This is a genomic window from Flagellimonas flava (genome assembly GCF_050617915.1).
In the GTDB taxonomy this organism is placed as follows: Bacteria; Bacteroidota; Bacteroidia; order Flavobacteriales; family Flavobacteriaceae; genus Flagellimonas; species Flagellimonas flava_A.
Genome location: NZ_JBODQE010000006.1, coordinates 229,383 through 286,747, shown reverse-complemented (window position 1 = coordinate 286,747; position 57,365 = coordinate 229,383). Strand labels below are relative to the sequence as shown.

Here is a 57,365-nt window from a genome sequence, read left to right as displayed (position 1 = left end):
GTGACGGTGACCCTTGACGCGGGCACGGGCTATACTGTCGGGACCCCCAGCAGTGCCGACGTTACGATAGAGAGCGATGACACAGCTACGGTAACCATCGCCAATGCGTCTGGAAATGAGGATGATGGAGCTATTCAGCTTTCTGCCACTTTGGATTTGCAAGTAACAGGTGGTTTTTCCGTTCAGGTTTTTTCCGATGATGGGACTGCTACTACAGCAGACAATGATTATAACGGCCTTCTCCAAACCTTGGATTTTGATGGAACAGCAGGGGAACAGGAATTTTTTAGCTTAAGCCCAATTGCTGATGTTATCATCGAGCCAAATGAAACCGTTACAATTTCCATGCAAAACTTGACAAGTACCACCTTACCAGTGGATATAACGGATACTGGTGTTGTCACGATAAACAACGATGATAGCTGTGCAGCAGGAACAACGGCTCCTGTACTTGACCCTTCCGTAATTACTACCTTTTGTGACGCTTTTGTGCAGGATTTGGATGACTACGTCATCAGCATTCCACCGGCTGGATCGGATCTTAGATGGAGTACCAATTCGGATACATCAGTAACTGCTGACTATCTTCCTACTAGTACAGTTAGTACGGCGGACACTTACTTTGGATTTTTCTATGATGCCCTTAACGATTGTGCCAGCCCTACCTTAACGGTTACCCTGGTTTCAAACAGTACCCCATCAGCGGGCACAACAACCAACATTTCAGCCTGTAGCAATTCTGCAGACGGCAATAGTATTGTGGATTTGGACGATCAATTAACTGGAGCGGATGCAGGAACGTGGTCATTGTCCAGTGCTCCAGGAGGTGCTTCAATAACCATCAACGCAAGTAACATAGTAAACTTTAATGGTCAGCCTGAAGGAGATTACGAGTTTAGTTATACAACAACAGGTGCGGTTGCACCATGTGTCAACCAAGTTTCAACCTTGACAGTTACCGTTATTGATTGCTCCACTCCTTGTGATGCCGGAGATACTGCGCCCGTATTGGATACATCGCAACCCACCGATTTCTGCGATGTGGTTTCTGCGGATTTAAATGATTACGTAACTGACACAGCTCCTGCTGGAAGCGTGCTCACTTGGAGTACCAATCCTGATCCTTTGGAAACCATCGCACACAGAAGTAGCATTGTTATTGCTCCTGGATCCTATTTTGGTTTCTTTTACGATGAAGTAAATGGATGTGCCAGTCCAACCTTAACGGTGACCTTGGTATTGAACAACACCCCTGTTGTTTTAAGTTCATCGGGAGCTTCAAGATGCGGGGAGGGTACTTTGACCCTTACAGCTTCAACTACAGATGATGCTCTGTTAAATTGGTATGATAGCGCAACAGGAGGAACTTTCCTAGGTAATGGTGACACTTTTGAAACTCCTACCATTACGGAAACCACTTCCTTTTTTGTGGAAGCTTCAGCCAACGGTTGTAATTCCGTGAGAACGGAGGTAGTGGCCACAATCAACCCGAACCCTGCCACCGGGACTCCTACCAATACCATTGCTTGTAATACTGCTGGAAATGGAGGACCTACAATTATCGACTTGGATGATACCTTGACGGGCGAAGGAGAGGGAACATGGTCTATTGTTACCGATCCCTCTGGAGGGACACTTGTTATTGATTCCGAAAACAATGTGGACTTTGAAGGCCTAGCTGCAGGGGATTACGTATTTGAGTTTACTACAACAGGTGCTGTTGCCCCTTGTGTAAATACTTCTGTGCAGGTAACCATCGCGGTAAGTGACTGTATTATTGATTCGGATGGTGACGGACTAACAGATGGGGAGGAAGCCAGTTTGGGTACGGACCCCAACAACGCAGATACCGATGGGGATGGATTAACGGATGGGGAAGAAGTTTTGGTGGTGGATGACCCCAATACAACGGCAATTCCAGAAAACGCATCGGATCCATTGGATAGCTGTGATCCATTCCTTACTCCTGATTGTAATCCAGCAGATATTGATTTGGCGATAAGCAAAGAGGCAGACAATGCTACACCACTGTTGCAAACGAACATAACATTTACACTTACCTTGGAGAATACAACCATGGATAGGGTTTTGGATATTGTGGTCAATGATTTGATTTCTACCGACGCTGGCTTTCAGTATGTTTCCCATTCAGCCTCCAGTGGAGCGTATGATCAAATCACAGGAGTATGGTCCATTGATGAAATGGGTCCAGAGGAAGTCATCACCCTGGAAATCACGGTAACGGTTTTGGTTGCAGGAACCCTTCAAAATACAGCAACTATAACAAGTTCCTTTCCAACGGATGGGGTGGCATCCAACAACACAGCATCCGTTTCGGTTCAGGTTAACCGAAGCCCATGTGAAACCCCGGGAACCTTGTGCAACATATTTTCACCCAATGGTGATGGAATAAATAATACTTTGGTCCTAGTCAACCATCAGGATTTTCCTCAAAACAATCTCCAAATTTTTGATCGCTATGGCAATAGTGTTTTTGAAATGACCGGATACGATAGTTCATGGGATGGTACGAGAGGTAGTGGGGATGTTCCCGATGGCACCTATTTTTATGTCCTGGACCTTCAGGGAGATGGCACAGAAATTGTTAAAGGTTGGATTCAAATAATAAGATAAGCTGAATATGCCCAAAACATTTGGTTCAAAGACATATAGGTTTTTCGCGCTAACATTCATGGTTGTAGTGGGCATGGGTTACGCACAAAAGGAGCCGCAATACACCCAGTACATGTATAATATTGGAAGTTTCAACCCTGGATACGTAGGTTCCGTTGAGACTCCTGAGATTTCTGGCCTATACCGTGCCCAATGGGTAGATATTCCAGGGGCACCAACCACCATGAGGTTTGGGGCCAATGTTCCATTGGCCAATGAACGCTCTGGATTGGGGCTTAATGTGGTACTTGATGAGTTGGGACCGTCCAAACAGACCTATGCCAATGTTTCGTATAGTTATGAGATTAGCCTTTCGGATATCACCAAACTATCATTTGGAATGGTTGCTGGGGGGTCATTTTTGAGCTTGGATTATTCCGAGGGAAGTTTTGTTGATCCTTCCGATCCCACCATTCTTGGGGAGAATTACAGCAATTTTTATCCAACCGTGGGAGCTGGATTGTTTATGTATGAAGAAGACTGGTATCTGGGGCTTTCGGTGCCCAATTTCTTAACAGAAGGGCTTTATAATGAGGAGGTTGCCACTGTGGTAGAGGGTAGTTGGCAGTACCATTTTATTGGAGGGTATGTATTTCAGATTGCCGATAGAACCAAGTTTAAACCGGCATTTTTATTAAATTACCTTCAAGGAGCACCCGTTACGGTTAATTTATCCGCTAACTTTCAGTTCATCGATGCACTGACCGTTGGCGCATCGTATAGATTTGATAATGCAATAAGTGGTTTGGCCGGGTTTCAGGTTTCCAATTCGCTTTTTATTGGGTACTCCTATGATTACAATACCAATGGTCTTGGAGATTTTACAGGAGGGTCGCATGAAGCTATTTTGAAGTTTTATATTGGTCGTGAAGGAAACAATAGAGGCCCACGAACAAAGAACAAGGACAGAAAATTAAAAGGTAAACCTAAACAAATAGATTCTCCCAGATTTTTCTAGCTATGTCTAAAATCAAAAAAATATTCCCCGTTTTATTTACCTTTTTGTTGGGTATGGTTGTAGGTAGCGGCCAGTCCAAAAAGTCCAAGGGCGATGATTACTTTTTTCAATACGAATACCAAAAAGCGGTGACCGCCTACGAAGCGGATTTGGCTGAGGGAGCCTTATCCCTGGAACAATATCTCAACCTGGCGGATTCCTACTATAAAACCAACAATTTTGAAAAGGCTTCCGAAGCCTATATGAAGTTATACAAGCAAGATACGTTGTTGGGCAACCATCACTTTAATAAGATGTTGCAAAGTTTTGCCAGAACTTCCAACAAAGAACGCACCGAAGCTTTTTTGGCTACAAAATCAACAAATTTTGAAAAAGAGTTTTTACAAAACTTGGAATTCAATTCTCAGCTGTTGGGCGGCTCCGACCTCTCGGAAACTATGGATTTCCGAATATTTAATTTGGAAGGGAACAGTCCGCAATCTGATTTTTCGCCTACATTTTATGGTGATAAATTGCTTTTCTCAAGTGCAAGGTCCCAAGACAAAAAGCGGAGATATGTTCCCACCGGGGAAGGGTATTTGAATATTTATGAGGGAACATTGCAACCGAACGGACAGTTTTCCACAGCCACTGCATTTACAGGAATACCCACTTCAAAATATCACAAGGCCACGCCCTTCTATACAGAAAAATTGGAAAGTGTGTTTTACGTCCTCTCCAACACCCAAAATGGCGAATTAAGTTTTGATGAGAACGGGAAAAATGCATTGGCGATTGGTATGCAGTCCAAGGAAGGACCTTTTTACCTCTTATTAAAAGATTTAAGCACCTCTTTTTATTACCCCTTCTATGATGATAAAGATGACAAACTTTATTTTTCGGCAAACTTTGAGGACGGTTATGGCGGTACGGACATCTATTATGTGCATACCAATAGGGGGCAAATCATGTCGGCTCCAATAAATCTTGGTCCAAGAATAAATTCCCCAGGGAATGAAATAGCCCCTTTTATTTTTGAAAACAGTTTCTATTTTTCTTCTGATGTTTTTTATGGTTTAGGGGGAATGGACATCTATAAATCCAATATGGAGGGCAGCGGTTTTAGCATCCCCATCAATTTGGGTAAGGGAATCAATTCTTCCAAAGACGATTTTGGATTCATCATGCGTAACGATGGCGATGGCCTTTTGGGATATTTCTCTTCCAACAGACCTGGCGGTAAAGGAAATGATGACCTTTATGGGTTTAAGGTAGATGAAAAACCAGGACTTAGAACCTTGATTGTAAAGGGGAAGGTTGTAAAATCGAACGAGCCAACAGAAGTGGTGGGCAAGGCGGCGGTTCAATTGGTGGATACGGTTGGAAATCTCTTAGCAGAGACCTATTCGGATGAGGATGGAAGCTATCGATTAGAAATTCCTTGGACAAAGGAGCTGGTTTTGAAAGCGGTAAAGGATCGTTTTTCTGAGACTACGCAACAGTTTAATGAGGAAGAATTGGAGGCTATAGAAGGCAATAGCCATGATGTTCACTTGGCAGCATATGATGATCTTGTGGAGGAAAGGGAAGGGCAGACTGTTGTAAAACTGAAGGATTTCTACTTTGGGCGGGGAAGAACCCAACTTACGCCAGAAATCAAAACCGAATTGGACAAGGTGGTAGCCTTTGTAAAGGATTTTCCGTTTGTCCAACTAAGAATTGAAACCTATACGGATAGTAGAGGGGGAAGCAGTACCAATTTTAGATTGACGCAAGGGAGGTCTGATGCCATTAAAAGCTATCTTATTCAAAATGGAGTACCGGAAACCAACGTTTTATACTCCATTGGACATGGGGAAAATAATATTCTGAATAACTGTACCAACGGGGTATACTGTTTGGAAGTCCTGCACAAACGAAACCAGCGGTCGCTCATTGTGGTGTTGAATGATAATTTGTTGTTCAATTGATCAGCGGATCAGCATCCAACAATAGTACAGGGCAAATACCAATAGAAAAATCATTCCCAGATACGTAAGGAACCGTAGCCCCCTTTTTGGTCTTTGCGCAACTGGAACATCTTTTCCCATTACCGTTTTAAGGTTCATCCAGCCAATTAATGGAGCCATTACAAAGGAAACGAAAGTGGCCAAAGCTACCAAGTCGCCCATATTGGCTCCAAAACCGGCAATAACGATCCAATTGATTACCGCCATAAGGATTACGGTGATGGCAAAGGAGTTTTTGTGGCGAAATACCGGCCTTTTAGGAAATAGCTTTTGTAAAACGTCCAAACTGACACGTGAAACGGCATCGTGGGCCGTCATGCAGGTACTAAACATAGTAGCGAAAGCGGCAACAGCGATGAGAAAGTAGGCCCAATTTCCAATATGGGTGGTAAACAAGTTAACAACTTGATCGGCGAATACCGCAGCTTTTCCACTCAGTTCGGTTCCAGTTCCATATAAGGTCATCCAACCGATGATCAAGAAGAAAACTGCTAGGATTGCTGTCATTATATAACCCACATTAAACTCTTGTAGTGCCTCTTTTAAGGTGGGCTTTTCCTTCATGCCCTTTTGGTTCTCCATACTCCACAAGCTCACCCATCCCGATGCCTCCACTGCAGTTGGCATCCAACCCACAAGACTTATCAGGAACAAGACTCCAACCTCATTGAATATTTCAGGTCTTTGGTAGGTTTCCGAACCTGGAACAGTGCCTTTATGGATAACCATCACTGTGGTGATTAAAAGGGCTACAAATAAAATGGAAATCACTGCTTTGAGGGAGTTTTCAAGAAACCGATACTTTCCTATAATCAATAACGAACCAATAAAAATGAAGAGACAGAGTGCCACAAAGCCCTCTCCAACTTCAGTAATGCCAAACAAATTCATTAACAGGCCTGCCGTAACCACATAGAGTGCAGCTAGAATGGTAAATGTGGAGACTACGGTCACCAAGGCGTAAATCCACAGGTACTTTCGGCCCATGTTTAAATAGCCCTGGATAAGACTTTGATCGGTTACGGAAGTATACCGAATGCCAAATTCAAAAAAGGGGTACTTAAGCACATTGGCCAATACAATGGGTATGATCATGATCCAACCATACTGCGCACCGGCCTTTGTGGACAACACCAAATGGGAGGTACCAATAGCCATACTGGCAAAAAGCAATCCAGGCCCCAGATTTTTGAGAAGCACCCTAATTTTTGACATGAATATCAATACGTGTTGGCAACGAAAATAGCTTTTTTGTTGAGACAAGGAAAATAGCTGCCTTAATTAACCTGTGGAAATTGAAAATGATTTAAGGAATCTGAGATAAATTAATAGGTTTTAGGAAGCTTAAAGTGCTTTGTAGGACGATATCAATATTTAGGAAACCTTTTAATATTTCTTTTTTTGTTAGAAAACACCCCTGGCTTAAGGATGGATAAATCCTTAAAAGGCTTAATTGGTTCAGTTTGAGTAAACTGCTGGAAAATGTGTCTTTTAGGTCTGTTCTAAGTGTTTTGATTAAAAAATTCTTGAGGAGTATGGAATTCCTAAAGAGATAGGGCTTTGGTTTTTTTTGTGAGAAAATATCTCGCCAATTTTTATATATTTATCAATAATTAACTCAAAACAATGTATTTATTGTGGTATTAAACCTTTAAATACAGGGACTCAATGAATCTATCTAACTCAAACTAACTCAAACTATGACTGGAAACTTCTATTGACTTCTTTTCCCTTAATCAAGGTCTGCTTGGAAGAATGTAATTTCTTCCATTAACCAAATAACAGGATTAGAGGTGTTTACCGAGCCTATCCTTACCGATGTTTGGTGAAATTTGGGGAGCTGTTCTTTTATGGCTCCGTACTAAGAATAGTATCAATTTAATACAGTATTGGTTGTGTCCCATTTAGAGGGGTGCAATTCAAGTAGGTTGATCGGATTATGTTGGAAAACCAAAATAATAACGAAATAGCTTTATGGAATGAGATAAGGAAAGGAAATGTCCTGGCCCTGGGCGAAGTATACGACATTTACATTGACGATCTATTTTCATATGGCATTCAGTTTTCGGAGGATAGAAACCACGTGATGGATTGTATCCACGACCTCTTTTTGGATTTATACAAGTATCAATCCCGATTGGCGGTAACAACCAATGTTAAGTATTACCTACTGACGTCCCTCAAAAGAAAAATAATCCGTGGGCACAAAAGCAAGCTTACGTATTATACCAACGAAACTCCACTTCCAAATAATCAACGAAACCATATACCATCTCCAGAAGAGGAATTAATAGAGATGGAAAATGAATGGTTGAGAAGTCACAGCTTGCTGAAAGCAACAGAATTCCTTACCAAAAGGCAGCAAAAAGGATTATCCTTGCGGTTTTATGAGAAAAGATCCTATGAGGAAATCGCGGAAATAATGAATACTTCTGTGGAAACTTCCAGAACCATCATTTATAGGGCAATTAAATCACTAAGAAAAAACATTGTTCTTCCCATAGTGATTTTGGTGAGTTACTTTTTATAAAGTCTTGATAGTTAGTAGGGTAACTAGAATTTGACAACCCTATTTTATTCAAAATCTCAATTTTGAAGCACTGGAATTAAAGATTTCTTAAAAAAAATCTAAAAAAATTGTCTATAAAGTAAGTATTGAATGCTTTTATTAATAAGGACAGCCTTTGGAATTTGGCTTGGATGTAGATTTCAAAGGTGTCAGAGAACAAAATGAGAAAAGAAGAAACTACAGAAAATCATTCTGCTCAAATTAATCAAGAGGAGAAGGACCACCTAAAGAAAAGAATCACCCATTCCATTTTTAGGTACCAGCGTTTTAAGAGACGGGTTAGGTATGGATTTGGAACTGCGGCTTCAGTCCTTTTGATTGCATCCGCCGGTTTTTATTTGTACAATTCCGTATATAATCCCACTTCCATTGAGTCCTACGTAAAGACCACCAGTTCCAAAGTGGATGCAGGAAGCTCAACGGAGGTTACGTTGATCTTGGATAACGAGACAAACATCAATGTAGATCAGGACAACACCAACATCAAATATTCCAATACTGGGAGCAAGGTGCAGATAGGCTCCTTAAAAGAGGTTGACCAGGTTACGGAGAAAAATAATGAAATTGTTTACAACACCCTTCTGGTTCCTTACGGTAGACGCTCTCAAATAGAGTTGTCCGATGGGAGCAAGGTTTGGTTGAATTCAGGCTCTAAACTGGTATACCCGGTTATTTTCAAAGGCAAGAATAGAGAGGTTTACCTTGAAGGAGAAGGTATTTTTGAGGTGGCCCATAATGAAAAACAACCTTTTATTGTAAAGGCGGAGAACCATGAAATAGAAGTATTGGGGACCATCTTTAATGTGAGTAACTACCTGGACGATGGTAACATTAGCACAACCCTAAAAAGTGGAAGTGTTGAGATCCATTATGGAGAGGATTCCTTCTTTGGACAAAAACAAGCCTTGAAAATTGCACCTGGCACCCAGGCGGTGTATACCAAAAATGCCAAAAGGATTTCAGCCAGAAAGGTGGATGTGGAAAATTACTTTTCATGGCGTAGGGGTGTATTTATCTTCAAGAGCGATGACCTAAAACATATCATGAAAAGACTTTCCAGATACTACAATGTGGATATTGTGATAAACAATGTGGAGCTGGAAAACCAAACATTCTCCGGTTATTTGGATTTAAAGGAAGATGTGGAGAATGTGGTGAAAATAATAAAAGAAACAACCGATTTTGAATATACCACTCAAAATGAAAATCAAATAATAATCAACTAAAGTGCACTATATGACGTAAAAAAGACCACAAAAAAACCAGAAGATGCGCCAACATCCTCTGGCTTAAAGCAAACATTGCTGAAAACTTAAGTTCAGCAACATCAACTAACAAAAAAAACTAAATTATGAATAAAATTGTTAACCTCAGTCCTTTAGGTGCAATAATACCTTTGAGGTCTTATTTCTGGACTATTATGAGAGTTCTTCTTTTATTAATTGGAATTGGCCTCAGTACTGCATATGCCAATTCTTCCTATGCACAGACCAAATTAGACATTGATGTAAACGATGTTGTGCTTGAAGATTTATTCAAAGAAATTCAAGCTAAGACAGAGTATGTATTCTTTTACAAAGATGATGTCTTGGACAAGAACAAAAAGGTGTCCCTAAACTTAAAGAATGCAAAGCTTGGTGATATCCTTAGAAAGGCTTTTAGAAACACCGATTTAAGTTATAAAATTGACGATCGTCAAGTGGTTATCATCAAAAAATTGCCAGAACCCGAAAAAATATTGAATGATGATTCCAAGTTCGTACAATCGGACATCAGTGGTACAGTGACCGACGCGGATGGACAACCTCTGCCGGGAGCGAATATCGTGGTTAAGGGAACTACCAACGGTACCCAAACCGATTTTGATGGGAACTATACCATTTCTGCCGCGCCAGATGCCACTTTGGTATTTAGCTACATCGGATTTGCTACACGGGAAGTTCCAGTGAACGGTCAAACCACCGTCAATGTAAGTATGGAAGAGGATTCCAGCAAATTATCGGAAGTGGTTGTTTTGGGATATGCTTCCCAAACCCGAGGTGATGTTACCGGTTCGGTTGCTTCTGTTGATATTGACGAGGCAGTGAAAACTCCAGTGGTAAATGCCGCGGAAGTACTTCAAGGACGAGTAACTGGGGTTCAGGTAATCACTAGTGGTGATCCAGGAACTGCTCCAAAAATCAATGTACGTGGTTTTGGTACAACCAACAATACAAATCCACTTTACATTATTGATGGTGTACAAACAGATGATCCAAACGTGTTGAACAATATCAACCCAACAGATATTGAGCAGATGAACGTCTTAAAGGATGGTGCAGCATCTATTTATGGAGCAAGAGCCTCCAATGGTGTTGTTATCATTACTACCAAAGGTGGTGGTTACAATATGGAAAAGGCCGAGGTTTCCGTTGATCTTTATACGGGCTTTTCCAAGGTTAGCAACCCTATTGACTTATTAAATGTGCAGCAGCATGCTGATATGATCTGGCAGAGTAGAATCAACGACGGTATCGCTCCTAGCCATCCGCAGTATGGTGATGGTGCTACTCCTGTTATTCCTTCTTCCATAGTGGGATATACTAGAGTACAGTCTTATGACCCCATTGTTTTCTTCCCTGCTGGGCAAGTGAATGCAACTGTACAACCAGGAGGTACCGACTGGGTGGATGAAATTACCCAAACAGCTCCTATTTCAAATGCTTCCATTTCTATTGCAAATGGTAATGAGCATGGTAAATACTTTATGTCGGCTTCTTATCTGAGCAGAGAAGGTGTTGTAAACCATACAGGATTTAAGCGTGGAGGAACAAAGCTAAACTCTGAATTCAAGATAGGTGAAAAATTACGTATTGGGGAGCATGTGAACTTTTCCTTCTCCAACAATTCACCTGGTAATTCGGAGGCCATAGAAATGGCTTATCGTATTTCTCCATTGGTACCTGTACGAGATGATGATGGTTTCTTTGCAGGATCAGCTCCTCCAGGAATTGGAAATCCAAGAAATCCAGTTGCTCAATTGTACAGAACAAGAAATGATTATGATAAGCGCTACACCGGTATTGGTGACATTTATCTAGATTATCAGATTATCGATGGTCTTTCCTTTAAGTCTACACTAGCTGGTGGTTTCGAAATTTTCGATTCAAGACGATTTACGTCCTTGGATCCTGAAAATGGTGAGCCGATATCCACCAATACTTTGACGGAAAGAGATCAAACCCGTTATAACTGGAGTTGGACAAACATCCTGAATTTCAACAAAACATTCGGTGATCACACCATCAATGCCATTGCTGGTATCGAAGCCTTGGAAGAGGGGCAAAAAAGTAAGGAAGTATCACGTACTGGATTCCTATTTGAGGATCCCAATTTTTATTTGTTAAGCAATGGATCGGGTGCGCCCAATGTTCCAACTACCGTGGATAACGTAGATGTTACTTTTGATCGGCAAAATACGCTTTACTCCATATTTGGCTCCGTAAATTATTCCTATCTAAGTCGTTACTTCCTGACAGGTACTATACGTAGGGATCAATCATCCAGATTTTTGGGAGATAACCAAACTGGGGTATTCCCCGCAGTAAGTGCTGGATGGCTTATCAGTGATGAGGACTTTTTTCCTACGGATGGTATTGTAAATCGCTTAAAACTGAAAGCTTCTTGGGGAGAATTGGGTAATCAAACTTTACCTGCCAACAACCCAACCATTAATATTTCCAGTTTGAGTGAGCAATTTGCCAACTATTCCTTTGACGGATCAAGCATAACCACAGGAGCCTTATTGACCCAAGTGGGTAATGCCGATTTGAAGTGGGAAACTTCGCAGACCACAAACTTTGGGGTTGAGCTATCATTGTTTGACAGCAGATTGAATATTTCTGCCGAATATTTTAACATCAAAACCGAAAACTTAATCACTAGGGACTTTAGTTTGATCAGCTCAACAGCGATTGATGCAGAAGCACCTTTGGTAAACTTGGGAGATGTTGAAAACAAAGGTTTCGACCTTTCTATTGGTTATGGGAATACAACAGCTGGTGGCTTCTCCTATGATATTGCGTTGAACTTGTCGCATTACAAGAACGAGGTGACAAGGTTGATCAATGACGCACCAGTACCTGGAAGGGGTGATTTGAGAAATGGATCGGTTACCCGTACTGAGGTAGGAGATGAGCTTTCTTTCTTCTATGGAAGAAGAATCACTGGTCTGGATAGTAACGGTAGATTCATGTATGAAGATATCGATGGGGATGGAGAGTCCCTTGTGGATGGTGATGACAGAACTAAGATAGGTTCTCCGCATCCAGATTTCACCTATGGTATCAATGCTAATCTTTCCTACAAAGGATTCGATATGCAGTTGTTCTTCACAGGTTCTCAGGGTAACGATGTCTACAACTATAGCAAGGTATTTACAGACTTTGGACTATTCTTTAATAGTAACAGAAGTACAAGGGTACTCAATGCTTGGACGCCGTCCAATACCAATACCAGTGTTCCGGCCTTGACCGCTTCCTATCCTTTGGAAGAAGCCTCCGCCAACACATACTTTGTTGAGGATGGATCCTACTTAAGGTTAAAGAACATGCAAATTGGCTATACCCTACCAAGTGATATTACCAACAAGATTGGTTTGAGCTCTTTACGACTTTACCTTCAAGGAACCAATATCTTCACGATAACTGACTATGAAGGATTTGACCCAGAAGTGATTCCAATTGATGCTGATGGAGTCGGTCAAAATTTAAATTTAGGTATAGATAGAAGGGTTTACCCTCAACCTAAGATCTACACCTTAGGGATTAACTTAAAACTCTAAAAAAATGAAAAAGAAAAATTTTATCAATTTATTTCTGGTTTTACTAGTCCTGGTAATTGGATGTAGCGATGATTTTACAGAGACTCCAGCGGTTGGAGCATTATCTGACGAAGCTTTGGCCAATGAAGATGGACTTGCATTATTGTTAACAGGAGCTTATTCCTCACTGAATGCTGTAAGCTCAACCAGCTATGGAAATGGCTGGGGTAGAGCTGCGGACAATTGGTGGATGGATGTATTGTCTGATGACGCACATAAAGGGAGTACCAATGATGACCAGGCAGATTTGAAAGAAATCGAAATTATGAACTGGTCATCAGCCAATGGGTATTTTTACGCACGTTGGGGCGAACTGTTTACTTTGGTAAATCGATCTAATGCCGTGATGGCGCTATCAAGTTCCTTGGAAAATCCTGGGGATTTTATAGACCAAGTCGCGCAAGCCAGGTTCTTAAGAGGATTGGCATATTTTCAACTTCAAGTAATGTATGGAAATGTACCCTTCATTTCAGAAGAGAATTATGCTGCATCTGAATTCAATCAACCCAATCCGGGCCCAGTATGGGACCAAATTGAAGCTGATTTTCAATTTGCTATAGACAATCTACCTGACACTCGCGATAGCGGGAATGTTGGTAGACCCACTTCCTGGACGGCTAAGGCATTTTTGGGAAAAACGCATTTGCATCAATCTGATTGGGCTGCTGCCTTAACGTTGCTAAATGATGTAATCAATAATGGCCCATATGCCCTTCTGGCAGATTTTGTGGAAAACTTTAGACTGGCTGGAGAGAATGGTTCCGAGTCTATATTTCAAATTCAGTTTACCACGGATAGCGGTCAGTCATACAATGGTAATGTAGTTGGTGCACTTAATTTCCCCAATCCAGGTCCTTTTGGGTCTTGTTGCGGATTTTATCAACCAACACAGGATTTATTGAATGCATTTCAAACAGATGCCAGCGGTCTTCCGTTGCTTGACACGTATAACCAGACCGATGTAACAAGCGATTGGGACATTCTTTCTTTCGTTCCAGATACAGACCCTCCACAACCGACTGATTTTACTCCATTTGCGGGTAATCTGGACCCAAGAGCCGATTATACGGTAGGAAGAAGAGGAATTGATTATAACGGTTATGGTGAGCATATAGGCGAGGCCTGGATTAGGGCCAAATTTGCCAATGGCGATATTTCAGGCCCATATTTGCCCAAAAAGAACGTTTACTGGGCAGATGATGCTGGAACACAGCAGGCAACAGGTGCTTGGGGACAACAACTTTCAGGGGTTAACTATAATGTGATGCGTTATGCTGACGTGCTGTTGATGGCTGCGGAAGCTGCAGTAGAAACAGGCGACTTGCCCACTGCTCTCAACTATGTGAATCTAGTTAGGAACAGGGCAAAAAATTCCAATTATATGCAAGCAACAGATGGTTCAGGCGATGCTGCCAATTATGTGGTTGAGCCATATGCATCTTTTGCTGATGCCAATTTTGCAAGAGACGCAGTTCGTTTTGAGCGTCGTTTGGAATTGGGCATGGAAGGTCACCGTTTGTTTGACCTTAGAAGATGGGGTGCTTCCCAGTCTATCCTAACGGAATATTATACCAATGAGGCACGTACTATTCCTGGATTTGGGGCTTTGATCAACCCTTATGACAGTAAGCATGATCTATTCCCAATTCCAATTGGGGCAATAGACCTCAGTGGTGGAAGTTTAACACAAAACCCTGGATATTAAGAATTAGTAGTTTGGTTAGTTTACATGGTTAATTAAATTAAGTTTAAGTTGACTAAGAAAACAGGGTGTAAAAGCCCTGTTTTCGAATTTATTATATATCTCCAATGAAGTATAAAGGCAAGGTAGTTTTCATTGTAGGCGTGACAATTTTATTGTTTTTGTCATGCAATAGACAAAACAAGGATCAAAAGCCTCGATTATTTTCAAAAATTGGTTCCCAAGAATCAGGGATTGATTTTGCCAATAATTTAATTGAAAATGATTCCCTCAATTACTTTACCTACGCCTATATCTACATGGGAGGAGGAATTTCCGCAGGAGACATCAACAATGATGGCCTAGTGGATCTATATTTCACCGGGAATATGGTTCCCAATAAATTATACCTGAACAAAGGGAATCTGAAATTTGAAGATATTTCGGAATCGGCTGGAGTTTCAGGTGATGATAGATGGTATACCGGTACCACCATGTCCGATGTGAACAACGATGGTTTTCTGGATATTTACTGCTCGGTCGGTGGAAAATTTGGACCCAAGGAAAATCAATTGTTTATTAACAATGGTGATAACACATTTACAGAAAAGGCCAAAGAATTTGGGATAGATGATCCCAGCAATAGTGTTCAAAGCACTTTTTTTGATTATGATTTAGACGGGGATTTGGACTTGTATGTCGCCAATTACCCCCCCACACGATTTAATGCCCCTAATTTTTACTATGCATTCAAACAAAAGTTTCCAAAACCTTTGGAAACCGATAGATTATTCAAAAATGAGGATGGAATATTCATTGATGTAACTGAGGAAGCCGGTTTAAAGACCTTTGGTCTTTCCTTAAGTGCAACCGTAGGAGACCTCAATCAAGATGGGTGGCCAGACCTTTATGTGTCCAACGATTTTAGCAGTCCGGATTACCTTTTCATCAATAATAAAAATGGAACCTTTTCGGAGCAGGTAAGAGCGGTGACCAAGAACACCTCATTTTATGGAATGGGAGTGGATATTGCCGATTTCAACAACGATTTACTGTTAGACGTACTGCAGGTGGACATGACGGCCAATATAAACCGCAGGGCGAAGGCCAACATGGCCAGCATGAATCCAGATTTGTTTTGGAGCACTGTAAATGCCGGTTTTCACTATCAGTACATGCAGAATAGCCTTCAAATGAACAATGGAAATCTTCTGGATTCCTTACCTGATTTTAGCAATGTGTCCCGCTTGGCAGGGATTTCCTCAACCGACTGGAGTTGGGGGCCACTATTTGCTGATTTAGACAATGACGGATGGAAGGACATCTTCATTTCCAACGGAACTAGACGGGAAATAAACAACAGGGATTTTTTCAAAAAGATAGAGCAAACAGGGGTAAGCGAAGACAGTACACTGATCAAGAGTCTTGCAATTCCATCTGAGAAAATAGACAACTTCGTCTTTAAAAATAAAGGGGATTTGACCTTTGAACGGAAAAACAAGGAATGGGGCATTGAACATTTAGGTTTTGCCAATGGCTCGGTTTATGTGGATTTGGACAATGATGGAGATCTTGAAATTGTCACCAACAACATTGATGATGTGGCCACGGTCTTTGAAAACAAAAGTTCAGAAAACAGCAACCATCTGACCCTAAAATTTAAGGGCACGGACAAAAATCCCTTTGGGATAGGAACAAAGGCTACCTTATATGCCAATGGTAGCCATCAATACCAGGAAATGACACTGACCAGGGGATTTCAATCCTCAGTGGCCCCACAGCTGCACTTTGGTCTTGGAAATACACAAAAAATAGATTCCATTAAGATTGTTTGGCCAGATAATAAGGTGCAGCTGGTGAGGGGACCCGAAGTCAATTCTTCGTTAATTATGGATTACGGTATGGCGGTTGCCATGGGGGAAGGCCAAAAGCCGTCCAATTCCGCTCAGCTGTTTCAGCAGGTGGATCCATCGATGGCCGTAGATCACCGTCATCTGGAAAATCCCTACAATGATTTTGACAAGGAAATTTTATTGCCCCACCAAATGTCCATGTTGGGTCCCAATGTAGCTGTGGGCGACCTTAATGGTGATCAGTTGGACGACTTTGTTGTTGGAGGTGCGGCACAAAGCCCAGCGGCCGTTTTTTACCAAAATTCAGAAGGATTCCAGAAAAAGGAGATGGATATTTTGAATGAGGATAGCGCTCATGAGGATATGGGGATTCACATCTTTGATGCGGACAGTGATGGCGATAATGACATTTATATGGTAAGCGGAGGCAATGAATTTTCATCGGATTCCCATTTACTTCAAGATAGGCTGTATGTAAACGATGGTAATGGAAACTTTGAAAAATCAGTTTCAGCATTACCTCAAATGAGCAGTAGCGGATCGCGGGTGCATAGTCTTGATTATGATAAGGATGGGGATTTGGATTTATTTGTCGGTGGCCGATTAGTGCCAGCAAGCTACCCTTTACCGGCCAACAGCTATATTCTGGAAAATGTAAGCGAAAAAGGAACACCCAAATTTGTGGATGTGACCCCAAAAGTAGCTCCCATGTTGGAAAAATTGGGAATGGTTACCGATGCAGTCTGGTCCGATTTTGATGGCGATGGGTGGACAGATTTGATTGTTGTGGGCGAGTGGATGCCCATTACCCTGCTTAAAAACGATCAAGGCTATTTTTCAGACGTTTCCCAAGCATATGGACTAGAGGATTCACGAAGCTGGTGGTTCAGTATAGAGGAAGGGGATTTTGACCAGGATGGAGACAAGGACTACATCGTAGGGAATTTGGGATTGAATTATAAGTACAAAGCGAGCAAGGACGAGACCTTTGATATTTACCTCAATGATTTTGACAACAACAATACCAATGATATTGTGCTGAGTTATTTCAATGAGGGTGAAAAATTTCCTTTAAGAGGTCGGGAATGTTCCTCCCAGCAAATGCCAGGGATTAAGGATAAGTTCAAGGATTATGAGTCCTTTTCACAAGCTACCCTTACGGATGTGTATACGGAAAGAAGCCTGGAAGAATCCTTGCACTATCAGGTAAAATCCTTTGCAAGTATCTACTTGGAAAATAAGGACGGTAAATTTATAAGGCATGAGCTGCCCAAACTGGCGCAGTTGTCCTCCATCAACCAAATTCTGGTAAAAGATTATACCCATGACGGTCATTTGGATGTGCTTATTGCCGGAAATCTGCACAGCTCAGAGGTAGAGACCCCAAGAAATGACGCTGGAAACGGGCTCCTCTTAAAAGGCGATGGTGCCGGTGGATTCATTCCGATAGAAGGCCATACCAGCGGTTTTTATGTGCCCGGGGATGTTAAGGACATGCAATCCCTCCAAATGGATGAAAAAGAATATATTGTAGTGGTAAAAAATTCCGATTATATTCAATTGCTGCAGTCCATACCCTAGATGAACATTTTCCGAGGGTTGATTGTGGGACTAATCCGAAATCATTTCAATAGCTGAATGAAACAATTTTTTAGAATCCTCAAAGGCCTGCTCGTAGTATTGGCTGTGCTGCTTGTGACTTTCTTTCTGGGGCCAAAAGTGGAAAAGCCGGATTTGGACACTACATTGCCCGAAGTAAATGCCAATTTATTGGCATTGGATCGGGAAATCAAACAAGCAGAAAAAGCAATTCCCAATATAAAACCGGATAACGATGCCCGTATCGTGTGGATTGATAGCATACCCAGCAAAACACCGTATAGCATTGTGTATCTTCATGGATGGTCCGCGAGTAGGGAAGAGGGGAATCCCATCCACATAAACACAGCCAAGGCCTATGGCTGCAATTTGTACCTGCCCAGATTGGCAGGACACGGATTGCAAGAAGAAGAGGCCATGCTGGATCTTACAGCCAATCAAGTATTGGAGTCGGCAAAAAAGGCCATTGCCGTGGCAAAACAGTTGGGAGACAAGGTGATCATTATGGCTACTTCTACTGGGGGAACGCTCGCATTACATTTGGCGGGTGGAGATCCAGATGTAGCAGCAATGCTCTTATATTCCCCTAATGTTGAGATTTATGACCCCAATGCCAAACTACTTTCCGGGCCTTGGGGATTACAGTTGGCCAAGGCGGTCAAAAAGAGCGATTATCATGAATTTGAGGCCAAAGAGGACAAGATGAAATATTGGACCACCAAATACAGATTGGAAGCGCTGACCCATCTGCAATCCTTAGTAGACCATACCATGATTCCTGAAACTTTCGCCAAGGTTGGCCAGCCTGTATTTTTGGGTTATTTCTATAAAAACGATTCCATCCAGGACAACGTGGTTTCTGTCCCTGCGATGCAAAGCATGTTTGACCAACTGGGAACGGCCGCAGAGCAAAAACGAAAAGTTGCTTTTGACAAGGTGGGTGATCATGTAATGACCAGTCACATTACTTCCAAGGATTTGGAATCGGTGCAACAAGAAACCGAAAATTTCTTAGAGGAGGTGTTGGGGCTTGAAAAGGTCAAGGTTTTGGACACAATTACTGAAATATTCTCAGAGGAAGTGGCACCATAGAATTGTTAAAATTTTTAAAGATCTTTTGGTTACTAGACGACTGGTCATATATTTGTGCTCGCAATGGAGACAAAAACACTTAAGGGCGAATTAAAATGCAATGAGTTTTTGGAAAAAGGGATGGAGGTCCTTTGGTCCAAAGGCTACAATGCCACAAGTGTTAACGATATAGTACAGGCAGCAGGAGTACCAAAAGGTTCCTTTTACTTTTATTTTGATAGCAAGGAGGACTTTGCGGTTAAAGCTATTACCACCTATTTCAATTTGAATTATACACCAGCCAAGGAGATTTTGGATGATCTATCCAAATCGCCCAAGCAACGACTGTTGGACTTTTATGAATTCCGATGTTCTGTGATCAAAAATGAATTGGAGTGCAAAATGGGCTGCTTAGCTTGTAATCTGGGCAATGAAATGGCCGAACATAGTGAGAAGATTAGATCAGCTATTGCGGCCAAGGAGGAAACCATAAGAAATGAAATAGCGGCCGTTGTCCTGGAGGCGCAGCAAAAGGGGGAAATAAATAGTGCAATAAATGCTATGGATATTGTTGCCTTTTTTGAAGACGCAGGAAAGGGAGCAATGACCACCATGAAAGAAATGAAAAGTGCCTATCCGGTGGATAATTATATGGCGATGCTGCGGAAGTTCATGTTTGGTTAAATTTTTTTTGGCTTTTTTATAGATGACTGGTCAATTATTAATTTGGCATCATAGTTTTTCATCTATAAATAGTCACATTAAAAGATAAAGTTGACCGGACAGTTATTACCAAAATAAATATAAATAAATGTCCAAAGCGTATAAGTCAGAACGTCAAAAAATAAACATCATAATAAACCTTAATCAATCCTAATCAATGAATGCAATTCAGAAAACCAAAAATGCAGCCAATGCATTTGCGAAGAATTGGGCCAATTTTGTAATCAAGTTCAAATGGCCTGTTCTCATTTTGACTATTTTACTCGCCATGGGTCTTGCCTCCCAAGGCAAGATGGAGTTCGATGGGGACTATCACGTATTTTTTAGCGAATCCAACCCAGAGCTGGAAGCCTTTGATGCCCTTCAGGAAAAATACACCAAGGACGACAACATTATTGTTGTGCTTGCCCCGAAGGACGGTAACATTTTTACTAGGGAAAACCTGGTTGCCATCGAAGAACTTACCGCCGAAGCTTGGAACACGCCTTACTCCTCACGAGTGGATGCCGTGACCAATTTTCAGCACACCAGTGCTCAAGGCGATGACCTTTATGTGGACGACTTGTCCTATGATTCTGCAAACAAAACGGATGCAGAAATCGCTGAAATCAGGGAAAAAGCCTTGAAGGAACCGCTACTCGTCCATAGAATCATCAATGAGGAAGGAAGTGTGACCGCAATTAATATCACGGTACGCCTTCCAGGGGAAAATAGCGCAGCAGAGATCCCGGAAGTGACCATCGCCACCCGCGAGATGATGTCAAAATTTCAGGAGGATCATCCCAATTTTGATGTGTATACCACTGGTCTGGTACCATTGAATACCGCCTTTTTCGAATCATCCCAAAAGGACCTGATGCTCACCATGGTCATGTTGTTGATCGTGGTCATCGTAACCTTGATCCTGACCCGCAACTTTTTTGCTACCCTGGCCACCCTCGTAGTGGTTTTGTTTTCAATCATGAGTGCGGTGGGCTTTATCGGCTTGAATGGAATCAAATTAACGCCCCCGTCAGCAGTGTTCCCAACCATGATATTGACCTTGGCCGTTGCGGACAGTATACACATTCTGGTAACCTATCTGCAAAAGGTACGCAAGGATGGATTGGACAAAAAAGCGGCTTTGGTTGAGTCAATGCGTCTCAATTTTATGCCGGTTTTCATTACCAGTTTAACCACAGTAATCGGATTCCTTACCCTAAATTATGGCGATGTGCCACCGTTTTGGGATTTAGGCAATATTGTGGCCTTCGGAATGGCAATGGCTTTCTTGTTTTCAACCACCACCCTTCCTGCGCTAATGGCCATTTTCCCAATTTGGAAATCCAAAAAGGCAGCCAAGAAACAGGATAAAGAACTGCACACAGGCATGTATGCTCGATTGGGTCAGTTTGTGATTAAACAACCGGTAAGATTGACCATCATATCCTTGGCAATTATTGGGATGCTTGCCTATTTGGCCAGTAAAAATGTCTTTAACGATGAGTTTGTGGAGTATTTTGATACCACGGTTCAGTTTAGACAGGACAGTGATTTTATCAATGAGAATCTGACAGGGTTTTACAATGTGGAATTCTCCGTGGGAAGTGGGGAAAGTGGAGGAATCAACAATCCTGAATACCTACAAAAACTGAACGATTTTGAGGACTGGTTGGAAGAACAACCCGAGGTAGTACACGTGAATGCCTTTAGTGAGGTAGCCCGACGGGTGAATCGTTCCATGCACGGCGATGACCAAAGTTTTTATAAGGTGCCCGAGAATAGGGAGGAAGCAGCGCAATATCTTTTGTTGTATGAACTTTCCCTTCCTTTTGGCTTGGACCTGAACAACCAAATCAATGTGGATAAATCGGAATCTAGGGTGACGGTTACCTTGGAAAACAACTCCAGCGCCGAGATGATTGCATTTGCGGAACGATCGGAAAAATGGCTGGAGGACAATGCTCCGGACGCAATGCACTCATTAGGTGTAAGTCCTACCTTGATGTTCTCCAAACTTGGTTTTCGCCAAGCAGAGAGCATGTTCAAGGGAAATATCATCGCCTTGATATTGATTTCGTTGGTGTTGATGATTGCCCTGCGAAATGTCAAGCTTGGGTTCTTGAGTATTATCCCCAATGTGACCCCTGTTTTAGTTGGTTTTGGACTTTGGTTTTTACTCAAAGGAACAATTAACACGGGGATGGTTATCGTGTTTGGAATGACGTTGGGAATCATAGTGGACGACACCGTACACTTTATGAGCAAGTTCCTTCGTGCCCGAAGAGAGCTGGGCTATAACGCCAAGGATGCCATTATATATGCCTTTGAAACGGTTGGTAAGGCTTTGGTGACCACTACTATAGTGCTGCTCGCTGGATTTGTGGTTTTGTCCACTTCCACCTTCGCCTTGAACAGTTATATGGCAAGAATAACCGTAATCATCATTATTGCAGCTCTGGTTATCGACTTTATTCTCCTCCCGTCCTTACTGATTTTGGTCAGCAAAAAAGAAGAGAAAACGGTGACCGAACCTAAAATGCAAATGCAACTCGATAAATAATTTAAAAACACACAATTCGAATTTAATCATGAAAAAGAGTAGAATTTTTATACCAATAATTGCCTCGGTTCTAGCTGTGGCAACTACAAATGCCCAGTCTGCGGAAGAACGTGGATTGCAGATTGCCGAAGCCGCCGAGAAAGCCGATGAAGGCTTTGGAAGCTCTATTGTGGAGCTTAAAATGACCTTGAAGAACAAAAATGGTCAGACCAGCGAGCGGTTTTTGACCACCCGAACCTTGGAACTGACGGAGGACGGTGATAAGTCCTTGATCGTATTTGAAAGCCCAAAAGATGTGAAGGGAACGGCAACTTTGACGTTTACCCATAAAGTTGGAGCGGACGATCAATGGCTATATCTGCCATCAATCAAAAGGGTGAAAAGGATTTCTTCAAACAATAAATCCGGTCCTTTTGTGGGCAGTGAGTTTGCCTATGAAGATTTGTCTTCCCAGGAGGTAGAGAAGTATGCCTACAAATTCCTAAAAGAGGATGGAGATTTGTTAGTGGTGGAGCAGGATCCCGTGGATCCAAAATCCGGGTATACGAGAAGAGTGGTCACCTACAACAAAGGCAAAGGATATCGCTTGGAAAAAATAGAGTTTTACGACCGTAAAAATGCCTTGTTGAAAACCTTGGTCTATAGTGATTACAAACTCTATAAAAATAAATTCTGGAGAGCCGCCACCTTCAACATGGTCAACCATCAAAGCAATAAGGAAACCCTGTTGAAATTTGGAGAATACAACTTTGGCGCCGAATTGGCCGAGGAGGATTTTACCGAAGTGGCTTTGAAAAGAGCGGGTAGCTAGTCCCGTTCCATTTTTGTCTGATTCAGAATGTTAAGGCCAAGGTATGTTCGCCACAAGCTTGTTAATGTGGTTGTGTGATGGTACAGGCTTGTAAATACCTTGGCTTTGATTTTAAATCCAAAGAATTTTGAAGATAAACATGCATAAGAAGCTACTTTTTTGGGTAGCCTTGGGTTTGATGGGAACCACTGTTGGTTTTGCCCAGGAAAAGGAAAAACCAAAACCCGTCCATGAGCTGGAGTTGGAACTGGAGGCGGAATACCGCTACTTTTTGGATGATGCCCAATTTACAGAACAATTGGATCATTATCCCTCCTTTGCTTTGCGACCCGATTACTCCTTGGAGTGGAATAAAGGTTATGAAAGTATCAATTTTACTGGTTTTTTTAGGCTGGACAGGGATGACGAGCGTACCCATTGGGACATTCGTGAACTCTATTACCAAAAGGCCAAGGGCAATTGGGAGTTAAGCGTTGGTCTCAAAAAAATCTATTGGGGTGTTGCAGAGAGCAATCATTTGGTGGATATCATTAACCAGACCGATGCGGTGGAAACCTTTGATGGGGAGGAAAAATTGGGGCAACCCATGGCCCAGTTCAGCTATATAACCAATAAGCTCGGGACTTTTGATTTTTTCTATTTGCCCTATCATAGAAAACGAACATTTCCAGGTGAGAAAGGTCGATTGAGGTTTGGAACTGTTGTTGATCAGGACGACTTGGGTTATGAAAGTGGAGCGGAAGAGTGGCGTCAGGATTTTGCTGTACGTTGGAAACATTACTTCGGCATTTTTGATGTGGGAATTTCCCATTTTTATGGGAACGGAAGGGAACCGCTATTTGTCTTTGACAACCAAGGAAATATCAATGCTTTTTATCCTGTAATTAACCAGACTGGGTTGGATGTGCAGATTACCCATGGTGCGTTCCTTTGGAAATTGGAGGCCATTTACCGTAATGCAGATGCACAGGACTTTACGGCATTAGTGGCCGGACTGGAATATACTTTCAGCAATATTGATGGTAATGGCCTGGATATTGGACTTTTGGGAGAATATCTGTACGATGAACGGGATGAATTGTCCCTAAATGCACTTCAAAATGATATATTTTTTGGAAGCCGAATCGCTTTTAACGATGTGCAGGATACCTCTATTTTGATTGGAGGGATAACGGATTTGGAGTCGAGCAGCAAGATTTTTAGCTTGGAGGCCTCGAGACGTTTTGGTTCCAATTGGCGAGCGGAGGTAGAGGCCAGAATTTTTAGCAAGATTGATAATACGGAGCTGATTCTGTCCAATTTTAGGGAAGACAGTTTTTTACGCTTCACTATTTCGCGTTTTTTTTAAGAATCTGGATGATGGGTTGACTAACTCAAATCATCTAGGGTAGTTCCTATCCAAGAAAGCCCCGACCGTAGGTCGGGGCTTCTTATTTAGGTTGAAAGCCAACTACTGCTCCTTGTGACTTTGGAACAATATAGTGTCCAATTCCAGATATTTATCTTTCATCAGGGCCAAGGCAAAGGCAGCTGCAGAAGCGGTAAAGACGGAATAGTCAAAAGAGCCTTTAATGCTCGAGGAAAAAGTAATGGCCAAAGCAAAAGCCAGCAACAAATAACCGGACAGTTTGGCTATCAATTCTGTTTTTAGACCTAGTAGAAGTAAGAGGGCAAAAATAACCTCCAAAGCTGTGGCCAAAAATGCGACCACAGGAATCATTCCTCCGGGAAACCAGGGGTTCATGGCTTGGGTGCTTTGAACAAAAACGTCCCAATTGCCCCAGGAATAAAGCCCTTCTGGCCAAAAACCAAGACGGTCAGCAACTGCTGATAAAAATGCTGTGGATAAGGATAACCTTAAAAATAACTTGACAAATTTTGAATGCATAAGATTGATGTTTTCAACAAAATTAATGATCCATCAGTCCATCATTCTTTGATAAATGTCAAAAAATTATGGGGCTTTTCTAATCCTGCTCAAAGTTTCTTGAGTCATGCCCATATAGGAAGCTATATGGCCTAAATTTACCCGTTGGATGAGTTGTGGCCTTGTCTTGACCAGATTGTCATAACGCTCTTTGGCAGAAAAGAACAAGAATTCCTCAATACGATCTGCACCTTCGGTGTACATGCGTTCCAAAACAAGTCGTACGTACTTTTCGTATTCTGGATGCTGTGATAGCAAACTCTGAAGGTCAGCATAGGAAATGGAAAACACCTCACTATCTTCCAACAATTCCACATTGTACCGACTCTTTTTTAAGCTTATAATACTATCTACCGCAGTAATGATTTCACCTTCCGAGGCCAGATGGACTGTAATGTCCTTCCCATCTTTATAGAAAAACGTCCTAGCCAAGCCTTTTTGGATAAGGTAAATATGTTCGCAAACCGCGCCTTTTTCATGTAGCAAATGATTTTTTGGATAGTTGTTTAGTTCCATTCTTTCAAAAATTTTTGAAACTAAATCCAAAGGAGCAATACCATCCAAGTTGTTGAAGTTCATAGTTAGGGAGAGGGGTTTGAGTTTCGATATTAGGGTTAAAGGTACGATGGGAAACGACAAAAATGCCCGTAATTTTAAGCTAATAGGAAAAAAATCCAATGGCAGTTTTAACCATTGGACTTCATTCGAGATATATGTCAAAAGTTACCCGATGTCTTCCAAAAGCCAAACATTTGCCGAACCGGAAATATCCAAATTATGTAAGGTGTCGTTTTGATCTCCATCAGTGGACGTAAATGAATAATCGAAAGTCAGATGCATGGTTTCCAAGTTATAATCCACATTTGAGATTTGGAAATTTAAAACCGTATTGTCTTCCATATCAAAATTAGCGCTTATCGTGAAGTACTTGTTGTCTGCACCAATTACGGCGTAATGATCCAACCAAAAAGTCCCAGATTGAACCAACTCATCGGTACCACCAAGATCTACAATACTAAAGCTAATCTCAACAAAGGTGTCTTGTGGTGTTATCCCAGGTGTACTGATATAGCGCCTTAATACAAAGTCATGAACAGTACCATCAGGAGTGTCAATGGCTTCTACATGATTGTAGAACAACTGGAAGTTTCCGTTAACTGGCAAAAACTTAAATGTAGCATCATTTTCAAAAGGTTGATCATCAGGTCGAGTGCCATCTAAGTTCAGTGTAATGTATCCGTATTGGGTCATAATTTCTAGACTTTCCCCACTTTCACCATCCATACCTTGGCAGTCCAAACCGTTAAGGTTTCCATCATTGTTGATATCTTCGCCCGGATCTACTTGTCCATTCCCATTGGTGTCCCAGCAACTAGTACCGCTGTTACCATCATTTCCTTGATCACCTGTTATCCCCTGGCAATCCAAATAGTTCCACTGCCCATCATTATTAATGTCCTCAGAATCTTGATTTATTCCGTCTCCGTTGGCATCATGGCAATTCAAGCCAGCTAATCCATCAGCTCCATTTGCCCCATCTTCAGGACTACAGGCTATCGATACCAATAAAAATATCGGAATCGAACTTCTAAGTAATCTAAAAAATCTCATATCGTTTCAGTTTAATGTGATTGCATTAAACTAGATGGGATTCAAAAAAAATCGGCGGTTCAATTGACAGATACCCTGTTTCGATTGACGGATGTAGTGTTTAGCTTTGAAAATCTTAAGGAAAGTGAGCAATTTTGGCTAGTTGGCTTTGGAGGAACCTCGATTTGTTATCAATAATCCAGTGATAATCAAAAGCCCCCCAATAAGGTGGTAGAAGTACAAGTTTTCATTGAAGAAAAAGGTTAATACGGCAGCAGAAAGAGGAACAACGTTCATATAAATACCGGCTTTATCCGCTCCAACAATATGTACTCCTTTTTGCCAAAGGAAGTAGGCAAAGGCAGTCCCCAAACATCCAATACCCAGCACCGCCATCCAGAATTTGGTACTGTGGTCCAGTATATTTTCCATTCCTGTTAAAGGAAGCAGAAATGCAAATCCAATTAGACAACACACGCCCGTGAGCATGGTAAAATTGATGCTGGAAAAATGGCCGGCAAACTTTTTTACCCATACATGGTGAAGGGCAAAGAAAACATTGGCAATAAAAATCAAAATATCTCCCTTATTGAACTGGATGTTCGCCAAGTCGGTAATATTCCCCTTGATGATGATATAAATGGCTCCTACAAATGCAATGGAAATACCCAACAACTGGATTTTCTCAATCTTGGTTTTAAGGATTTGACGGGATAACAGCAAAGTTATGGCCGGGTTCAGACTTATGATCAATGCCGCATTGATGGCCGTACTGTATTTAAGACCCAAAAAGAAGAAAAAATTAAAGCCAAACAGCCCAATTAAACCGGGAAGTGCAACACCTTTAAGATTGTTTTTTATGGAAAGTAAACTAGGAAGACTCCGAATCCCAACGATGGCCAAGGTTCCCGCTCCAAACAGAAAGCGCCAAAATCCCGCTTCAATGAAGCCTACTTCAGTAAGTACAACCCTCGCCAAATGGAAATTGAGACCCAATATGGAGGTCGCTATAATTAAATAAAGAATAGCTCTCATGAATTAGTAGCTAAGTCTCCACGAATATGCAAAGGAAAGTTCCAAAAAAGACCTTTTATGCCCCATTTTTTTTAGATGAAGTCATAAAATATTTCTATTTCAGGTTAGACTATTCAAAAAAGTCAAGCTCTGCAATGGCGGCAGCGGTATGATCTCCCGCTATGGTTTTTGATTCAATTCGGATGAATTTAGCCGTTATCGGGGATTGGAAATTATGACGCCTTGTTACGGGGTCATTGATGAGGTTACCAAACTCAAAATCTTCTACTTTTTTCCAATCGGTACCATTGCTGCTAATACTGATGGAACCTACTTCGATCATCCCATCAGCATGTGCTGTTTGAGGAGTATAGGCAAAACCGCTTAGCGTTTTTTCGCTGCCCAGGTCAATTTCCAAATGATGTTTTTGGCGAGACCCGGAATTGGATTGCCAATAAGTGTCAGGGTCTTCATCAATCGCCAAATTGGCACCATGATCTTCGGCTTCACTGTCTGCTTGGACAATTTTCCATTGATTTTTTAGAAGTCCAAAGTTTTTGGCAGCCACGCTTCCCATTTCCTCGTTATCGAAGGCCACGGCCTTGACTTCAGCTGAAGCAACTGGAACGGGCTCTGAATATAACTTGGAGTTTTTGGTTGGGACGCTTCCATCCGTAGTATATCGGATTTCGGTCTTCGAATTAAGATTTTCCACTGCATTTTCACCATGGGGTTTCCAACCAAAATCGTGTTGCTTGGGCGCTATCATTAATAGCCCTTCCTTAGATCTTGAAATTTCAAGTTGCGGAGGTTTGGTGTTGTAATAATGGGCTGATATGTTGGACACGGCTGGATTGGCCCGTGATTCCAATATTTGGATTCTAAATTGGTCCGATGTGACTTCCGGGAATCTCAAAATTCTTTTATAGCCCACGTTGGTAGCTTGTGCCAAGGTTACCCATTCCCCATCAACTCGGGCTTGGACCAGGTGTTTTTCAATTCGTTCTCCATAAATTTGTATGGCTTCTTGCAATACTAGTCTGTTTACTGTTATAGGCGTTTTGGTATTAATGATTATTTCGTTGGAGGTAGGGGTCAACAACTCATAACTTGCTGTGTTTCCATCCAAGACGTTTTTGGGTCCTTTGGCACTTTGGAACAAATTACTCTGATAGGTTTCTGTAATACGTTGCCCCACTTCTTCCAGAACCCTAACATCTTCTGGGGAGAATTTTCCATCACGGTTCGGTGGGATGTTCAACAAGAAAGTTGAATTTCCGCCTACCGATCTTTCGTAAATGTCAAAAACATCGTCAGCACTTCTAACTTTTTGGGAGTCCTCATCCCTATAGAACCAACCCTCGCGAATTGAAGTGTTGGTCTCCGCTTGTTGGTAGTGCAAATACTTGGCATCGTACAATTTTTCCCTGCTTCCTATGTCCTCTTCCATGATATCTGCAAAACGATTCATCTCATGAGGATTGGTCTCGTATGGAACTACGTTCCATTCCGTGTCCCGGGTAGCTCCGGCCTCGTTCCCGCACCATCTTATATCCTGTTTGCCGAAGATTACGGCTTTGGGAGCCAATTCGGAAATGAGCTCTTTCCATGCCAGGTAATTGTATTTTTGCCCGCCTTTCCGTTTGGGATGGGCTCCATCAAACCATACCTCATGAATAGGACCGTATTCGGTCAAGAGTTCAAAAAGCTGGTTAAGAAAATACTCGTTGTAATCATCCACATTAAAGGTGAAAGTTTTCTTGTTTTTAAAAGGTCTACCTTCAATGGGTCTTGGGATAACACGATCGGAGTATTCACTTAAATTCCCATAAAGACCTTCGGCGTTTTCTATTTGATACAAGTCGGCAGGGGAGAGGTAAACCCCCAATTTTAGGCCGTGTTTTTGACAGGATTTAGAGAGTTCTTTCAAAATATCGCCCTTGCCATCTTGGTAGGGAGTGGACATAATACCATGTTTGGTATACCTGCTTTGCCATAGCACAAAACCATCATGGTGCTTAACGGTGATGATGACCATCTTCATCCCTGCTGCTTTCATAGCTTTGCACCATTGGTCCGTATCCAAATTTTGAAGATTGAAAATCTTGGGGTCTTCAAATCCGTTTCCCCATTCTTTTCTGGTGAAGGTATTGGGACCAAAATGGATAAAGGCAATAAACTCATTTTTCAAGGCCTGCAGCTGATTCTCAGTGGGAACCACATGGGCGGCCTTTAGAATTATGGAATCTTTGGAGTCATCACTATCAATGGCAATTGTAGAACTCGTGGCTAAAAGAGACGCTTCTTCTTGTTTACAAGAAAACAAGGCGATGGCCACAAAGGCAAAAAGAAAGATTTTTTTCATAGTATGGGTATGCTAATCCAATTAATGATCTGATAAATAATTTTGAAGCTCATGGGTTTTGGTACAACCGAGTTGCTCCATGACTTGCTTTAACTGTGTTTTGAGGAGGGAAATGGTATGATCACCACCTGCTTTTCCTAAGGCAGCTGCCCCATACATAAAGGAACGCCCCATAAAGGTAAACTGTGCCCCGCTGGCTAAGCAACGGGCTACATCTGGCCCGGAACGGAGTCCACTGTCCATCATTACCGTAATCTGATTCCCAAATTTCTGAGCAATACGGGTCATGGGTTTAATGGTTGATTCTCCTGCATCCAACTGCCTCCCTCCATGGTTTGAGACAATAATCCCATCCAATCCCATTTGAAGCGCCAGTTCGGCATCGTGTTCACAGGCCACGCCCTTTAGTACCAATTTGCCTTTCCACAAATCACGAATGGGTTTAATTTTCTCCATATCCATTCGCTTGCTGAACATTTGATCCATGAATTGACCTAGTTGCTTAAGGTTTAAATTGCCTGGCATATAGGGCTTAAGGGTTTCAAAGTTTGGTTGTCCATGACGTAAGGTCTCGAAAGCCCATTGCGGTTTACCCAAAATTTGCAGTATGTTTCGAATAGACATTCTGGGTGGCATGGAAAGTCCGTTTTTTATCTCCTTGGGCCTGAATCCAAAGGTTGGGGTATCGCAAAGCAATACCATTACAGGGCATTCTGCTGCCTGCGCTCGTTTGATTATATCGTCCCGAACTGCTAAATCGGCAGGATGGTAGAGTTGGTACCAAGCTTTTCCCTCTGTTATCTCGCTAATGCGTTCAATGCTGCTGGTACTTACGGTACTGAGAACAAAAGGAATATTATGATCTACTGCCGCTTTGGCCAAAATTTCTGCAGAGTTGGGCCACATCAGGCCTTGTAGCCCTACTGGGGCAATGCCAAATGGAGCTGAATACCTATGGCCAAAAAGTTCCGTTTCCAGTTCTGCGCTGGTGTAGGAGTCCAGATAATGGGGAATCAATTCCACATCCCTGATTTCCCTAGTATTTTTTCTAATGTTTACCTCTTCGTTGCAACCTCCGTCCAAATATTCAAAAGCAAATCGAGGAATACGTTTGCGTGCTTTTTCCCTCAATAAATCAACGGAAGGATATTTAGGGTTGAATGCTATTTGTTTTTGGTTTCGCATAGGGTAAGGTAAACTTTTTGAAGGAACCTTAAATATTACTCAAATGCCCTGGCCTGTTGTTTTGAACTTCCCAGACCTTCTATGCCCAATTCCACAACATCTCCTGGTTTAAGGTATCTTGGGGGCTTGAGCCCCAGTCCTACCCCGGCGGGTGTTCCTGTGGATATGATATCTCCAGGAAGCAAGGTCATAAATGAACTGATGTAACTAACCAAGGTGGGCATATCAAAAACAAAATCGGAAGTGTTGCTGTTCTGAAGTTCCTCTCCGTTTAGTTTGAGCCACAGGTCAAGATTATGAGGGTCTTTAATTTCGTCCTGGGTCGCAATGAATGGCCCTACCGGGGCAAAAGAATCACAGCTCTTGCCTTTGACCCATTGTCCTCCGCGTTCCAGTTGAAACTCACGCTCACTATAATCATTGTGGAGGGTGTAACCAGCAACATGATCCATAGCCGATTCCTCACTCACGTATGAGGCCTTTTTGCCAATAACAACCGCCAGTTCAACCTCCCAATCTGTTTTTTGACTGTTTTTGGGGATGATTACATCATCATTGGGACCAACAATGGACGAAGTTGCCTTAAAAAACAACAAGGGTTCCTCTGGGATATCCATACCGCTCTCAGCTGCATGTTTGGCATAATTAAGACCAACACAAATAATCTTGGAAGGACGAACCAATGGAGCTCCCAACCGGACATCTTGTCCCAAAATTGGACAGTTTTCCTGATTCAGGGAAAGCCATTCCTTTAGTTCTTCCAATCCGTCTCCTCCAAAAAATTCCTCGTCATAGTCACGACCAAATCCGCTTATATCCAAACGGGAACCGTCTTCGAGTTGAACCCCTGGTTTCTCATGCCCTACGGCTCCAAATCGTATTAGTTTCATATATTTTGTTTAAGGTAGGCTTATGCCTTTTCAGGATAATTTATAGTGGTTCATTTTTCCAAACTTGCATACTTAAGAAATACAATCATTTAATCAAGCTAGAAAACCGTCAGATTCAAATAGTGTTGTTATGATCCAATACTTCGGCTTGCCAAACAATTCCATTTGGAAATTCATGATCTCTCAAGGAATCTTCTTTCATTTCAATGCTATATCCGGGTAACTGGGGAGGCATATAGCAGCCATCCTTGATTTCCACTGGATCTATAAAATGTTCGTGGAGGTGATCTACATATTCAATGATTCGGTCTTCCAATGAACCGCTGATGGCGATAAAATCAATCATAGACAGATGTTGAACATATTCGCAAAGGCCAACACCTCCTGCATGGGGACAAACAGGCACACCGAATTTGGCAGCCATGAGCAGCACCCCTAAAATTTCATTGACACCTCCAATTCTACAGCTATCTATTTGGCAGAAACCAATGGCATTGGCCTGCATTAATTGTTTAAAGATAACCCGGTTTTGGCAGTGTTCCCCAGTGGCCACTTTTATGGGTGCTATAGCTTGGGCAATTTTTGCATGACCAAGCACATCATCGGGGCTGGTGGGTTCCTCAATCCACCATGGGTTGTATTGGGCTAGTTGCTCCATATTGGCAATGGCTTCATCCACATCCCATTTCTGGTTGGCATCCATCATTAGCTTCAGTTCTTCTCCAATTTCCTCCCGGATAATTGCTGCACGACGCAAATCATCCGCCAAATCCGACCCTACTTTCATTTTCATATGTTTGAAGCCTGCATCCTTGGCCTGTCTGCACAGCGTCCTCATTTTCTCATCAGAATATCCCAACCAACCGGCTGAGGTGGTATAAGCTGGATATCCATATTGCGTAAGGTAATCTATCCGTTCCTGTTTGGTGGCAGCATTTTTTTTAAGCAATTCCAATGCTTCTTCCGGGGTAATGGCATCGGTGATATAGGTGAAATCGACACAGGAAACCAATTCTTCCGGTGTCATATCGGCCAAGAGTTTCCATAATGGTTTTTGTTCAACTTTGGCATAAAGGTCCCAAACTGCATTTACCAAAGCTCCTGTGGCCAAATGTATGACTCCTTTTTCCGGGCCTAACCACCGAAGCTGACTGTCTCCCGTGATCATACGCCAAAACTGGGCCATATTACTGGTAAAACTTTCCAACGACTTGCCAATAACAAGATGGGAGAGGGACTGTATGGCCGCCACGCAAAGTTCATTCCCCCTCCCAATGGTAAAAGTCAAACCATGTCCTTGAAGTCCTTCCGCATGATCAGTTTCCAAAATCACGTAAGCAGCTGAATAGTCCGGATCTGGGTTCATGGCGTCAGAACCATCCAGATTCCTACTGGTGGGAAAGCGTACATCTTTGACTAAAATGTTGGTTATTTTGGTTGTTGGCATAGCAAATATTATAGATCAAAGATACCTTCGGCAATACGCCCGACTTTTCATTTTATCGCCTTTTATGGTACTTTTTTTGCCAAATTGGGAAGTCTAGGCCTGAATGTGCTTTTTTCTGTATTGGGAAGGGGACATTCCAGTTATCCTCTTGAACTGCCTGTTGAAGTTGGAGATGTTGTTGTAGCCTGACTCAAAGCAAATGCGGGTAATGTTGTACATGTCCTCGGAAATCAGTTTACAGGCGTAGCCGACCCTTAGTTCGTTGAGATATTCCTTGAAAGTCTTTCTATTCACTTTCTTAAAAAATCTACTAAAAGCGGATGGGTTCATACTGGCTACCTCTGCCACCTCATTTAGCGTAATGGACTTGTTGAAATTCTTAAAGATAAACTCATAGGTCTTATCCATGCCCTGTCCTTTAAGTCCTTTCAATGTATTTAAGTATCCCTTGCTAGCCAGAAGAATCTTGTTTTCATGCTTGGCAAGACCGTTGAGAATGTTAATAAAGCTAATCATCCTTTCAAAGGGATCTTTATCCACTAGAAGACCTATTTCATTTCTAATGGAAATGTCCAGATCAACAAATTTAATGCCTTGTTGAGCAGTATCAACAAGGTTGTTTATTGCTTTAAGCTCCGGTGCATTTAAGAACTCATTACCCAAAAAATCCCTGCGGAAATGTACGGAGTACCCCTCTGCTATTAAATCCGAGCTTTCGTCAAAATAGGGTTCGTCATTTAACCACATATGTGGCAGATTGGCACCTATAAGCACAACTTCATCTTCCCGAAATCTTTCTATGCTATCCCCAATAAATCGTGTGCCTTCGCTTTTAAGGATATAAACCAGTTCCAACTCGGGATGGAAATGCCACAATCGTAGGAAATAAGGGTAATAATTGTGTTTTGCAGAGAAGGAATTGTCCCTTAAACTGCTCCTATCCAAGAATTGAAGTTTCATAAAATTGTTTAAAAAGTATGACTAAATAACGAGTTTTTTAGACAGAAACATCAACAATTGCAAAAAAAGTACAATATTCAGTAGAATTTTTACAGTTACCACATTGGATTTTTAACTTAATTGTAATGGTTTTCATTGTAGTTTGATTCCGATAGCAATGAATAAACTTATAGGAGTCAGGCAGTACATAATAAATAGTTAATAGTTTGATTTAGTTGAGTTTTAAAAGGTCGAGTTAATCGACCTTTTTTAATGATTAAGATTGAGGGGTCTGGAGATGTTAATTATAGAGAACCGTTTGGATTTGGATGCGACTTTTGTCCCAGAAGACACTAAGGCTAAAAGTTAAAATGTACTTTGAGTGTTGCAAAGCTCACGTGAGCTTTTTATATTCGCCCTAGTCAAAGCTTTATGAAAAACAACATTACCATTAAGGATGTGGCTCGGGAACTGGGGATTCATCATGTGACGGTATCGCGTGCATTGCGTGATACGGGCTCGGTAAAGAAGGAAACTAGGGAGTTGATCAAGGAGAAGGCCAGTGAACTTGGATACAAACCAAACCGCTTGGCCCAAGATTTTAGAAATAAACGGAGCAATGTACTGGCAGTGGTGGTTCCTGATATACGACCCTACTTTTTTGCAAAGTTTGTTTCGGACTTTATGGAGACAGCCCAAGAAGCAGGGTACACGGTGATGATATTCCAATCCAGCGAAAAACCTGGAGTTGAAAAGGAGATAATTGATTCCTTAATAGGATATAGGGTTTCCGGGGTAGTAGCTTCCGTAACCAAGGATACGATTCATGAAGGCAATTATGATGCCCTAAAGGACGAAAACATACCGTACGTCTTCTTTGATCGTGCCCCCGAAGCATCTAGTGCCCCGCAAGTGTTGGTCAATAATTACCAAGGGTCTTATGATGCCGTAAAGGCCATGGTCGATTCAGGAAAAAGCAGGATTGCCTACATATCAACTCATTATAAACATCAGATTTTTGGAGAGCGGTTGGCAGGATATAAACAGGCAGTAAAAGACTTCGGTTTATCCGATAATCCCAATTTGGTGGCTGAAGGAGGTTTTTTCATGAAAGACGGTTTTGAGCTGGCGAAACAGTTGATGACATTGAAGGAAAAGCCAGATGGAATTTTGGCTGTAAGGGATGAAATTGGAATTGGCGTCATCAAATATTTGAAAAAAGCAGGAATGCGCGTACCGAAAGATGTTGCTGTTATTGGATTTGACAACGATCCCATGGGAATCGCGTGCGAACCAGAGTTGACCACCGTGCAACAATGCATACCCTCCATGGTTTCCAGTTCTTTTGATTTGCTGCTGGGCCATATGGATAACAAGGTTATGGGTTATGAGAAAAAAATAATTGAACCCAAAATAATTTTTAGAGGGTCGGCGTAATTTTTTTGAATAGATGCGCACACGTGAGCATAAGATGTAAAATTGCAATTGACAATGACAAAGGAAATTTCGCGATCAAAAGATTTTTTTAACTTGATTAGGATGTTTGGATGTACACATACGATAAGGGCGATTGGAAAATTGGGAGGACTATGTTTTTTCGGTGTTCTGCTTTTGTCTTGTAACACATCCGACTCTTCCTGCGAACCCTTGCCAAAGCATGTAGATTTCAATTTTCACATTCGTCCCATACTAGTTCAGAATTGCTACTTATGCCATGGTCCAGATCCAAGCAGTAGAAAAGCGGATTTAAGATTGGATACCTATGAAGGCGCCACAGCCGCATTGAAGGAGGGAGGTTTTGCCATTGTTCCGGGAAAACCTGCTAAAAGCGAACTTATGTTTCGCATCAACCATGAACATGAAGACAAAATCATGCCACCCCCAGAGACCAATAGCATATTGACCCAACGTGAAAAGGATCTTCTGGAAAAATGGATACGGCAGGGAGCGGAATGGAAACCACACTGGTCGTTTATCCAACCTAAAGTAGCGGAGGAATATGGTGATGCGAAAATTGATCAGTTTATTGATAAGGCCATAGAACAGAAAGGGCTGCAAAAAGCTCCAATAGCTAACGAGTATACCTTGATTAGAAGGGTAGCCTATCTTTTGACCGGGTTACCTCCGGCTCCAGAAGATGTTGAAGCATTTGCTTTGGATTCATCAGAACAGGCCTATGAAAAAATGGTGGATCGTTATTTGAACGCTCCGGCTTATGGTGAGCGATGGGCAAGGCATTGGATGGATTTGGTAAGATATGCCGAGACCAAGGGCCATGAGTTTGACTATCCCATTACAGGGGCTTGGAAGTACCGTGACTATCTGATTAGGGCATTCAACAACGATCTGCCTTATGATCAGTTCTTAAAAGAGCATTTGGCGGGTGATATTTTGGAAGAGAAACGATATGATTCTGAAAGTGGACTTTTGGAATCACAAATTGCTACCGCTTTCTACGCCATGGGGGAGGGAACCCATAGCCCAGTGGACATCAAACAAGACGAGGCCAATCGGATTGACAATATGATTGATGTGACTACCAAAACCTTTCAGGGGTTAACGGTATCCTGTGCAAAATGCCACGATCATAAGTTTGACCCGATAACTGCGGCGGATTACTATGCCCTCTATGGGGTTATGGAAAGTACTCGATTTACCCCTTTGGATGCTGATCAAACCCTTGCCAAGGAAATTACGGCAAAAGAAATAATGGGTATTGAGGCCTATGTACAAAAAACGGTGGCTGATAAAATAACTGAAAAGTACTCTGAAACAGCCTTTGACAACGAAAAGATGCCTTTCGAAACTCCCGATTATGTCACTATAGGGGATTTTCGGGGCCCCAATTTGGATGGTTGGAATACCACAGGTTTGGCCTTCGGAAGTAGAACAACGCTAGGTAATCCCAACATCCATCCAGCAACTGGAAAGCTAATGGCCCTGGATGAAGGAAGGGCGTCCAGTAGGATCTTTGGTTCGGGCAAAATGGGAACCCTAAGATCTCCCGATTTCATTTTGGATACGGATTTTATCGGGGTTAGAGCTAGGGGTGCGCAGAGTACTATTCGGATCATAGTCGATAATTTTCAATTGATACAATGGCCTATTTATGGAGGACTTACCCATGCAGTCGACAATTCAAAATGGGAAAACTATACGTTTAATGTAGAGCCGTGGAAGGGACATAAAGCTTATATAGAAATTCTCCCAGGCAAGTACCAGCAACACAATTATAAGCTCCCCCCAGAGGCCTTTGTAGAGGCTCAATATGCCATTTCATTTAATGGTGATTGGCCTTCAAAAGTCACATCAAATCAGAACGAATCTTCTACCGCATTCTCGGAAAAGCAAGTGAAGAGGTACAATAGCATGCTAAAAAAGGGTCAATTGAACCTGCATTTCCCAAAGTTGACTACCGCTTTGGACAGTACCAAGAACTTGTCAAAAACTATCGAGAACACCGCGTTTATTTATGGAGTTTCAGATGGATCTGCCACCGATAGTCCCGTATTTATTCGCGGAAGGTATCAAGAACCCTCAGAGGAAAATGTTCCGCGCAGATTTTTGTCCGCGCTCCCGCACGGCAATGAACCATTCCAATCAAAAGGAAGTGGGAGACTGGAACTGGCAGAAGCCATGTTGCAGGCTGATAACCCACTTACGGCCAGGGTGATGGTAAATCGTATATGGCATCATCTGTTTGGAAAGGGTATTGTGGAGACGGTTGACAACTTTGGACTTCAGGGAAAACTACCAACCCATCCCGAACTGTTGGATCATCTTGCCATTACCTTTCAAAAAGAGGATTGGTCCATTAAAAAAATGATTCGGTACATTGTTACTTCCGAGGCTTTTAAAAGAAGTGCAATTACGGAGGAGGAAATGTCCGACAAAGACCCCAATAATCTCTATTTGGCCTCCTTTCCAATCAGGAGGCTGGAGTCAGAGGCCATTCGCGATGGTATTTTGGCGGTATCCCAAAGTTTGGATTCCACCCTTTTTGGACCTCCAATCCCAACCTACCTCACGGAATTTATGGGAGGTAGGGGTAGACCAGAGGAGTCGGGGCCGCTGGATGGCGCTGGCAGAAGAAGTATCTACCAAGAGGTAAGACGGAACTTTTTGGAACCTATGATGACCACCTTTGATAGGCCCATTCCGTTCACAACCTTTGGAAAGCGGGATGTGACCAATGTTCCTGCGCAGTCCCTTATTCTGATGAATGATCCCTTTGTGATTCAGCAATCGGAAATTTTGGCCCAAAACGTACTGGCTCAAACAGACTTGTCCTTTGATCAGAAAGTGGCATGGATTTATATGCGCACCTTCTCTAGAAAACCAACTGAAAAGGAAGTGGACAATGCATCCCAATTCATGGATAAAATAGCAGCAATGAAAAATTCGGAATTGGATAAAACCGATTTGGATTTAGAAGTTTGGAAGGAGTATTGTCATAGCATTTTTAACCTAAAAGAATTTATATACCTGATCTGATGAGCAAGTACCACAATTTTATGCAAAAGCCACTTTCACGCCGTGAAATGTTGTCCATATGCAAGGGCGGATTTGGCTCTTTGGCTTTTATGAGCCTGTTCGGGGTTTCCACCATTTCCTGCAATCGGTCCAAGTATGGTGCCCTAGGTTCAGGTTCCGATATCCTGCTGGGGCCGCATTATCTGCCCAAAGCCAAGAATGTTATTTTTCTATATATGGACGGTGGGGTTTCCCAGGTAGATTCCTTTGATCCCAAACCCCGACTTGCCAAAGAAAATGGTCAAGATCCCCGAAAAAAATTCAAAGTGGATGCCACGCAGTTTGACAATGTAGGTAAGATTCTAAAGAGTCCATGGGAGTTTAAACAATATGGGGAGTGTGGAATGCCGGTCAGTGAGCTGTTTCCGCATATAGCCACCTGTGTGGACGATATTGCCTTGATCAGATCCATGACCTCGCAATTTCCGGAGCATACCAATGCCAATTATTTCCTGCATACAGGAAGTGGGCTGCAAGGGAGGCCTAGCATGGGCTCTTGGATGACCTATGGTTTGGGGAGTGAAAACAAGAATATTCCAGGCTACGTGGTTTTGGACGGAGGATTGATTCCCCCAGGAGGACTTGACAACTTTAAGAATGGATTCTTACCTGCTTCATACCAAGCCTCTATTCTTAGGGCTGGGCCGCAACCTGTGGCCAATATCATACCCAAAGAACAAATTCCCAATCTTCAAGAACAAAAATTGGATTTCATCAAAGAGCTGGATGAAAATCAACTTAATGCCATAGGGGAAGCCGATGCCATAGAATCGGCTATTTCTAACTATGAATTGGCCTATAAGATGCAGTCCTCGATTCCAGAATTAACCGAATTCAAAGAGGAAACGGAAGCAACCAAAAAGCTTTACGGATTTGATTCGGACGATCCCCATACCCGCGGATATGCGGCTCAATGTTTATTGGCTAGAAGATTGGTGGAAAGAGGCGTACGCTTTATAGAACTTACCTGTCCCAAGGTCAGTGCGGATCGTTGGGATCAGCATGGGGATTTAAAAGACGGGCATGAGAAAAATGCACATGCGGTAGATCAGCCTATTGCGGGATTGCTAAAAGACTTGAAATCCAGGGGTATGCTTGAGGAAACCTTGGTGGTTTGGACAGGTGAATTTGGTAGAACCCCATTTGCCCAAGGCTTGAATGGACGGGATCACAATCCATCGGCATTTAGCATGTGGATGGCGGGGGCCGGTATAAAAGGTGGTACCATTTTCGGGAAAACAGATGAATACGGTTACCGCGTAATTGAAAACGAAGTTACCATACATGACATGCACGCCACCATAATGCATTTGATGGGAATAGACCATGAGCGCCTCACCTTCCGTTTTGGTGGCCGTGATATGCGGTTGACCGACGTGCATGGACATGTAATCAAAGATATTTTAGCCTAAACAAACGCCAGATGAAAACAAATTCAATTCTAAAGACTGTTATAACCCTATTTTGCTTGATACCTGTAATGGTCATCGGGCAAAAATCCGCTTCAGGAATCAGCCATTCTTTTTTTATTGCAGGCCCTCAGTTTACAGGAATCATTGATGAAGCAGGTGAGGTTGTTTGGGATTCCCAAAAAGCTGGTGCGAGAGATGGTTATGTGCTAAAAAATGGAAATATCCTGGTTTGTTGGGCAGATGAGGTAAAGGAATTTAATAAAAAAAAGGAAGTGATCCTAAGCTATAAACGGGCCGAAGACCTTATGGAATTGGGAACTGCTGTGCGCCTTTCCAATGGACATACTTTGATAACGGAATCAGGGACACAACCTAGAATTGTGGAAATCGACAAGAAGGGAGTAGTGGTAAAAAGTGTTCCGTTGCAACCGGAAACGGATAATGTACACATGCAAACTAGAATGGCCAGAAAGCTCAAAAATGGAAATTATTTGGTGCCACACTTGCTTGCCTTTGCAGTAAAAGAGTATCAACCTGACGGAACAGTGGTGAACACATTCAGTACGGATTACGAACAATTTGGGGGCCGCTCGGCAGAGACCTGGCCGTTCACAGCAATTCGGATGAAGAATGGCAATACCTTGGTCACTTTGACCCATGGAAACAGGGTGGTTGAGTTGGACGCGAATGGAAATATTGTCTGGGAAATTGATAATTCCCTGTTTTCAGAAAAGCCTTTGGTAGACCCCTGCGGTGCGCAAAGATTGCCCAATGGAAACACGGTAATTGCAAGTTATGGAGCCCAAAAAGGAATTAAGATGTTTGAAGTGGATCCGGACAAGAACATCGTATGGACTTACGAAGCCCATCGTGCCCATCATTTTCAAATATTAACCACAAATGGTAAACCCGTAAAGGGAACACCACTCAAATAAGAAACAGGATTGCTAACGATTTTACTAAACAGCGCTGGGGAAGCACCCGCTGACATTCTCATTTTTTTTGGTAGGATACACCCCTTGGTTGTTCATTTACCTATTGGATTTTTGTTGTTGGCTGCTTTGGTGGAAGTAGTTGCAAAAAAACCAAAATTCCAGCCTTTGGGAAAGTTCACCCATTATCTATGGGCCTTGGGAAGTCTAAGTGCTTTGGTGGCGGTTGTCTTGGGATACTTTCTTTCCTTATCTGGGGATTACAATGAAAATACCTTATTCTGGCATAAGTGGGTGGGCGTTGCGGTTTTTGTGTTTTCCCTTGGGTGCTATTACACATCCAAAAAGCAAGTGAAGCTTCCATTTTTTGGTAAATCCTTGCTCATCGGACTAGTCGTGATTGCGGTGTTTTATACAGGCCATTTGGGAGGAAATTTAACCCACGGTTCCACGTACTTGTTGGAATATGCCCCCAACGTTGTCCGGAATATTGCGGGAATGCCTGACAAAGCGGTTCCGCGAAAAAAAGTGACCGTCCTGGATTCCGCAGATGTTTACCTGGACCTGATATCACCAATAATGGACAGCCGTTGTGTAAGCTGTCATAACAAGGATAAAAAGAAAGGCGATTTGGATTTGACCACTTTTGCTCATCTCATGGCAGGTGGGGAAAATGGTGAAATCCTGATTCCTGGAGATCTCAATTCCAGCGATCTGTACAGACGAATAACCCTGCCAGAATCCCATGACGATTTCATGCCCTCGGAGGGCAAACCGCCACTATCTGAAGAAGAGGTGGCCCTGATAGGATGGTGGATCAGCGCCCAAGCACCAGCAGAAGGTTATTTTACAGCATTGAACCAAGATCAGGAAATGCAGGATTTGGTTGAAAAGTATTTGGGATTGGATCAGAACAAACTACTAAATCAACAAGTTGAAGCACCCAATATGAATGTTGTGGATTCGTTGACCAACCTTGGTTTTATCTTGAATCCATTGATGATAGACAATCATTTTTTGGAGGCCAATTTTAGCTTGAGCGAACAAGAATTCACCAATGAAGCCTCAGAAACCCTACTGCTGCTCAAAGATCAAATCATTTGGCTGAATTTGAGCAACTCCGGGATTGAGGATGGGCACTTGCCAAAAATTGGTCAATTGGAAAATCTGATCAAACTGAATCTGAGCAAAAATGACATTTCTGATGAGGGCCTGACCCATCTCTCCAATTTGACAAATTTGGAATCGCTAAATCTGTATAAAACGGGTATTTCTGATGGCTTGTTGGAAGTAATCCCAAAACTCACTAACCTGAGACGACTGTACATTTCGGAAACCATGGTCGATAGTACCGTGGTAACTCAATTACAGCAGCATAAAAATCTAAGGATAGAATTTGATTGACTTGCCACAGTCTAATTATACCTTACCCAAACGCACAGGTCTATTTTCTTTTAAGGATTGGTTCGCTGCCTCGGCAATTTCCATAGCTTTAAGGCCATCTTCCCCAGTTACGGGCATAGGTCGATTATTGATAAGGGCATCCACAAAAACCCGAATCTCTTCAAGGTAAGAGCTTTCATAACGATCCATAAAAAAGTTCAAATGACGATCAAAGGTAGTACCGGTTTCGGTGGCAACGCTTACATTGCTTTTTAGCGGATTGTCCACTTTTATGACCCCTTTGGATCCAAAAACCTCTAAACGTTGGTCGTACCCGTATTTGGTTTCCCGACTGTTTTCTATGGTAGCCATCGCTCCATTTTCAAACTTAAGCAGCACCGTGGCAGAATCAATATCGCCTGCCTCGCCAATGGCGGGATCTACCAGGCAGTTGCCAGAAGCATAAACTTCAACTACTTCGCATCCCATGATAAACCGGGCCATATCAAAATCGTGGATGGTCATATCCTTGAACAAGCCCCCGGATTGTTTAATATAGGAAATGGGGGGTGGTTGGGGATCTCTACTTATGATATGCAGATTACGTAAATCTCCAATTTTTCCATCTGAAATTGCTTCCCGTACTTTTGCAAAGTTGGTATCAAACCTTTGGTTGAAACCAATCATCAAGGGCACATTCAATGCGGAGATTGCCGCAACGGTTTCCCTTGCTTTGTCCAAGGATTTGTCAATGGGCTTTTCGCAGAAAACAGCTTTTCCTGCTTCTGCTGCCTTGACGGCATATGTTGAGTGGGTGTCACTTGGGGAACTGATAAGCACAGCATCAATTTCGGGATTGTTTAGAATGATGCCAATGTCATTGGATACATTGGGGATTCCTAAGTCATGCGCGAATGTTTGCCCTTCTTTCCCGGGGTTGACGGCGGCGATCAAATGCACGCCTTCAATTTTTCTAGAGAGATTTTCGAGGTGGATTTTTCCCATTCTACCCACCCCGATTATTCCAATATTTACCATGTAATACTGTTTATATAAATATACGTTTCATAGCCTACAAAAACAACAGAATTTTGTTGTGAAAACAGGGAAATTCCCTTTGAAATCAAGGGGTTGAGCCAATTTTTGTAATTGGGAACATAAAGCAAGCGAACCAAATTTGGAAATCGGAAAAATCCCTTGCATAAAATGGAATAAGATCTAGATGGTTTAGGGTAAAATTGAAGCTGGATTGGTCCAGTACACCCTCAACATGGGTTTAAAAAATTCACCGAGGTCTATGTAATCTTAGTAATGTTAAATTTTTAAATTTTGGTAAACAAGATGTGTTAAATGCAAAAAAAGTATATAAAAATGCTAAAAAATGGTAAAGCGCGTGTTTGGTTTTTTCTATTACTTTGGCTTTAGGATTTTATTGCTGATATTTTTTTATGTAGCATTTCCGCCATGACCAAACAAACAAAAACGTTCCTCCTCCACACTGATGAGGCCCTTTTAAATCGTTTAAAAAACAACGATGAAAGAGCCCTTACCGCTTTTTATGATAGGTATTGGGATGCTGCATTTTTGGCTGCTTATAACATCTTGAAGGATAAGAAACTTTGCGAAGATATTGTTCAGGATGTGTTTCTTGATATTTGGAACCGTCGGAAAAAAATAAGAATTAGTACCACGTTCAAAAGTTATTTCTTTTCCTGTATACGCTATCAGGTTTTTGCCCAAATACGTAGAAAGAGCAAAAATGTTCGGGTTGAGGTATTTGAAAACCTTGGGCCTCGGGTGCATTATGGTTGCCCGGAATCCGAATATTTATATCAAGAGTTGGTAGCCCAAGTGAACAGTAGCGTGGAACAATTGCCAAAGAAGTGCCGAGAAGTGTACAAGCTGAGCCGACATGAGCAATTAACACATGCGGAAATTTCTAGTCGCTTGGATATTTCAACCAAAACCGTTGAAAACCACATGACCAAGGCTCTTAAAATACTTAGGAACACCGTAGGTAATTTTCTGGTTCTCATCAGTTTTCATCTCTTCTAATTTCTTTTTCTGTATCTAAGCTTTCGCTTTGGATTTAGCCCTTTGATAAAAAAAATGAAAAAAATTCATTTTTAAATAGGGGATACCTTCCTTAATTGACACTATACAATAAAGGCCCATCAGAGGCCAATTGATTCGTATGGATAAAAAGAGCTTTTTAGCCTTATTGGAAAAACATCTGGAAGGAAAAACCACTAAGGAAGAAGAAAGATTTTTGCTTAACTATTTTAATAGTTTTCAGGAAGACGATTCTGATAGCTGGCCCGAAGAACTGGGAAATCGGCAAGAGTTAAAGGACAAAATGTTGGCCCGTTTGACCACGAGGATGGCACAGAAATCCAAAAGGAACATAAAGGTAAAGCCCTTATGGTCCAAAAGGTTACTGAAATATGCGGCCACTGCGGCTGCCGTTTTTGGGGTGCTCTACGTTTTCCAGCGTTATAAGGAGACAGGACTGTCCGCTACGTCCAATACGGACAATTCCGGCGCCATAGTGCTAAAATTGGATAATGGCAATGTGGACCTGATTTCCGAAAACGATCAAAAGAAAATTACCGATTCCAAGGGCAACGTGGTTGGTTACCAAAAGGGAAACACCATTGCCTATGAGCAAAAACCGAACCCTAAGGGGTTGGTTTATAATGAACTGACGGTTCCTTTGGGTAAAAGATTTGATTTGGTATTGTCAGATGGTACCACGGTAAAAGTCAATGCGGGAAGTACGATAAAATATCCTGTTCAATTTATTGAGGGCATTCCTAGGGAAGTTGAAGTATGGGGAGAGGCTTATTTTGATGTTACCAAAGATGTAAACCATCCATTTTTAGTCAATGCCAACAATATACAGGTGGAAGTGTTGGGAACCAAGTTCAATGTGTCATCCTATCCTGAAGATGAGGATATCAGCACAGTGTTGGTAGAGGGCTCGGTGAAATTATCGGCCAGGAATACGGATGAAATTCGGGGTTCCCTAGTTATTAAGCCAAATCAAAAAGCATCCTTGAACAAAAGAACAGCTCAAATGACCGTGACGGAAGTAGATACGGATATCTATACCTCCTGGATCAACGGCAGGATTGTCTTTAAAAACTGTCCATTCAAGAATATCCGAAAAAAGTTGGAAAGACGATACAATGTTTCAATTATCAACAATAACAGCTCTCTGGAGGAAAAATACTATAACGCTTCATTTGACATTGAGACCATTGAGGAGGTAATGGAAGCTTTTAAAGAGAATTATGCTATTGATTACACCATATCTAACAATCAGATAATTATTAACTAAAACAAACTTGCATGACCAAAAACTAACGAACCAAAAAATCACAAAATCGGAGGATGGGCCAACATCCTCCGATGGTCAAACGTGATTCAACCTAATGTTAAACCACAATAACGCTATTAAAAGTATGAAAAAAACAACTAATTCGGGTGTGCCTTTATGGGGCATCCCGAAATTTGACCTCAAAATGAAACTGACAACAATTTTGGTAATTGTTTCGTTTTTCCAAATTCAGGCCAGTACATACTCTCAAACCACAAAAATTTCGTTGGATCTAACGCAGGTGAGGGTGGAGAAGGTGTTGGATGAGATTGAACGAAATACCGATTTTAAGTTCTTGGCCGATACCCAGGAAGTCAATCTGGGAAGAATTGTTTCCATCAAAGTGAAAAATGAAAGGATTAAAACAATCTTGGATAGAATTTTCACTGACGGCAATGTCGTTTATTCGATATTGGGCAAACAGATCGTGCTAAAAAGGAACTCACAGATGCAAACTGACGGCAACAATCCAGTTGTCCAGAGATCCATATCCGGAACCACAGTAGATGCAGACGGGCAACCGCTTCCGGGTGTTAATGTTATTGAAAAAGGAACAGGCAATGGAACATCTAGCGATTTTGATGGGAATTACACCCTTAATGTGTCCAGTGATTCTGCCACTTTGGTGTTTTCCTATATAGGTTTTGTCACCGTAGAAGTTCCTGTTGAGAATCAGACCACAATCAATGTGACCATGAAAGAAGACGCAAGTCAGTTGGACGAAGTAGTGGTCACCGCGTTGGGTATTAGAAAAGACGCTAAAGCACTGGGTTATGCGGTTTCCAAGGTGGATTCCGAGCGGGTTCTTGCCAGTGGATCTCCTGTAAATGCTTTGCAATCACTTTATGGAACCGCTTCCGGGGTGCAAGTAGCCAGTACGGCTAGCGGACCTACGGGAGGTTTTAAAATCAATATCCGTAATGCCGTATCCTTTGACCAGAATTCTACCACACGGCCTTTGATAGTTGTAGATGGGATCCCAATTTATGATCAAGATACCGGGATTACTCGAAATGCAAGAACAGGAAGGGACAATGGAACGGGAATAAATGATATTAATGCGGAGGACATTGAGTCCATGGAAATCCTTAAAGGGGCAAAGGCCTCTGTACTTTATGGTAGTGAAGGAGCCAATGGGGTAATATTGATTACCACTAAATCCGGATCCAGAAGCAGGGGACTTGGTATTAGCGCTTCCATGACCACGACCATCGAACAAAGTGCATTTACACCTGTCCTTCAAGATCAGTACGGAACGGGTCGTAGCGCAAGTATAGATGCAAACGACGACCAAGGCTTTTATATCAATGAAGCGGGCGAAAGGGCACTTGATGTTAATGGCCCTGGCTTTGGCCCCAGATATGATCCCAGTGTACAACTTCGCTGGTGGGACGGTTCTCTTCGTCCTTGGCAACCCACAAGAAAAGATGTTTTTGAACAGCTTTTTAGAACAGGTAGTCAAAGACTTCTTAATGTTGCCGTAAGTTCAGGTGGAGAAAAGGGTTCTGTTCGTTTTGCATACACCAACATGGATTACAAGCCTATTACGAGAGGTGGAGATTACGACCGAAACACCTTTAGCGTAAATGCTTCTTATAAGCTTAATGATGCCATTTCCCTTAAATATGTAGGTAACTATTTTGTGACCGATAACTTAAACGCCTCTTTTGAGGGGTCTGCTGACGCACAAGGGTCCACCTCTAATTTGGGGGGGTATACACGTGATGTTGACGTAGATCTCTTGAGGAGATTCCTGGTTACGGAAAATGGATTTAACTTTTTCCGAGGTGAAGATCAGCAAAGGGAATTTATCTCCACAGGGAGACAAACTGTGGTAGGATCCCTATGGGATTGGACCCAGAATGAAAGTGAATTTAGACGTATTCATGGTATACAGTCTTTAACAATGGACATAACCTTGAGCAAAGTCTTTAGTGCACAAATCCTTGCTGGTATAGATAATACTGATGAAAGAAGTATTTATAGAGGTAAGTTGGAAGACCCCAGTTTAATTGGGCCAAATAGTGGCTCAGTGTTTAGGGATGAAAATCGTGAGATCAGAAGGTCCTATATTCAAGGAACACTTAATTTTGACACCTCCTTCAATGACTGGGGCATTTCCGGTCTAGTTGGTGCCATACATAGAGATAACCGCTTTCAGACCAAAGGAGCGGAGCGTATTGGTGGATTTGTAATCCCTAACTTCTTCTCTTTTAGCAACTTGCCTTCTGGTCAACAGCCCAACTATATTAATGATAATGGGCGTGATATACTTTATGGAGTTTTAGGATCTGTCCAGGTAGATTGGAAAGATCAGATTTTTGTAGAGGCGCAGGCTCGTCAAGACTGGTCCTCTATCCTACCTCCAAACAACAACAGCTATTTTTACCCAGGTATAAGTACTACTTGGATTGCTTCCAACTCCTTGAATCTTCCTTCTTTTGTTAAGTTTTTAAAACTAAGGACATCTTGGGCAGATGTTGGAAGACCAGGGCCGTTGTACTTTGGTAATGTAAACCTTGGAGTATCTCAATCTGGGAATGGATTCATTCTAAGCCCTCCAAATTCCCTACCTCCAATCGATGCCCAGTTTGTACAAAACCTGAAGCCGGAGAGAAAACGTGAGTTTGAAGCAGGTCTTGAAGCCTTCTTATTCGAAAACCAAAGAATAGGCATTGACTTCTCCATATACAGAGCAAATACCTATGATCAAATTATGGCGATTACCGCTCCACCCGGACTTGGGGTGAACACGGTTAGGGTAAATGCAGCTGATGTTCAGAACACAGGATGGGAATTGGGACTTAGGACCAAGCCGATCTTCAACAAGAATTTCCAATGGGGATTGGATATGACCTTTGCTTCGGCCCAGACTAAGGTAAATGGTCTAACGGATGACCTTACTTCCCAATTGTTGTTCGAGAGAAACGGCCTTAACTATGTTGCTGAAGTTGGCGGGGAATACGGGACGATCATCCAACAACAAGGATTCCGGAACTACATAAATCCATCCGATGACAACGATCCCAATAATGGCGCACGCATTGTTGAAAATGGTGGAGCTCGCTACGCATATAGCAGGAGCAGTAACAGAAAGGTTGGAAAATTGCTTCCCGATGTTACCGGGGGTGCGTTCAACAGATTTAGCTATAAGAACTTCACTTTAGTGGCCAATATCGACTATTCTTTTGGTGCGACCTTCGTAAGTGAAGCTGAGACATACATGTTGGCCGCAGGAGTCTTGCGGGAAAGTTTACCCTTTAGGGATGCTGCTACAGGGGGTCAAGCCTATTATATAAACGATGAAGGTACCAGAGTAGCGGGAACAAACCCAGGAACAGGAGCAACCTTTAATGACGGGGTTATATTGGATGGTGTACGTAGCGATGGGACACCAAATACCCAAGTTGTATCCGCAGAGGAATATTATGGATCATCTTACTTTTCCAACGGCTTCTTCCCAGAAGATCGAATTTTTAAAAGTGATTATATAGCCTTACGTAACGTGTCGTTGGATTACAGGCTTCCCGTTATTGCCCAGAAAATGGGGTTATCGGAAGCAGTAATCTCTGTTTTTGCCAATAATGTTGCTTATCTGTACAAAGCTGCACCCAACTCCATTCCCGAAGCTAGCAATGGTACAGGTTGGTCGGCTGGTGCTTTTTCTACCACAGCATTACCCTTGCAGAGATCGCTAGGATTGTCCTTAAGAGTTAAACTATAAAATTGCTAATTATGAAAAATGTATTAACTAAATTGACTTTATGTGTTCTGGTTTTGGCCACATCTTATAGTTGTCAAGATCAGCTAGAGGAGCTGTACCAAGATCCAGACGGTTTTTCCAAAAGCCAAGCAGATGCGGCCGGCGTAAGTATAATTGCTGGATACTTTACCTCCCAGTTGACCCAAGGATTTTATTTAAGGGGTGATTATGGTGCACAATACCATCAGATGCGAAGCGGATCCCGTGTAATGGGCACCGGGGTGCAATTGTATTATATGGCACCTGAAGCATTTGGTGTTTCATACACCTTACGTGATGTTGAAAACGATTGGGGATCGAATGGGTTTAACCGATCAGTTTTTAATCAATTGAACAGTAATTGGGTTAAGGGTATCCTTTGGGCTCAAAAGGAGTTCAATAACATTGCCGAAGCGGATCGTACCAAGTTGGATGTACTTTTTATGCGATTACTACATGCCTTAAAGGGATATGCCTACCAACGCGGAATTGATGGCTATGACAATGTTCCATATTTTCAGACCGGGTCTGCCGGAGCCTTGGATGGGGAAAGAGCTGAATGGTTGGGTCAAGAGGAAGTGTACCCTATTATAATTGCCGAACTGGGTGAAATTGAGGAATATTTATCCACTTTGGAATTGGATGCTAGCGAGCTAAGTGTTTTCCAAAATCAGGATGTTATTTTTAATGGTAGCATTATGCAATGGCGGAAGTACATCAATTCCCTAAGATTAAGATGGGCCATGACGGTTAGCGAAAGACTTCCAGACCTTACCACGGCAACTATCAATGAATTGGCTGGAAAACCACTTTTTGATGAGGCCAATGATGTGGCTGGATTAGCGGATATTGCTATTGTTGATCCCTCCCGCTTGCAGCGTGAATTGGGAATTACCCGGGCTTTTCGGGAAAGAGCAGATGAATGTCGCGCTCCAAAACGTTATTTGGAAGATACCATGTTTTGTATCCCAACCGAAGAAAGTGTGGTAGTGGAAGGAGAAACCTTGTACTATTTTAGTGGTGATAATGCTGCTGAAGGACTTGAGAACGGTACGGTGGATCCCAGAATCAAATACGTCTTCTCTTCGGATATCTTAGGCCGGTATATTGGTGCCGAAACCAGCTGGGATAATGGTAGCGACCCCAATAGTTATTTGAACAAAATAATTCGAACCTATTACATCAACGATCCCATTATGACGGATGTAAATGTTACTGAAATTTCTTTTGGTTCTGAAGATGGGGACGAGCAAACTATTGCGCTAAGTGCAGAATTGGAGGGTACCTTGATGGGTCGCGAGGCCTTCTTACTTGATGCTTTCCGTGGGTACCTTACAAGTTCCAGTGATACTAATTTCCAAATTGGTACCGATAATAACATGATTGCAGAATTCAACGTGCGCCCTTTGTATAATTTTGACATTAGATACCCCACGTTGCATGCTGTGGAAACTGAGCTTTCATTGGCCGAGGCTGCAGTGCGGGGCTTTGGAAATGCTGGATCCGCTCGTGAACATTATGCTAATGCCATTAAATTGTCTTGTGATTATTGGTACGACATTAATAATGACAACACCTATAGCCAGCAAACGGTGCCTGCATTCCCAAGCAATATGGATCCTTCCAGAATTGAAAGGGATAGACCTTCAAAAGAATATGATGCTGCTGTTTTTGCTGAATACGCCGCCCAGCAATTCGATACGATGACAGATCAAGAGAAGGTTCAAGCCATCTTCAATCAATTACAGTTGCACTATGGCCTATTCAATTTTGAGGTGCCATGGACATCTGCCAGACGATTGATAAGCTATCTAGGAGATAACCCTGGATCACCTTATGAAACATTTCGATGGAAGGAGCGCTTTCTGTACAATCCTAATATTCAGGCGACAGATCCAGCGGCTTGGGCTATCATTAGCCAAACGGACGATCCCGATATCCCAGTTTGGTTTACCGGGCGGAATACCAAATGGAAAAATGTACTTGAATAAAATCTAAACATGATCGAATAGATATCAAGAAGCCAAAATGATTGAAACAGTTCCTGTTGTAAATAAAATTTTGCTTCTAGTCACGGTCAATAAATAAAATAAACAAATGAAGAGAGTTTTTTATGTCATCCTTACATTGCTTTTGGTAGTTTCTTGTACCAAAGATGATGAAGGGTCTATATTCGGAAATGCAAGTGGAGATAATGGCAACATACTATCGGGTATCACCGTAAAGTTGTATTCCGAGAATACTGCCTTGCTCCAACAAACAACAACGGATGCAGAAGGTAACTTCAACTTTACGGGCTTGGATGCGGCCAATTATTATGTGGGTGCTACCATTACTGTTGGTGATGTTGTGTGGGATACTGGTAATACTCCCCAAATTGTGTATGTAGGTGGAGAAGTTGCAAAGGAAGTTGTACTCACCTTGAACCAGAAATAGCGGGCTTACTTTGTTTTAAAAAACTAACAGTTATTGAAACAGAGTTCGCAACGCATATTGTTTGAGTTATGTTAGTTGGATTGCCGGCCATTTATGGCCGGCTTTCTTTTTATGACTTGGGCTTGGGTCCTTGTCAGTTCCCTTTGGTTTCCCACATCTAATCCAAAATCTCAACCTCTTCTGGAACCATAAAAAATAGTACACAACCTGTTGAGGTTTTAACACTGTGTTTAAATCCAGGAGGGGTATAAAGGTAATCCCCCTTTTTAAGGACAGCCCCTTCTATAATGCATGTTCCTTCCAAAACCAACAGTTCTTCCCCTGCCGGATGATTGTGATAAGGGTAACTTGTTTCTGGTTCAAATTTGAGTATAAAACTGGAAGGCCTGCCAATTTTTTCCAAACGCAATGGTTTCACGTAAATACCTTTGGTATCCACCCCATTCTCATTTAAAGGTTTCCATGCCATTGAATCGGTACGGACGATGTAATCTTCAATATTTGTGCTCATATTGTTTAGTGATTTTAATGCTGAACAAAAACTTTGAGTACAAAGATGAGTGGCACAATCCATCCAAGAAATAGAGGATTTTGCAAAAAGCATGTAATTTTTAGTCCTTTACCCCTTTTTTAAAAGATTGGGGCGACAAATTCGTATGCTTCTTAAAAAAATTGGAAAAGTAGAAAGGATCATTGAACCCCAGGGCATAGGCTGTTTCATTAACGTGTAGATTTTCATAATAAAACAGTCTTTTAGCTTCTGAAATAATCAATCCGTGTATGATCTGCTGAGCTGTCTTTCCAGCATGGAGCTTGGAAAGTTCGTTGAGTCGAATTTCGGTGGTGCCCAAAACCTGGGCATAGTATTTCACTGGTCTCTTATGTTGGAAATCTTCCCTAATCAATTCAAGGAACTTAAGAAAAAGCGCTTCAGGTTTCCAAATTTCCTTTCCTTTTCCAACCTTGGCCCTGTTGAGTTCAATCAGAATGAGTTCAATTCTTGAATGGATTGAGCTTGTGAATTGATAGGGTTTTTCCTTGAGTTCTTTGGAAATAAGATCCAATTGGGTTTGTATGGAAGGGTGTTGGGATATTTCAATAATCTCGTTGCGATCAAAGTGGCAAAAAAGTCCGTTGTGAAAAATGAGCTCAATGTCCTTATCATCTTTACAGAAAAAGTCATAGGTAAATTCCAGGACGGTACCGTTTGCTCCTGAAGTTTTCTTGAATTTATGATATTGACCTGAAGTAATGGTTATAACGCTGTTAGAGGGAATATCAAATTGTATTCCATCAATTTCCATTTCCACATTTCCCTTGGAACAGTAAACGAGAACATATTTTTTTACTCTTCTATGCCCCTTTGGAAGTTGATTCGAGTATAAGGGTATGATTTCTGTCATTCTCAACGGCAATTTGTCCTTTTAACCCTTGACATTTTAGGTAGTAAAGGCCATTTTAAATGTATGAAAAACTTCGATTGGGAGTGTGGTGTATGGTTTACAAAGTCTTGCTGCTGGATATTGGTAAAAAGAAAAAAACAAGGTTATGTGTGATGTTATTATAGCTCGGTTCCAACTTTTGTGATTTCCCATAAATCCTTTTAGATCACTTTATGGTACAAAAAAAACCTTACATAGTAAGGGTTTTGTACACGAGGCGGGCACCGATTTTCATCGGCAGTGGACACAAGTCCTTTTTATGTCACTTTGCTCCATAAAAAAGCCCTTACAAAGTAAGGGCTTCCTCGCTGTACTCGAGGCGGGACTTGAACCCGCACGGCCACAATGGCCATTGGATTTTAAGTCCAACGTGTCTACCAATTCCACCACTCGAGCTTGCATGCCGTAGGACGGCATTTGGACTTAATCTTCAGTATTTTCAATATCTCTGTCTTGAATCAAGGTCTTTAAAAACTCCTTTCCAAATCCAGATTTTAATTTCTTCTCATAAGCCCTGGCTTCCAACCTTGTTTTAAATTCTTTTTTAAAGCTTAAAACAAATGGCCTATATGGCTTAGTTGTTTTGTTTTTGCCCGAATTATGCTCCTTTAATCTTCTTTCAAGACCGGAAGTAATTCCGACGTAAATATAACCTCTTTGCAAACTACTTAGAGCGTAGGTATAGAACATATTCTTGTTATCAATGTTTGTCTACCAACCTGCCTGCCGGCAGGCAGGTTCCACCACTCGAGCTTGCATGCCAAGGCATGGCATTGGACTCCAAAAAAAAACTCCACCCGTAAGCAATGAGCGGAGTTGAAGTCGAGCGAAAAACGGGATTCGAACCCGCGACCTCCACCTTGGCAAGGTGATGCTCTACCAACTGAGCTATTTTCGCATTTTAAAGAACTAGGCACCCCTTTTCGCTGGTGCGGATGCAAATTTAATATATTTCTTTAAATCCAAAAGAATTTTTAAGCAAAAGAGCCAGCTAATATCTGTTTCTCCGAGAATAGATATTGAAAGCTTTGGATGGGACTCGTCCCGCCTTTGCGGGATGGCAAAGTTTCAATATCGGTTTTGCGATTGCAAAAATTCCTGCGGAGAAAATGTCCTTTCTTTGGTTCGTTTCTTTGGACAAGCAAAGAAATGAACTAATAAGTTCAAGAACTTGAAAATTGTACTCAACTGAAATCCATTGCAACTAAAGGAAAACGGTTTACGAACTTGCCTTTTTCTTTTTACTTAACAGCCGTTTAATTTCATTTAACTTCATTAAGGCCTCCACAGGGGTCAGGGTATCAATGTCCAAATGCAGAATTTCTTCCTTGATTTCCTCCAAAAGGGGATCATCCAGATTGAAGAAACTCAATTGCATTTCATTTTGTGTAGCCTGGAGCTTATCAGTGATTTCCTCACTGGAATGGGATTTTTCCAGTTTTTTCAGGATTTTATTGGCTTTTAGGATGACCTGCTGCGGCATGCCCGCCATTTTGGCCACATGGATTCCAAAGCTGTGCTCACTACCCCCGGGAACCAGTTTTCTTAGAAAAAGCACATTGTCTTTTAACTCCTTTACCGAAACGTTGAAATTCTTGATACGCTCAAAGGTGGTGGTCATTTCATTAAGCTCGTGGTAATGCGTGGCAAAGAGCGTCTTGGCCTTGGCGGGATGTTCGTGCAAATACTCCGAAATGGCCCAAGCAATGGAGATACCATCATAGGTGCTGGTACCACGCCCAATCTCATCCAGGAGCACCAAACTTCTTTCCGATAAATTGTTCAGGATAGAGGCTGTTTCGTTCATCTCCACCATAAAAGTGGACTCGCCCATGGAAATATTGTCACTGGCTCCCACTCGTGTAAAAATCTTGTCCACCAAACCAATATGGGCTTCAGAAGCGGGAACAAAGCTGCCCATTTGAGCCAGGAGTACAATCAGCGCGGTCTGTCTCAAAATAGCCGATTTACCACTCATATTGGGCCCTGTGATCATGATAATTTGTTGCTCTTCCCGATTCAATAGCACGTCATTGGTCACATAACTTTCACCTAAGGGCAATTGCTTTTCAATAACCGGGTGCCTACCGTCTTTAATTTCCAAAGTGGTGGAATCGGAAATCGTTGGCTCCACATAATCGTTTTCACAGGCCAATTGAGCAAAACCGCAAAGGCAGTCTAGCTGGGCCACCAAGTACGCATTTTGCTGTACGGGTGCGATGTATTCCTGCATCCAGACCAACAACTGATCAAACAATTGTTGCTCCAAATGGTAGATGCGTTCTTCCGCCCCAAGGATTTTGGCCTCATATTCCTTGAGTTCTTCGGTAATGTAGCGCTCTGCATTGACCAAGGTCTGTTTACGGATCCAACTTTCTGGAACCTTGTCCTTATGGGTGTTTCTAACTTCAATATAATATCCGAAGACGTTGTTGGAGGCAATTTTAAGGGAAGTAATGCCCGTTTGTTCCGTTTCCCGTTCCAGCATTTTATCCAGATAATCCTTACTGGAAAATGCAAGATTGCGCAGTTCATCCAACTCTATGGAATAGCCTTCAGCGATGGTGTTTCCCTTCGCAAGATTTACCGGGGCCTCCTCGTGCACCACTTCTTTTATTTTGGTCCGAAGTACTTCGCAAGCATCCATGTCCTCCCCAATTTGTTTCAATGAGGGGTTGGAACTTTCTTGGGCCAATTGCTTGATGGGAACCAAGGCTTCCAAAGAATTCTTTAACTGGATCACCTCTTTTGGGTTGATTTTCCCAGTGGCCAATTTGGAAATCAAGCGTTCCAAATCTCCCATTTGCTTGATCCAATGCTGTAGCTTTTCCAGTTGGGGCTCCTCGGCTTTTAGATGGGCCACCACCTGATGTCTTCTTTGGATTTTATCCTGATTTTTAAGGGGAAGGGCAAGCCATCTTTTCAATAACCTACCACCCATGGGTGAAAGGGTTTTGTCAATGATGTCCAACAGCGTTACCGCATTGAGGTTGGTGGAATGATAAAGTTCCAGATTTCGAATGGTAAAGCGATCCATCCAAACGTATTCCTCTTCCGCAATGCGCTGGATTCTGTTGATGTGCTGAAGTTGCTTGTGCTGGGTTTCGGACAAATAATGGAGCACTGCCCCCGATGCCACAATTCCATGGGCCAAATGATCTATGCCAAAACCTTGAAGGGTTTTGGTCTTAAAATGGGAGTTGAGACTCTCTAGGGCATAGTCGTCTTGAAAAATCCAATCTTCCAGAAAAAAACTGTGCAATTGGTTACCAAATACCTCCAAAAACTCCTTTTTGTGGTTTTTTGAGACCAATACCTCGTTTGGGGAAAAGTTTTGCAGGAGTTTGTCCACCTGCTCCACGGAACCCTCGGAAGTCAGAAATTCGCCCGTTGAAATATCCAAGAAAGACACCCCAAGTT

General features: G+C 42.1%; 38 protein-coding genes and 2 tRNA genes (1 of these 40 only partly in view). 23 read left to right on the top strand and 17 right to left on the bottom strand.

Features of this window, described 5'->3' with window-relative positions; translation table 11 throughout:
* The 3 genes from ACRHOZ_RS16565 to ACRHOZ_RS16555 all read left to right on the top strand — a co-directional run.
* Positions 1–2,634: gliding motility-associated C-terminal domain-containing protein (locus ACRHOZ_RS16565; protein WP_431127853.1), on the top strand; the 2,634-nt coding region annotated here is incomplete at its 5' end.
* A gap of 7 nt (positions 2,635–2,641) precedes the next feature.
* Positions 2,642–3,631, top strand: a complete 990-nt coding sequence (locus ACRHOZ_RS16560; RefSeq protein ID WP_431127850.1) for a PorP/SprF family type IX secretion system membrane protein — start codon at positions 2,642–2,644, stop codon at positions 3,629–3,631.
* 2 nt (positions 3,632–3,633) lie between these two features.
* Positions 3,634–5,580 carry an OmpA family protein gene (locus ACRHOZ_RS16555; protein ID WP_431127847.1) on the top strand — a complete coding sequence of 649 codons (1,947 nt, stop codon included), beginning with the start codon at positions 3,634–3,636 and terminating at the stop codon, positions 5,578–5,580.
* Here the strand turns inward: ACRHOZ_RS16555 and ACRHOZ_RS16550 are convergent, their stop codons facing one another.
* Positions 5,581–6,834 carry an NRAMP family divalent metal transporter gene (locus ACRHOZ_RS16550; RefSeq protein WP_431127844.1) on the bottom strand — a complete coding sequence of 418 codons (1,254 nt, stop codon included), beginning with the start codon at positions 6,832–6,834 and terminating at the stop codon, positions 5,581–5,583. It lies immediately after the preceding gene.
* A gap of 724 nt (positions 6,835–7,558) precedes the next feature.
* Between ACRHOZ_RS16550 and ACRHOZ_RS16545 the strand changes: the two genes are divergently transcribed.
* The 10 genes from ACRHOZ_RS16545 (at position 7,559) to ACRHOZ_RS16500 (ending at position 24,677) form a co-directional block, all read left to right on the top strand.
* Positions 7,559–8,149, top strand: a complete 591-nt coding sequence (locus ACRHOZ_RS16545) for an RNA polymerase sigma factor (protein WP_431127842.1) — start codon at positions 7,559–7,561, stop codon at positions 8,147–8,149.
* A gap of 200 nt (positions 8,150–8,349) precedes the next feature.
* Positions 8,350–9,414 carry a FecR family protein gene (locus ACRHOZ_RS16540; protein WP_431127839.1) on the top strand — a complete coding sequence of 355 codons (1,065 nt, stop codon included), beginning with the start codon at positions 8,350–8,352 and terminating at the stop codon, positions 9,412–9,414.
* A 194-nt stretch (positions 9,415–9,608) separates the two neighbouring features.
* On the top strand, positions 9,609–13,010 hold the full coding sequence (locus ACRHOZ_RS16535) for a TonB-dependent receptor (protein WP_431127836.1): 3,402 nt from the start codon (positions 9,609–9,611) through the stop codon (positions 13,008–13,010).
* Between the two features lie 4 nt (positions 13,011–13,014).
* Positions 13,015–14,754, top strand: coding sequence for a RagB/SusD family nutrient uptake outer membrane protein (locus ACRHOZ_RS16530; RefSeq protein WP_431127834.1), 1,740 nt, complete (start codon positions 13,015–13,017; stop codon positions 14,752–14,754).
* Between the two features lie 104 nt (positions 14,755–14,858).
* Positions 14,859–18,164 carry a VCBS repeat-containing protein gene (locus tag ACRHOZ_RS16525; RefSeq protein WP_431127831.1) on the top strand — a complete coding sequence of 1,102 codons (3,306 nt, stop codon included), beginning with the start codon at positions 14,859–14,861 and terminating at the stop codon, positions 18,162–18,164.
* Positions 18,165–18,221: 57 nt separating this feature from the next.
* A complete protein-coding gene (locus ACRHOZ_RS16520; RefSeq protein ID WP_431127828.1) occupies positions 18,222–19,274 on the top strand; it encodes an alpha/beta hydrolase in 1,053 nt (350 codons plus the stop codon).
* Between the two features lie 63 nt (positions 19,275–19,337).
* Complete coding sequence (locus ACRHOZ_RS16515) at positions 19,338–19,937, top strand: TetR/AcrR family transcriptional regulator (protein WP_431127825.1); 600 nt, start codon at positions 19,338–19,340, stop codon at positions 19,935–19,937.
* A gap of 196 nt (positions 19,938–20,133) precedes the next feature.
* On the top strand, positions 20,134–22,518 hold the full coding sequence (locus tag ACRHOZ_RS16510; protein WP_431127822.1) for an efflux RND transporter permease subunit: 2,385 nt from the start codon (positions 20,134–20,136) through the stop codon (positions 22,516–22,518).
* 28 nt (positions 22,519–22,546) lie between these two features.
* Positions 22,547–23,329, top strand: coding sequence for an outer membrane lipoprotein-sorting protein (locus tag ACRHOZ_RS16505; RefSeq protein ID WP_431127819.1), 783 nt, complete (start codon positions 22,547–22,549; stop codon positions 23,327–23,329).
* 139 nt (positions 23,330–23,468) lie between these two features.
* Positions 23,469–24,677 carry a hypothetical protein gene (locus tag ACRHOZ_RS16500; RefSeq protein ID WP_431127816.1) on the top strand — a complete coding sequence of 403 codons (1,209 nt, stop codon included), beginning with the start codon at positions 23,469–23,471 and terminating at the stop codon, positions 24,675–24,677.
* Between the two features lie 102 nt (positions 24,678–24,779).
* Here the strand turns inward: ACRHOZ_RS16500 and ACRHOZ_RS16495 are convergent, their stop codons facing one another.
* The 9 genes from ACRHOZ_RS16495 to ACRHOZ_RS16455 form a co-directional block, all read right to left on the bottom strand.
* Positions 24,780–25,217 carry a DoxX family protein gene (locus tag ACRHOZ_RS16495; RefSeq protein ID WP_431127813.1) on the bottom strand — a complete coding sequence of 146 codons (438 nt, stop codon included), beginning with the start codon at positions 25,215–25,217 and terminating at the stop codon, positions 24,780–24,782.
* 66 nt (positions 25,218–25,283) lie between these two features.
* Positions 25,284–25,835 carry a Crp/Fnr family transcriptional regulator gene (locus ACRHOZ_RS16490; RefSeq protein WP_431127810.1) on the bottom strand — a complete coding sequence of 184 codons (552 nt, stop codon included), beginning with the start codon at positions 25,833–25,835 and terminating at the stop codon, positions 25,284–25,286.
* 144 nt (positions 25,836–25,979) lie between these two features.
* The gene (locus ACRHOZ_RS16485) at positions 25,980–26,867 is read right to left on the bottom strand and encodes a hypothetical protein (protein WP_431127807.1); all 888 of its coding nucleotides are present in this window, start codon (positions 26,865–26,867) and stop codon (positions 25,980–25,982) included.
* A gap of 138 nt (positions 26,868–27,005) precedes the next feature.
* Positions 27,006–27,881: a DMT family transporter gene (locus ACRHOZ_RS16480; protein WP_431127804.1), complete on the bottom strand. Its 876-nt coding sequence runs from the start codon at positions 27,879–27,881 to the stop codon at positions 27,006–27,008.
* A 109-nt stretch (positions 27,882–27,990) separates the two neighbouring features.
* Positions 27,991–30,225 (bottom strand): alpha-L-fucosidase, encoded by a 2,235-nt coding sequence (locus ACRHOZ_RS16475; RefSeq protein ID WP_431127801.1) that lies wholly within the window; start codon positions 30,223–30,225, stop codon positions 27,991–27,993.
* A gap of 21 nt (positions 30,226–30,246) precedes the next feature.
* On the bottom strand, positions 30,247–31,410 hold the full coding sequence (locus ACRHOZ_RS16470) for an alpha-hydroxy acid oxidase (RefSeq protein ID WP_431127798.1): 1,164 nt from the start codon (positions 31,408–31,410) through the stop codon (positions 30,247–30,249).
* 35 nt (positions 31,411–31,445) lie between these two features.
* Positions 31,446–32,300 carry a fumarylacetoacetate hydrolase family protein gene (locus ACRHOZ_RS16465; RefSeq protein ID WP_431127796.1) on the bottom strand — a complete coding sequence of 285 codons (855 nt, stop codon included), beginning with the start codon at positions 32,298–32,300 and terminating at the stop codon, positions 31,446–31,448.
* Positions 32,301–32,415: 115 nt separating this feature from the next.
* Complete coding sequence (locus ACRHOZ_RS16460; RefSeq protein WP_431127793.1) at positions 32,416–33,747, bottom strand: L-fuconate dehydratase; 1,332 nt, start codon at positions 33,745–33,747, stop codon at positions 32,416–32,418.
* A gap of 93 nt (positions 33,748–33,840) precedes the next feature.
* Positions 33,841–34,707 (bottom strand): AraC family transcriptional regulator, encoded by an 867-nt coding sequence (locus tag ACRHOZ_RS16455; protein ID WP_431127790.1) that lies wholly within the window; start codon positions 34,705–34,707, stop codon positions 33,841–33,843.
* 411 nt (positions 34,708–35,118) lie between these two features.
* On the opposite strand from ACRHOZ_RS16455, the gene ACRHOZ_RS16450 reads away from it, so the two are divergent.
* The 5 genes from ACRHOZ_RS16450 to ACRHOZ_RS16430 all read left to right on the top strand — a co-directional run bounded on the left by ACRHOZ_RS16450 (position 35,119) and on the right by ACRHOZ_RS16430 (position 42,967).
* Positions 35,119–36,123 carry a LacI family DNA-binding transcriptional regulator gene (locus ACRHOZ_RS16450; RefSeq protein WP_431127787.1) on the top strand — a complete coding sequence of 335 codons (1,005 nt, stop codon included), beginning with the start codon at positions 35,119–35,121 and terminating at the stop codon, positions 36,121–36,123.
* A 102-nt stretch (positions 36,124–36,225) separates the two neighbouring features.
* Positions 36,226–39,180: a PSD1 and planctomycete cytochrome C domain-containing protein gene (locus ACRHOZ_RS16445; RefSeq protein ID WP_431127784.1), complete on the top strand. Its 2,955-nt coding sequence runs from the start codon at positions 36,226–36,228 to the stop codon at positions 39,178–39,180.
* The gene (locus ACRHOZ_RS16440) at positions 39,180–40,631 is read left to right on the top strand and encodes a DUF1501 domain-containing protein (RefSeq protein ID WP_431127781.1); all 1,452 of its coding nucleotides are present in this window, start codon (positions 39,180–39,182) and stop codon (positions 40,629–40,631) included. Before ACRHOZ_RS16445 ends, ACRHOZ_RS16440 begins: the two co-directional genes overlap by 1 nt.
* Before the next feature lie 11 nt (positions 40,632–40,642).
* Positions 40,643–41,566 carry a hypothetical protein gene (locus ACRHOZ_RS16435; RefSeq protein WP_431127778.1) on the top strand — a complete coding sequence of 308 codons (924 nt, stop codon included), beginning with the start codon at positions 40,643–40,645 and terminating at the stop codon, positions 41,564–41,566.
* 9 nt (positions 41,567–41,575) lie between these two features.
* Positions 41,576–42,967 (top strand): c-type cytochrome domain-containing protein, encoded by a 1,392-nt coding sequence (locus ACRHOZ_RS16430; protein ID WP_431127775.1) that lies wholly within the window; start codon positions 41,576–41,578, stop codon positions 42,965–42,967.
* Between the two features lie 15 nt (positions 42,968–42,982).
* Here ACRHOZ_RS16430 and iolG read toward each other — a convergent pair whose 3' ends face one another.
* Positions 42,983–43,984 (bottom strand): inositol 2-dehydrogenase, encoded by a 1,002-nt coding sequence (iolG, locus tag ACRHOZ_RS16425; RefSeq protein WP_431127772.1) that lies wholly within the window; start codon positions 43,982–43,984, stop codon positions 42,983–42,985.
* Between the two features lie 426 nt (positions 43,985–44,410).
* Between iolG and ACRHOZ_RS16420 the strand changes: the two genes are divergently transcribed.
* The 5 genes from ACRHOZ_RS16420 to ACRHOZ_RS16400 all read left to right on the top strand — a co-directional run bounded on the left by ACRHOZ_RS16420 (position 44,411) and on the right by ACRHOZ_RS16400 (position 52,503).
* Positions 44,411–45,001, top strand: a complete 591-nt coding sequence (locus tag ACRHOZ_RS16420; RefSeq protein ID WP_431127769.1) for an RNA polymerase sigma-70 factor — start codon at positions 44,411–44,413, stop codon at positions 44,999–45,001.
* A 139-nt stretch (positions 45,002–45,140) separates the two neighbouring features.
* Positions 45,141–46,286, top strand: coding sequence for a FecR family protein (locus ACRHOZ_RS16415; protein ID WP_431127766.1), 1,146 nt, complete (start codon positions 45,141–45,143; stop codon positions 46,284–46,286).
* Between the two features lie 184 nt (positions 46,287–46,470).
* Entirely contained in the window at positions 46,471–50,049 is a 3,579-nt protein-coding gene (locus tag ACRHOZ_RS16410) for a SusC/RagA family TonB-linked outer membrane protein (RefSeq protein WP_431127763.1), read from the top strand.
* 11 nt (positions 50,050–50,060) lie between these two features.
* Positions 50,061–52,058, top strand: a complete 1,998-nt coding sequence (locus ACRHOZ_RS16405) for a SusD/RagB family nutrient-binding outer membrane lipoprotein (protein ID WP_431127760.1) — start codon at positions 50,061–50,063, stop codon at positions 52,056–52,058.
* Positions 52,059–52,164: 106 nt separating this feature from the next.
* Positions 52,165–52,503, top strand: a complete 339-nt coding sequence (locus tag ACRHOZ_RS16400; RefSeq protein WP_420398679.1) for an SdrD B-like domain-containing protein — start codon at positions 52,165–52,167, stop codon at positions 52,501–52,503.
* A 157-nt stretch (positions 52,504–52,660) separates the two neighbouring features.
* On the opposite strand, the gene ACRHOZ_RS16395 is transcribed toward ACRHOZ_RS16400, so the two are convergent.
* From ACRHOZ_RS16395 to mutS, 6 genes are all read right to left on the bottom strand, one after another.
* Positions 52,661–53,014, bottom strand: a complete 354-nt coding sequence (locus tag ACRHOZ_RS16395; RefSeq protein ID WP_431127756.1) for a dimethylsulfonioproprionate lyase family protein — start codon at positions 53,012–53,014, stop codon at positions 52,661–52,663.
* Positions 53,015–53,114: 100 nt separating this feature from the next.
* Complete coding sequence (locus ACRHOZ_RS16390) at positions 53,115–53,906, bottom strand: helix-turn-helix domain-containing protein (RefSeq protein ID WP_431127753.1); 792 nt, start codon at positions 53,904–53,906, stop codon at positions 53,115–53,117.
* 350 nt (positions 53,907–54,256) lie between these two features.
* A tRNA-Leu gene (locus ACRHOZ_RS16385) sits at positions 54,257–54,341 on the bottom strand.
* A 27-nt stretch (positions 54,342–54,368) separates the two neighbouring features.
* The gene (locus ACRHOZ_RS16380) at positions 54,369–54,635 is read right to left on the bottom strand and encodes a GIY-YIG nuclease family protein (RefSeq protein WP_431127750.1); all 267 of its coding nucleotides are present in this window, start codon (positions 54,633–54,635) and stop codon (positions 54,369–54,371) included.
* Positions 54,636–54,770: 135 nt separating this feature from the next.
* Positions 54,771–54,843, bottom strand: a tRNA-Gly gene (locus ACRHOZ_RS16375).
* 321 nt (positions 54,844–55,164) lie between these two features.
* Positions 55,165–57,365, bottom strand: the 3' portion of a protein-coding gene (mutS, locus tag ACRHOZ_RS16370; protein WP_431127867.1) for a DNA mismatch repair protein MutS. It continues 382 nt past the right edge of the window; the window shows 2,201 of its 2,583 coding nt (coding positions 383–2,583); its start codon lies beyond the right edge, outside the window — the gene reads right to left on this strand; the stop codon is at positions 55,165–55,167.

What these genes read in the sequence shown, in the direction of transcription:
- ACRHOZ_RS16560 (WP_431127850.1), top strand. Translation starts at nt 2,642, where the DNA reads ATGCCCAAAACATTTGGTTCAAAGACATATAGGTTTTTCGCGCTAACA.
- ACRHOZ_RS16555 (WP_431127847.1), top strand. Translation starts at nt 3,634, where the DNA reads ATGTCTAAAATCAAAAAAATATTCCCCGTTTTATTTACCTTTTTGTTG.
- ACRHOZ_RS16550 (WP_431127844.1), bottom strand. Translation starts at nt 6,834, where the DNA reads ATGTCAAAAATTAGGGTGCTTCTCAAAAATCTGGGGCCTGGATTGCTT.
- ACRHOZ_RS16545 (WP_431127842.1), top strand. Translation starts at nt 7,559, where the DNA reads ATGTTGGAAAACCAAAATAATAACGAAATAGCTTTATGGAATGAGATA.
- ACRHOZ_RS16540 (WP_431127839.1), top strand. Translation starts at nt 8,350, where the DNA reads ATGAGAAAAGAAGAAACTACAGAAAATCATTCTGCTCAAATTAATCAA.
- ACRHOZ_RS16535 (WP_431127836.1), top strand. Translation starts at nt 9,609, where the DNA reads ATGAGAGTTCTTCTTTTATTAATTGGAATTGGCCTCAGTACTGCATAT.
- ACRHOZ_RS16530 (WP_431127834.1), top strand. Translation starts at nt 13,015, where the DNA reads ATGAAAAAGAAAAATTTTATCAATTTATTTCTGGTTTTACTAGTCCTG.
- ACRHOZ_RS16525 (WP_431127831.1), top strand. Translation starts at nt 14,859, where the DNA reads ATGAAGTATAAAGGCAAGGTAGTTTTCATTGTAGGCGTGACAATTTTA.
- ACRHOZ_RS16520 (WP_431127828.1), top strand. Translation starts at nt 18,222, where the DNA reads ATGAAACAATTTTTTAGAATCCTCAAAGGCCTGCTCGTAGTATTGGCT.
- ACRHOZ_RS16515 (WP_431127825.1), top strand. Translation starts at nt 19,338, where the DNA reads ATGGAGACAAAAACACTTAAGGGCGAATTAAAATGCAATGAGTTTTTG.
- ACRHOZ_RS16510 (WP_431127822.1), top strand. Translation starts at nt 20,134, where the DNA reads ATGAATGCAATTCAGAAAACCAAAAATGCAGCCAATGCATTTGCGAAG.
- ACRHOZ_RS16505 (WP_431127819.1), top strand. Translation starts at nt 22,547, where the DNA reads ATGAAAAAGAGTAGAATTTTTATACCAATAATTGCCTCGGTTCTAGCT.
- ACRHOZ_RS16500 (WP_431127816.1), top strand. Translation starts at nt 23,469, where the DNA reads ATGCATAAGAAGCTACTTTTTTGGGTAGCCTTGGGTTTGATGGGAACC.
- ACRHOZ_RS16495 (WP_431127813.1), bottom strand. Translation starts at nt 25,217, where the DNA reads ATGCATTCAAAATTTGTCAAGTTATTTTTAAGGTTATCCTTATCCACA.
- ACRHOZ_RS16490 (WP_431127810.1), bottom strand. Translation starts at nt 25,835, where the DNA reads ATGAACTTCAACAACTTGGATGGTATTGCTCCTTTGGATTTAGTTTCA.
- ACRHOZ_RS16485 (WP_431127807.1), bottom strand. Translation starts at nt 26,867, where the DNA reads ATGAGATTTTTTAGATTACTTAGAAGTTCGATTCCGATATTTTTATTG.
- ACRHOZ_RS16480 (WP_431127804.1), bottom strand. Translation starts at nt 27,881, where the DNA reads ATGAGAGCTATTCTTTATTTAATTATAGCGACCTCCATATTGGGTCTC.
- ACRHOZ_RS16475 (WP_431127801.1), bottom strand. Translation starts at nt 30,225, where the DNA reads ATGAAAAAAATCTTTCTTTTTGCCTTTGTGGCCATCGCCTTGTTTTCT.
- ACRHOZ_RS16470 (WP_431127798.1), bottom strand. Translation starts at nt 31,410, where the DNA reads ATGCGAAACCAAAAACAAATAGCATTCAACCCTAAATATCCTTCCGTT.
- ACRHOZ_RS16465 (WP_431127796.1), bottom strand. Translation starts at nt 32,300, where the DNA reads ATGAAACTAATACGATTTGGAGCCGTAGGGCATGAGAAACCAGGGGTT.
- ACRHOZ_RS16460 (WP_431127793.1), bottom strand. Translation starts at nt 33,747, where the DNA reads ATGCCAACAACCAAAATAACCAACATTTTAGTCAAAGATGTACGCTTT.
- ACRHOZ_RS16455 (WP_431127790.1), bottom strand. Translation starts at nt 34,707, where the DNA reads ATGAAACTTCAATTCTTGGATAGGAGCAGTTTAAGGGACAATTCCTTC.
- ACRHOZ_RS16450 (WP_431127787.1), top strand. Translation starts at nt 35,119, where the DNA reads ATGAAAAACAACATTACCATTAAGGATGTGGCTCGGGAACTGGGGATT.
- ACRHOZ_RS16445 (WP_431127784.1), top strand. Translation starts at nt 36,226, where the DNA reads ATGTTTGGATGTACACATACGATAAGGGCGATTGGAAAATTGGGAGGA.
- ACRHOZ_RS16440 (WP_431127781.1), top strand. Translation starts at nt 39,180, where the DNA reads ATGAGCAAGTACCACAATTTTATGCAAAAGCCACTTTCACGCCGTGAA.
- ACRHOZ_RS16435 (WP_431127778.1), top strand. Translation starts at nt 40,643, where the DNA reads ATGAAAACAAATTCAATTCTAAAGACTGTTATAACCCTATTTTGCTTG.
- iolG (WP_431127772.1), bottom strand. Translation starts at nt 43,984, where the DNA reads ATGGTAAATATTGGAATAATCGGGGTGGGTAGAATGGGAAAAATCCAC.
- ACRHOZ_RS16420 (WP_431127769.1), top strand. Translation starts at nt 44,411, where the DNA reads ATGACCAAACAAACAAAAACGTTCCTCCTCCACACTGATGAGGCCCTT.
- ACRHOZ_RS16415 (WP_431127766.1), top strand. Translation starts at nt 45,141, where the DNA reads ATGGATAAAAAGAGCTTTTTAGCCTTATTGGAAAAACATCTGGAAGGA.
- ACRHOZ_RS16410 (WP_431127763.1), top strand. Translation starts at nt 46,471, where the DNA reads ATGAAACTGACAACAATTTTGGTAATTGTTTCGTTTTTCCAAATTCAG.
- ACRHOZ_RS16405 (WP_431127760.1), top strand. Translation starts at nt 50,061, where the DNA reads ATGAAAAATGTATTAACTAAATTGACTTTATGTGTTCTGGTTTTGGCC.
- ACRHOZ_RS16400 (WP_420398679.1), top strand. Translation starts at nt 52,165, where the DNA reads ATGAAGAGAGTTTTTTATGTCATCCTTACATTGCTTTTGGTAGTTTCT.
- ACRHOZ_RS16395 (WP_431127756.1), bottom strand. Translation starts at nt 53,014, where the DNA reads ATGAGCACAAATATTGAAGATTACATCGTCCGTACCGATTCAATGGCA.
- ACRHOZ_RS16390 (WP_431127753.1), bottom strand. Translation starts at nt 53,906, where the DNA reads ATGACAGAAATCATACCCTTATACTCGAATCAACTTCCAAAGGGGCAT.
- ACRHOZ_RS16380 (WP_431127750.1), bottom strand. Translation starts at nt 54,635, where the DNA reads ATGTTCTATACCTACGCTCTAAGTAGTTTGCAAAGAGGTTATATTTAC.